At 68.2% G+C, this 55,952-nt stretch carries 52 protein-coding genes and 2 tRNA genes (2 of these 54 cut by a window edge); 33 read left to right on the top strand and 21 right to left on the bottom strand.

Going from position 1 to position 55,952, the window contains the following annotated elements:
* Both B5Y19_RS07200 and B5Y19_RS07195 read left to right on the top strand, forming a co-directional pair.
* On the top strand, positions 1-422 hold the 3' end of the coding sequence (locus B5Y19_RS07200; protein ID WP_079591285.1) for a peptide ABC transporter substrate-binding protein. 1,366 nt of this gene lie to the left of the window's left edge; only the last 422 of its 1,788 coding nucleotides appear in the window; its start codon lies off the left edge, out of view; its stop codon occupies positions 420-422.
* A gap of 218 nt (positions 423-640) precedes the next feature.
* Complete coding sequence (locus B5Y19_RS07195) at positions 641-1,681, top strand: zinc-dependent alcohol dehydrogenase family protein (protein ID WP_055726861.1); 1,041 nt, start codon at positions 641-643, stop codon at positions 1,679-1,681.
* Positions 1,682-1,866: 185 nt separating this feature from the next.
* Here the strand turns inward: B5Y19_RS07195 and B5Y19_RS07190 are convergent, their stop codons facing one another.
* The 3 genes from B5Y19_RS07190 to uvrA all read right to left on the bottom strand — a co-directional run bounded on the left by B5Y19_RS07190 (position 1,867) and on the right by uvrA (position 7,627).
* Positions 1,867-2,193: a hypothetical protein gene (locus tag B5Y19_RS07190; RefSeq protein WP_055726862.1), complete on the bottom strand. Its 327-nt coding sequence runs from the start codon at positions 2,191-2,193 to the stop codon at positions 1,867-1,869.
* A gap of 655 nt (positions 2,194-2,848) precedes the next feature.
* A complete protein-coding gene (gene aspT / locus B5Y19_RS07185; RefSeq protein WP_079591284.1) occupies positions 2,849-4,516 on the bottom strand; it encodes an aspartate-alanine antiporter in 1,668 nt (555 codons plus the stop codon).
* A gap of 126 nt (positions 4,517-4,642) precedes the next feature.
* Positions 4,643-7,627, bottom strand: a complete 2,985-nt coding sequence (gene uvrA, locus B5Y19_RS07180; RefSeq protein ID WP_055726864.1) for an excinuclease ABC subunit UvrA — start codon at positions 7,625-7,627, stop codon at positions 4,643-4,645.
* 444 nt (positions 7,628-8,071) lie between these two features.
* Here uvrA and B5Y19_RS07175 point away from each other — a divergent pair, with 444 nt between their 5' ends.
* Complete coding sequence (locus B5Y19_RS07175; protein WP_079591283.1) at positions 8,072-8,740, top strand: GntR family transcriptional regulator; 669 nt, start codon at positions 8,072-8,074, stop codon at positions 8,738-8,740.
* A 193-nt stretch (positions 8,741-8,933) separates the two neighbouring features.
* On the opposite strand, the gene B5Y19_RS07170 is transcribed toward B5Y19_RS07175, so the two are convergent.
* Positions 8,934-10,133 carry a pyridoxal-phosphate-dependent aminotransferase family protein gene (locus tag B5Y19_RS07170; protein ID WP_079591282.1) on the bottom strand — a complete coding sequence of 400 codons (1,200 nt, stop codon included), beginning with the start codon at positions 10,131-10,133 and terminating at the stop codon, positions 8,934-8,936.
* Positions 10,134-10,279: 146 nt separating this feature from the next.
* Between B5Y19_RS07170 and B5Y19_RS07165 the strand changes: the two genes are divergently transcribed.
* The 10 genes from B5Y19_RS07165 to ssb all read left to right on the top strand — a co-directional run bounded on the left by B5Y19_RS07165 (position 10,280) and on the right by ssb (position 21,416).
* Positions 10,280-11,005, top strand: coding sequence for a GntR family transcriptional regulator (locus tag B5Y19_RS07165; protein ID WP_079591281.1), 726 nt, complete (start codon positions 10,280-10,282; stop codon positions 11,003-11,005).
* 167 nt (positions 11,006-11,172) lie between these two features.
* Positions 11,173-12,156 carry a Bug family tripartite tricarboxylate transporter substrate binding protein gene (locus B5Y19_RS07160; protein ID WP_055726867.1) on the top strand — a complete coding sequence of 328 codons (984 nt, stop codon included), beginning with the start codon at positions 11,173-11,175 and terminating at the stop codon, positions 12,154-12,156.
* 180 nt (positions 12,157-12,336) lie between these two features.
* The gene (locus B5Y19_RS07155; RefSeq protein ID WP_055726868.1) at positions 12,337-12,837 is read left to right on the top strand and encodes a tripartite tricarboxylate transporter TctB family protein; all 501 of its coding nucleotides are present in this window, start codon (positions 12,337-12,339) and stop codon (positions 12,835-12,837) included.
* 10 nt (positions 12,838-12,847) lie between these two features.
* A complete protein-coding gene (locus B5Y19_RS07150) occupies positions 12,848-14,371 on the top strand; it encodes a tripartite tricarboxylate transporter permease (RefSeq protein WP_055726869.1) in 1,524 nt (507 codons plus the stop codon).
* A gap of 64 nt (positions 14,372-14,435) precedes the next feature.
* The gene (locus tag B5Y19_RS07145; RefSeq protein WP_055726870.1) at positions 14,436-17,378 is read left to right on the top strand and encodes an FAD-binding and (Fe-S)-binding domain-containing protein; all 2,943 of its coding nucleotides are present in this window, start codon (positions 14,436-14,438) and stop codon (positions 17,376-17,378) included.
* A gap of 172 nt (positions 17,379-17,550) precedes the next feature.
* Entirely contained in the window at positions 17,551-18,090 is a 540-nt protein-coding gene (locus B5Y19_RS07140) for a hypothetical protein (protein WP_139384291.1), read from the top strand.
* A gap of 59 nt (positions 18,091-18,149) precedes the next feature.
* Positions 18,150-18,731, top strand: a complete 582-nt coding sequence (locus B5Y19_RS07135) for a L,D-transpeptidase (protein WP_244555509.1) — start codon at positions 18,150-18,152, stop codon at positions 18,729-18,731.
* A 38-nt stretch (positions 18,732-18,769) separates the two neighbouring features.
* Positions 18,770-19,801 carry an amino acid ABC transporter substrate-binding protein gene (locus tag B5Y19_RS07130; RefSeq protein WP_079591280.1) on the top strand — a complete coding sequence of 344 codons (1,032 nt, stop codon included), beginning with the start codon at positions 18,770-18,772 and terminating at the stop codon, positions 19,799-19,801.
* Between the two features lie 307 nt (positions 19,802-20,108).
* Entirely contained in the window at positions 20,109-20,681 is a 573-nt protein-coding gene (locus B5Y19_RS07125; RefSeq protein WP_055726874.1) for a biotin transporter BioY, read from the top strand.
* A gap of 198 nt (positions 20,682-20,879) precedes the next feature.
* Positions 20,880-21,416 carry a single-stranded DNA-binding protein gene (gene ssb / locus B5Y19_RS07120; RefSeq protein WP_055726875.1) on the top strand — a complete coding sequence of 179 codons (537 nt, stop codon included), beginning with the start codon at positions 20,880-20,882 and terminating at the stop codon, positions 21,414-21,416.
* A gap of 72 nt (positions 21,417-21,488) precedes the next feature.
* Here the strand turns inward: ssb and B5Y19_RS07115 are convergent, their stop codons facing one another.
* Positions 21,489-22,286: a class I SAM-dependent methyltransferase gene (locus B5Y19_RS07115; RefSeq protein WP_079591279.1), complete on the bottom strand. Its 798-nt coding sequence runs from the start codon at positions 22,284-22,286 to the stop codon at positions 21,489-21,491.
* A complete protein-coding gene (locus B5Y19_RS07110; RefSeq protein WP_055727034.1) occupies positions 22,279-22,710 on the bottom strand; it encodes an NUDIX hydrolase in 432 nt (143 codons plus the stop codon). The genes B5Y19_RS07115 and B5Y19_RS07110 overlap by 8 nt, the downstream gene beginning before the upstream one ends.
* 141 nt (positions 22,711-22,851) lie before the next feature.
* Between B5Y19_RS07110 and B5Y19_RS07105 the strand changes: the two genes are divergently transcribed.
* From B5Y19_RS07105 to B5Y19_RS07060, 10 genes are all read left to right on the top strand, one after another.
* Positions 22,852-23,370 (top strand): free L-methionine (R)-S-oxide reductase MsrC, encoded by a 519-nt coding sequence (locus B5Y19_RS07105; RefSeq protein ID WP_055726877.1) that lies wholly within the window; start codon positions 22,852-22,854, stop codon positions 23,368-23,370.
* 7 nt (positions 23,371-23,377) lie between these two features.
* The gene (locus B5Y19_RS07100; protein ID WP_055726878.1) at positions 23,378-23,728 is read left to right on the top strand and encodes a winged helix-turn-helix domain-containing protein; all 351 of its coding nucleotides are present in this window, start codon (positions 23,378-23,380) and stop codon (positions 23,726-23,728) included.
* 354 nt (positions 23,729-24,082) lie between these two features.
* Positions 24,083-25,135 carry a tonB-system energizer ExbB gene (gene exbB, locus B5Y19_RS07095; protein ID WP_079591324.1) on the top strand — a complete coding sequence of 351 codons (1,053 nt, stop codon included), beginning with the start codon at positions 24,083-24,085 and terminating at the stop codon, positions 25,133-25,135.
* Between the two features lie 4 nt (positions 25,136-25,139).
* Entirely contained in the window at positions 25,140-25,589 is a 450-nt protein-coding gene (gene exbD, locus B5Y19_RS07090) for a TonB system transport protein ExbD (protein ID WP_055726879.1), read from the top strand.
* A complete protein-coding gene (locus B5Y19_RS07085) occupies positions 25,586-26,449 on the top strand; it encodes an energy transducer TonB family protein (RefSeq protein ID WP_055726880.1) in 864 nt (287 codons plus the stop codon). Before exbD ends, B5Y19_RS07085 begins: the two co-directional genes overlap by 4 nt.
* Before the next feature lie 70 nt (positions 26,450-26,519).
* Positions 26,520-26,762, top strand: coding sequence for a hypothetical protein (locus B5Y19_RS07080; RefSeq protein WP_055726881.1), 243 nt, complete (start codon positions 26,520-26,522; stop codon positions 26,760-26,762).
* A gap of 381 nt (positions 26,763-27,143) precedes the next feature.
* Entirely contained in the window at positions 27,144-28,349 is a 1,206-nt protein-coding gene (locus tag B5Y19_RS07075; protein WP_055726882.1) for an ABC transporter substrate-binding protein, read from the top strand.
* 304 nt (positions 28,350-28,653) lie between these two features.
* Positions 28,654-30,522: an ABC transporter permease gene (locus tag B5Y19_RS07070; protein ID WP_055726883.1), complete on the top strand. Its 1,869-nt coding sequence runs from the start codon at positions 28,654-28,656 to the stop codon at positions 30,520-30,522.
* Positions 30,519-31,292, top strand: coding sequence for an ABC transporter ATP-binding protein (locus B5Y19_RS07065; RefSeq protein WP_055726884.1), 774 nt, complete (start codon positions 30,519-30,521; stop codon positions 31,290-31,292). Before B5Y19_RS07070 ends, B5Y19_RS07065 begins: the two co-directional genes overlap by 4 nt.
* The gene (locus tag B5Y19_RS07060) at positions 31,292-32,002 is read left to right on the top strand and encodes an ABC transporter ATP-binding protein (protein ID WP_055726885.1); all 711 of its coding nucleotides are present in this window, start codon (positions 31,292-31,294) and stop codon (positions 32,000-32,002) included. The genes B5Y19_RS07065 and B5Y19_RS07060 overlap by 1 nt, the downstream gene beginning before the upstream one ends.
* On the opposite strand, the gene B5Y19_RS07055 is transcribed toward B5Y19_RS07060, so the two are convergent.
* The 7 genes from B5Y19_RS07055 to modA form a co-directional block, all read right to left on the bottom strand.
* Positions 31,959-32,516, bottom strand: coding sequence for a MarR family winged helix-turn-helix transcriptional regulator (locus B5Y19_RS07055; RefSeq protein WP_079591277.1), 558 nt, complete (start codon positions 32,514-32,516; stop codon positions 31,959-31,961). The genes B5Y19_RS07060 and B5Y19_RS07055 overlap by 44 nt on opposite strands.
* A 210-nt stretch (positions 32,517-32,726) precedes the next feature.
* Positions 32,727-34,145, bottom strand: coding sequence for a M20 family metallopeptidase (locus B5Y19_RS07050; protein WP_055726886.1), 1,419 nt, complete (start codon positions 34,143-34,145; stop codon positions 32,727-32,729).
* Between the two features lie 165 nt (positions 34,146-34,310).
* Positions 34,311-34,721 carry a Cu(I)-responsive transcriptional regulator gene (gene cueR, locus B5Y19_RS07045; RefSeq protein WP_055726887.1) on the bottom strand — a complete coding sequence of 137 codons (411 nt, stop codon included), beginning with the start codon at positions 34,719-34,721 and terminating at the stop codon, positions 34,311-34,313.
* Between the two features lies 1 nt (position 34,722).
* Positions 34,723-37,236, bottom strand: a complete 2,514-nt coding sequence (locus B5Y19_RS07040; RefSeq protein ID WP_079591323.1) for a heavy metal translocating P-type ATPase — start codon at positions 37,234-37,236, stop codon at positions 34,723-34,725.
* 305 nt (positions 37,237-37,541) lie between these two features.
* Positions 37,542-38,636, bottom strand: coding sequence for a molybdenum ABC transporter ATP-binding protein (gene modC, locus B5Y19_RS07035; RefSeq protein WP_055726888.1), 1,095 nt, complete (start codon positions 38,634-38,636; stop codon positions 37,542-37,544).
* A complete protein-coding gene (modB, locus tag B5Y19_RS07030; RefSeq protein ID WP_055726889.1) occupies positions 38,633-39,337 on the bottom strand; it encodes a molybdate ABC transporter permease subunit in 705 nt (234 codons plus the stop codon). Before modB ends, modC begins: the two co-directional genes overlap by 4 nt.
* Positions 39,338-39,347: 10 nt before the next feature.
* Complete coding sequence (gene modA, locus B5Y19_RS07025) at positions 39,348-40,151, bottom strand: molybdate ABC transporter substrate-binding protein (protein WP_055726890.1); 804 nt, start codon at positions 40,149-40,151, stop codon at positions 39,348-39,350.
* A gap of 118 nt (positions 40,152-40,269) precedes the next feature.
* Here modA and B5Y19_RS07020 point away from each other — a divergent pair, with 118 nt between their 5' ends.
* Positions 40,270-40,476 (top strand): TOBE domain-containing protein, encoded by a 207-nt coding sequence (locus B5Y19_RS07020; RefSeq protein WP_055726891.1) that lies wholly within the window; start codon positions 40,270-40,272, stop codon positions 40,474-40,476.
* Positions 40,477-40,641: 165 nt separating this feature from the next.
* Positions 40,642-41,133, top strand: a complete 492-nt coding sequence (gene tsaA, locus B5Y19_RS07015; RefSeq protein ID WP_055726892.1) for a tRNA (N6-threonylcarbamoyladenosine(37)-N6)-methyltransferase TrmO — start codon at positions 40,642-40,644, stop codon at positions 41,131-41,133.
* A 211-nt stretch (positions 41,134-41,344) separates the two neighbouring features.
* Here the strand turns inward: tsaA and B5Y19_RS07010 are convergent, their stop codons facing one another.
* The 3 genes from B5Y19_RS07010 to B5Y19_RS07000 form a co-directional block, all read right to left on the bottom strand.
* Positions 41,345-41,866 carry a cupin domain-containing protein gene (locus B5Y19_RS07010; protein ID WP_055726893.1) on the bottom strand — a complete coding sequence of 174 codons (522 nt, stop codon included), beginning with the start codon at positions 41,864-41,866 and terminating at the stop codon, positions 41,345-41,347.
* Positions 41,867-42,024: 158 nt separating this feature from the next.
* A complete protein-coding gene (gene sseA, locus B5Y19_RS07005) occupies positions 42,025-42,879 on the bottom strand; it encodes a 3-mercaptopyruvate sulfurtransferase (protein WP_055726894.1) in 855 nt (284 codons plus the stop codon).
* Positions 42,880-42,920: 41 nt separating this feature from the next.
* The gene (locus B5Y19_RS07000) at positions 42,921-43,637 is read right to left on the bottom strand and encodes an alanyl-tRNA editing protein (RefSeq protein WP_055727038.1); all 717 of its coding nucleotides are present in this window, start codon (positions 43,635-43,637) and stop codon (positions 42,921-42,923) included.
* A gap of 170 nt (positions 43,638-43,807) precedes the next feature.
* On the opposite strand from B5Y19_RS07000, the gene B5Y19_RS06995 reads away from it, so the two are divergent.
* Positions 43,808-44,590, top strand: coding sequence for an SDR family NAD(P)-dependent oxidoreductase (locus B5Y19_RS06995; protein ID WP_055726895.1), 783 nt, complete (start codon positions 43,808-43,810; stop codon positions 44,588-44,590).
* 5 nt (positions 44,591-44,595) lie between these two features.
* Here the strand turns inward: B5Y19_RS06995 and B5Y19_RS06990 are convergent, their stop codons facing one another.
* The 3 genes from B5Y19_RS06990 to B5Y19_RS06980 all read right to left on the bottom strand — a co-directional run bounded on the left by B5Y19_RS06990 (position 44,596) and on the right by B5Y19_RS06980 (position 47,347).
* The gene (locus B5Y19_RS06990) at positions 44,596-46,050 is read right to left on the bottom strand and encodes a cryptochrome/photolyase family protein (RefSeq protein WP_342060149.1); all 1,455 of its coding nucleotides are present in this window, start codon (positions 46,048-46,050) and stop codon (positions 44,596-44,598) included.
* 321 nt (positions 46,051-46,371) lie between these two features.
* Positions 46,372-46,965: a GrpB family protein gene (locus B5Y19_RS06985; RefSeq protein WP_197282397.1), complete on the bottom strand. Its 594-nt coding sequence runs from the start codon at positions 46,963-46,965 to the stop codon at positions 46,372-46,374.
* A gap of 308 nt (positions 46,966-47,273) precedes the next feature.
* Positions 47,274-47,347, bottom strand: a tRNA-Cys gene (locus B5Y19_RS06980).
* A 170-nt stretch (positions 47,348-47,517) separates the two neighbouring features.
* Here B5Y19_RS06980 and B5Y19_RS06975 point away from each other — a divergent pair.
* The 4 genes from B5Y19_RS06975 (at position 47,518) to B5Y19_RS06960 (ending at position 50,812) form a co-directional block, all read left to right on the top strand.
* A tRNA-Asn gene (locus B5Y19_RS06975) sits at positions 47,518-47,592 on the top strand.
* Between the two features lie 229 nt (positions 47,593-47,821).
* On the top strand, positions 47,822-48,463 hold the full coding sequence (locus B5Y19_RS06970; RefSeq protein WP_055726898.1) for a protein-L-isoaspartate O-methyltransferase family protein: 642 nt from the start codon (positions 47,822-47,824) through the stop codon (positions 48,461-48,463).
* Positions 48,464-48,709: 246 nt separating this feature from the next.
* A complete protein-coding gene (locus B5Y19_RS06965) occupies positions 48,710-50,038 on the top strand; it encodes a TolC family outer membrane protein (RefSeq protein WP_244555508.1) in 1,329 nt (442 codons plus the stop codon).
* Between the two features lie 186 nt (positions 50,039-50,224).
* Positions 50,225-50,812 carry a PopZ family protein gene (locus B5Y19_RS06960; protein ID WP_079591322.1) on the top strand — a complete coding sequence of 196 codons (588 nt, stop codon included), beginning with the start codon at positions 50,225-50,227 and terminating at the stop codon, positions 50,810-50,812.
* A gap of 16 nt (positions 50,813-50,828) precedes the next feature.
* Here B5Y19_RS06960 and B5Y19_RS06955 read toward each other — a convergent pair whose 3' ends face one another.
* Positions 50,829-51,077, bottom strand: a complete 249-nt coding sequence (locus tag B5Y19_RS06955; protein ID WP_055726900.1) for a hypothetical protein — start codon at positions 51,075-51,077, stop codon at positions 50,829-50,831.
* Between the two features lie 46 nt (positions 51,078-51,123).
* Positions 51,124-51,609, bottom strand: a complete 486-nt coding sequence (locus B5Y19_RS06950; protein ID WP_055726901.1) for a pyridoxamine 5'-phosphate oxidase family protein — start codon at positions 51,607-51,609, stop codon at positions 51,124-51,126.
* Between the two features lie 238 nt (positions 51,610-51,847).
* Here B5Y19_RS06950 and dps point away from each other — a divergent pair, with 238 nt between their 5' ends.
* The 3 genes from dps to B5Y19_RS06935 form a co-directional block, all read left to right on the top strand.
* The gene (gene dps, locus B5Y19_RS06945) at positions 51,848-52,363 is read left to right on the top strand and encodes a DNA starvation/stationary phase protection protein Dps (RefSeq protein ID WP_055727040.1); all 516 of its coding nucleotides are present in this window, start codon (positions 51,848-51,850) and stop codon (positions 52,361-52,363) included.
* 153 nt (positions 52,364-52,516) lie between these two features.
* A complete protein-coding gene (locus B5Y19_RS06940; RefSeq protein WP_055726902.1) occupies positions 52,517-55,336 on the top strand; it encodes a valine--tRNA ligase in 2,820 nt (939 codons plus the stop codon).
* Positions 55,337-55,723: 387 nt separating this feature from the next.
* Positions 55,724-55,952: the 5' portion of a YqaA family protein gene (locus B5Y19_RS06935; protein ID WP_055726903.1), read on the top strand. Its footprint extends 353 nt past the window's final position; 229 of the gene's 582 nt are visible here — the first part of the coding sequence; it begins with the start codon at positions 55,724-55,726; its stop codon lies beyond the right edge, outside the window.

Raw genomic sequence — 55,952 nt, 5'->3', positions numbered from 1 at the left:
TCAAGTCGGTCACCGCCTCGGTGTTCTTCTCGTCGGACGTCGCCAACCCCGACACCTACACCAAGCTGTATGTCGACATGGAGATGTACACGACGACGCAGCCGCAGCCTGATCCGGAGCGTTTCCTCAACCAGTTCGTCTCCTGGGAGATCGCCAACAAGGAGAACAAGTGGCTGGGCCGCAACGTCTCGCGCTACTCCGATCCGGCTGCCGACGAGGCCTACAAGGCCGCCCAGAAGGAGCTCGACCCGGCCAAGCGCGCGGAGCTGCTGATCAAGGTCAACGAGATCTTCTGCGAGGCCAACGTCATCCTCCCCGTGCTGTCGCGCACCAAGGTGATCGCCGCGGCGAACAGCCTGCAGCTCGACCACAGCGGCTGGGACGTCGACAGCTGGAACATCGGCGCCTGGTATCGCACCTGATCCGGCGGCCGCCCTTCGCGGGGCGGCCTCCCGCCGCGGGCTGACCGCGGCGGGCGATGCAACGGACGAGGCCCGGCGGATTCGCTCCGCCGGGCTTTTCTTTTCCCTCCCGATCTCCCGTCCGAGCCGCCCCCATGCCGGCCGCGGCCGCGCGTCGCGATTGACGTTTCCGCCGGCCCTGGCCCATGACACGGGCGTCGAACAAGGAGCCCCGGCCCATGAAAGCCGTCGTCTACGAAGCCTTCGGGCAGGCCCCCGAGCTGCGCATCCTGCCGGACCCGGTGCCGGAGCCGCACAGCGTCGTCATCAAGGTCGAGGCGACGGGGCTCTGCCGCAGCGACTGGCATGGCTGGGTCGGCCACGATCCCGATATCCGCCTGCCGCATGTGCCGGGCCATGAGCTCGCCGGCGTCATCGCCGCGGTCGGCCGCAGCGTCGTGCGCTTCCGCGAGGGCGACCGCGTCACCGTGCCCTTCGTCTCGGGCTGCGGCGCCTGCCCGCAATGCCATTCCGGCAACCAGCAGGTCTGCGACGACCAGTTCCAGCCCGGCTTCACCCATTGGGGCTCCTTCGCCGAATACGTCCGCATCGACCGGGCCGATTTCAACCTCGTGCGCCTGCCGGAGGAGATCGACTTCGCCACGGCCGCCAGCCTCGGCTGCCGCTTCGTGACCTCGTTCCGCGCCGTGGTCGACCAGGGCAAGGTCTCGGCCGGGCAATGGGTCGCCGTGCATGGCTGCGGCGGCATCGGCCTCTCCGCGATCATGATCGCCAATGCGCTCGGCGCGCAGGTCGTCGCCGTCGACATCTCCGACGACAAATTGCGCCTCGCCCGCGAGGTCGGCGCCGCCGTGACGATCAACGCCAGGACCCAGCCCAATGTCGTCGCCGCCGTGCGCGACGCGACCGGTGGCGGTGCCCATGTCTCGCTCGATGCGCTCGGCTCTCCCCAGACCTGCTTCAACTCGGTGGCGAACCTGCGCAAGCGCGGCAAGCATATCCAGGTCGGGCTCCTGCTGGCGGAGCAGGCGGCGCCGCCGATCCCGATGGCGCAGGTCATCGCCCATGAGCTCGAAATCCTCGGCAGCCACGGCATGCAGGCGCATCGCTATGGCGCGATGCTCGACATGATCAGCGCCGGCAAGCTCACCCCGCAGCAGCTCGTCGGCCGCCGCATCGACCTCGCTGAAGCGATTCCCGCCCTGATGGCGATGGACCGCTTCGAGGGCACCGGCGTCACGATCATCGACCGGTTCTGAGAGGCGAGGGGCGGGCACGGAATCCCCGCCGGAACCTCCCCCGTCATGGTCGCCCTTGTGGCGACCATCCCCGTCTTTGCGGGGAAGGCTGGGCGAGCGCTGCGTCGCAAGCCGTGCTCGCCATCAGCGCCGCAAGACGTGGATGCTCGGGACAAGCCCGAGCATGACGGGGAGCCGCGGGCCCCTTATTCCCCGAACCGCGCAATCTCCTCCGCGACGCGCACCTGCGCCCGCTCGAACGCCTCGTCGGCGTCGAGGCCGTTGCGGCGGTTCTCCAGCGCATAGCGGAACAGCCGGCGCTCATGGTCCGGCACCGCCTGCATGAAGGCGACGAGGCAGGCCCCGTCGCTGCGCCGGCAGCTCCGCGCCCGGACGCAGGCCTTGTCCTCGCAGCCGCGCCAGACGCCGAAAATGTCGCCGATGCGCTGCATCAGCATCGGCCGCACCTTCTGGCAGCTTTCGAAATCGGTGATCGGCGGCAGATCGGCGAAGAAGTTCTGGCGTTTCGGCATGGCGGGGCTCCGGTCGGGTGAGGCACGCAGGATCATCCGCCCGCGCTGGCGCGCGGCGGGGTCGCAAGGGTGGCTGGACAGGGCTGGCGGAGCGCCGCGAGGCGCGAGGAAAATCCGCAACCGTTGAGCCAGGCTGCGGCGCGGCGGGGTTGAGCCACCCGTCGCACGCCCCGTGGCGCTCCGCCTCCGGCGATTTTTGGCTCCGGGCCGCGCTTATTCGGGAAGGCGGCGGCCGCTCATGCTGTCCTGCGGCCTCAACGCCCCGACGGGTGCGCCACACCGCGGTGTCGGGCATGCCCGCTTCCGCCATCCCGTCCAGCGAGCTCCTCGCACAGGGACCGTAGTGTCCCCAGGGCGGTGCCCCGAAGCCTCCCGGGAGCGGGGCGTAACCCCCGCCCGCAGGCGCCGACCCTCACCCAACCTCCAGCATACCTCCGGACGGCCGCCCCGTTCGGGTGATGGGCGAGGGCAGGATAGGGCAGGTGAGGAGGGGCGGGGATAAGGTGCCGAAGATATCCCCGCCGTCAGGGTCGCCCTTGTGGCGACCATCCACGTCTTCGCGCGGCAGTGACCTTGAGGAAGTGCACGGAGTGGCTCTTTGCCGTACTGACGATGTTCTCAGGCGTGCCCTGCGCTACCACCGCGCGGAAGCCTTCTAGCCGATGAGCCCGACCATGCCGACGACGAGGGGGCCCATCAGCGGCAGCAGCACATTCGAGATCGCATAGGTGACGGTGTAGCCGATGACCGGCGTGGAATTGCCCGCGAGCGAGACGAGCGCGCTGATCGCCGGCGTGCTGCAATGCTGGCCCGCGATGGCGCCGAGCAGGATCGGCGCCTCGATCTTGAGCAGGTAGCGGCCGATATAGAGCGAGGCGAGGGCGGGCAGGGCCGAGACCAGGATCGACAGGACCGGCAGGATGAGCCCGTACTGCTTGAGCAGGGTGAAGGCCTCCGGCCCGACCGAGAGCCCGACCGCGGCGATGAAGGTCGCCAGCCCGAAATCCTTCATGAAGCCCGCCGCCGCGGGCGGGATGGCGCCCTGCGCCGGCCGGTGCATGTGCAGCCAGCCGAAGCACAGGCCGGAGACCAGGGCGCCGCCGCCGGTGCCCAGCGTCAGGTTGAGCGCCCCGATCTGCAGGCTGAGCTCGCCGAGCAGGAGGCCGACGACGATGCCGAGCCCGAGCATGACGAAATCCGTCGCCGCGCTCGCCGGCAGCAGATGGCCGAGCTCCGGCGCGGCACGGAGGATCGCATCCTCCGAACCGTAGAGGGTCAGGATGTCGCCCTGCTCGAGCACCGAGCCGGGCAGGGCCGGGATGTTCTGGCCGAGCCGGCGTATGCGCGAGATGAAGACGCCGCGCCGCTGCTCCGCGCTGGCGAGCCGGCGCAGATCCCGGATCCGGCGCCCGCTGACCTCGCGCCGCACGAGCACGACCTCGCGCTCGACCAGCGGGACATTGTCCCCGGCCGGCATCGGCACCTCCGTGCCGAGGCGCTCGCTGACGGCGATGACGGAGCGGCGCCGGCCGAGCACCAGCACGATGTCGTCCGGCTCCAGCAAGGTCTCGGCCGTGGCCTTGGTGAAACCGCCGCCGCGCCCGACCTGATCGATGGTCACGACGCCGTTGACGCTGTTCTCGAAGGCGCCGACGGTGCTGCCGGCGATCGGCCCGGCGCGGAAGCTGCGCGAGACGATCTCGGGCACGCCGTTCTCCTTGCCGGCCTCGTCCTCGGCGCCGAGATCGCGCGCCAGCGCCGCCGAGGCCTCGCGGATATCGACCCCGAGCAGCAGCGGCCCGATCTGCGTGACGGTGACGACGATGGCGACGAGGCCGAACAGATAGGTGACGCTGTAGGCGGTGGCCATGTTGCCTTGAAGCCGCTCGATCTCGCCGGCAGGCAGAGCAAGGCGCGCGATCGCTTCGGACGCCGTGCCGAGTACGGCTGATTCCGTCGCCGAGCCGGCGAACAACCCCGAGGCCGTGCCGTAGTCGAGCCGGAACAGCGCGACGGCTGCTGCCAGCAACAGCAGCACGGTGACGACCTCGACGAAGGAGAGGATGCCGTAGCGCCAGCCGCCGCGGATGTTGTTGAAGAATTGCGGGCCGGCGGTGAAGCCGAGCGCGAAGATGAAGAGCGCGAAGGCGACGTTCTTCAGGTCCGGGCTGATCTTCACGCCGAGCTGTCCGATCGCCAGCGCGACGAACAACGTGCCGCAGACACCGCCGACCTGGATGGAGCCGATGCGGATCTTGCCGATCAGATAGCCGAGGGCCAGGGAAATGAAGAGCGCGACTACCGGTTGTTCAACGAATGACACGATGAAACCCAGCCTTGGAGCAATCCGCGACCAAGACTATCGATCGCGCTTCCAAGGCGCGCAAGGCCCCATCAAGGCCTCCCCCTCAGGCGCGCCGCGCAGCCCGCGATTGCAGCCGGCCGGCTGCTACTCCGCCGCCTGCCTGACCACCTTGCCCTTCTTGATCGGCCGCCGGTCCAGCACCTCCTTGAGGAAGCGCGCGGTGTGGCCCTTGCCGATGCGGACGATGTCCTCCGGCGTGCCCTGCGCCACCACGGTGCCGCCGCCGTCGCCGCCCTCGGGGCCCATGTCGATCACCCAGTCGGCGGTCTTCACCACCTCGAGATTGTGCTCGATCACCACCACCGAATTGCCCTGGTCGACCAGCTCGTGCAGCACCTCCATGAGCTTGGCGACATCATGGAAATGCAGGCCGGTGGTCGGCTCGTCGAGGATGTAGAGCGTGCGGCCGGTGGCGCGCTTCGACAGTTCCTTGGAGAGCTTGACGCGCTGCGCCTCGCCGCCCGAGAGCGTCGTCGCCTGCTGGCCGACCTTGACATAGTCGAGGCCGACGCGCGCCAGCGTCACCATCTTCTCGCGGATCGAGGGCACGGCCTTGAACAGGTCCTTCGCCTCCTCGACCGACATGTCGAGCACGTCGGCGATCGATTTCTCGCGGTACTTCACCTCCAGCGTCTCGCGGTCGTAGCGCTTGCCCTTGCAGACGTCGCAGGTGACGTAGACGTCGGGCAGGAAGTGCATCTCGATCTTGATGACGCCGTCGCCCTGGCAGGCCTCGCAGCGGCCACCTTTCACGTTGAAGCTAAACCTGCCTGCTTGGTAGCCGCGCGCCTTCGCCTCCGGCAAGCCGGCAAACCATTCGCGGATCGGCGTGAAGGCGCCGGTATAGGTCGCCGGATTCGAGCGCGGCGTGCGGCCGATCGGCGACTGGTCGATGTCGATGACCTTGTCGAGATGCTCCATGCCCTCGATGCGGTCATGCGGGGCCGGGTGCTCGATCGAGCCGTTCAGCTTGCGCGCCACCGCCTTGTAGAGCGTGTCGATCACCAGCGTCGACTTGCCGCCGCCGGAGACGCCGGTGATGCAGGTGAACATGCCGAGCGGGATCTCGACGTCGACGTTCTTGAGATTGTTGCCGCGCGCGCCGACGATCTTGAGGCAGCGGCCCTTGGTGGCCTTGCGGCGCTTCTCCGGCACCGGCACCGACATCTCGCCGGTGAGGTATTTGCCGGTGAGCGAATTGGGATCGTCGAGGATGTCCTGCGGCGTGCCTTTGGCGACGATCTCGCCGCCATGGATGCCGGCGCCGGGGCCGACATCGACGACATAGTCCGCAGTCAGGATCGCGTCCTCGTCATGCTCGACCACGATCACGGTGTTGCCGAGATCCCTTAGCCGGCGCAATGTGCCGAGCAGGCGCTCGTTGTCGCGCTGATGCAGGCCGATCGAGGGCTCGTCCAGCACATAGAGTACGCCGGTCAGGCCCGAGCCGATCTGTGACGCGAGCCGGATGCGCTGGCTCTCGCCGCCCGAGAGCGTGCCGGAGGCGCGGGCGAGCGTCAGATATTCCAGCCCGACATCGAGCAGGAAGGTCAGCCGGTCGCGGATCTCCTTGAGGATGCGCGGGGCGATCTCGTTCTGCTTCTTCGAGAGGCGGGCGGGCAGGGCGGTGACCCATTCCAACGCGTCCTTCACCGAGAGCTTCGAGATCTCGCCGATATGGCGCATGTCGATCTTCACCGCCAGCGCCTCGGGCTTCAGGCGATAGCCGTTGCAGGCGGCGCAGGGCGTCTCGGACATGAAGCGGCCGATCTCCTCGCGCGCCCAGTCCGACTCGGTCTCCTTCCAGCGCCGCTCCATATTGGTGATGACGCCCTCGAAGGGCTTCTTCACCTCGTAGGACCGCAGCCCGTCATTATAGGCCATGCGCACGGGTTCGGTGCCGGTGCCGAACAGGATCGCCTTCTGCGCGCTCTCCGGCAGCTCCGACCAGGGCTTCGTCATCGAGAAGCCGAAATGCCTGGCGAGCGCTTCCAGCGTCTGGCCGTAATAGGGCGAGGTCGACTTGGCCCAGGGCGCGATCGCGCCCTTCTTCAGCGTCAGCGAATGATCCGGCACGATCATGTCCGGGTCGATCCGCATCTCGTGGCCGAGGCCGTCGCAGACCGGGCAGGCGCCGAAGGGGTTGTTGAACGAGAACAGCCGCGGCTCGATCTCGGGGATGGTGAAGCCGGAGACCGGGCAGGCGAACTTGGACGAGAAGGTGACGCGCTTCGCTTCGCCGTTCTCCTGCTTCTCATCGGCATATTCGAAGACCGCGATGCCGTCGGTCAGCTCCAGCGCCTGCTCCAGCGAATCCGCCAGCCGCGCGCCGAGATCGGGCCGGATCACGATGCGGTCCACGACCACGTCGATGTCGTGCTTGAACTTCTTGTCGAGCGGCGGCGCGTCCGGGATCTCGTAGAACTCGCCATTGACCTTGACGCGCTGGAAGCCGCGCTTCAGCCACTCCGCCATCTCCTTGCGGAACTCGCCCTTGCGGCCGCGCACCACCGGCGCCAGCAGATAGCCGCGCGTCTTCTCCGGCAGCTCGACCAGCCGGTCGACCATCTGCTGCACCGTCTGGCTCTCGATCGGCAAGCCGGTCGCGGGCGAATAGGGAATGCCGGCGCGCGCCCACAACAGGCGCATATAGTCGTGGATCTCGGTGACGGTGCCGACGGTCGAGCGCGGGTTCTTCGAGGTCGTCTTCTGCTCGATCGAGATCGCCGGCGAGAGCCCGTCGATCTGGTCGACATCGGGCTTCTGCATCATCTCGAGGAACTGGCGGGCATAGGCCGAAAGGCTCTCGACATAGCGGCGCTGCCCCTCGGCATAGATCGTGTCGAAGGCGAGCGAGGACTTGCCCGAGCCGGAAAGGCCGGTGAAGACCACGAGCTTGTCGCGCGGAATCGCGAGGTCGATGTTCTTGAGGTTGTGCTCGCGCGCGCCGCGCACGGTGATGGCGCGGCTGTTCGGATCGGCCGCGCGGTTGCGGTCGAACATGTCTTCCAGCGCAGCAGCTTGCTGGGCAGCCGTTTGGGCGGCGGCGATATCGGTCTTGCGGGCCATCGGGGCGTCCGTTGCGATGAAGCGCTAGAGATAGGGCAAAAGCCGGGCCTTTCCAGCCTCGCGGCGATCTGCCCGGCATGAATAGCACGCAGCCGCGCCGACTGCTGCCGTCGTCCTGACAGAAAACGTCAGCATCGGCGAGGGCTCGGTTGGTTTTGACATACGGGGACGAAGTAACTGGAATCACCGTCATTCCGGGCAGGCCGCAGTCCTGAGCCCGGAACCCATGAACACGACATTGCTCCAGCCGTCATGCTCGCCCTTGTGGCGAGCATCCACGTCTTGAACACCCCCATTGCACGAAGGAAGACGTGGATGGTCGGGACAGGCCCGACCATGACGGAGCGTCGTGGTCATGGGTTCCGGGCTCTTCGCCGGCGCGAAGCCCAGGAACGCCGGCCGATCGCAATCGACACCGGCATTCGGCCGAATTATCTATAAATCATGACGAAGCCTGCCGAAGACACCATCGCCGTCCGCATCGCCAAGGCCCTGGCCGAGCGGATCATTTCGGGCGCGATCGAGCCCGGAGCGCGGCTACGGCAGGACCATGTCGCGAAGGAATTCGCGACCAGCCATGTCCCGGTGCGCGAGGCCTTCCGCCGGCTGGAGGCGCAGGGGCTGGCGGTGAGCGAGCCGCGCCGCGGCGTGCGCGTCGCCTCCTTCGACCTCGCCGAGGTGAAGGAGGTCGCACTGATGCGGGCGGCGCTGGAGAGCCTCGCCCTGCGCCATGCCGCGCCGCATCTGACGCCGGCCATTCTCGACAGGGCGGAGGAGGCCTGCCGCGCCTGCGACGCCGCCACCGATGTCCGCGCCTGGGAGGAGGCGAACCGGCGCTTTCACCGCATCCTGGTCGCGCCCTGCGGGATGAAGCGGCTGCTCGCGGCGATCGACGATCTGCACGCCGCCAGCGCCCGCTTCCTGTTCTCGGCCTGGCGGTCGGAATGGGAGGCCCGCACCGACCAGGACCATCGCGCCATCCTGACGGCGTTGCGCCAGGGCGATGTCGGCACGGCGGTCGCGACCCTCGAGCGCCATGCCCAGTGGATCGGCGAGCGGCCGGTCCAGACCCGCTCCGGCGCCCTGCGCGGCGCCTTCTCGATCGAGGGCTGAGGCCGCTCGCGGTCTCAGCCCGTTTTGGAAACTCCAGCCCTCATCCTGAGGCGCCATTCCGTTGGGAGTGGCGTCTCGAAGGATGGACCAGATGCCTCCGGAGTCTCCTGAAACATCCTTCGGGACGCGCCTTGCGGCGCTCCTCAGGGTGAGGGCTCAGGCGCGTTTCCAAGAGAGGCCTTCGCCGCCCGGCTCAGGCCACCGCGGCCTTGCGGGTGTTGCTCTCCTCCTGGCCTTCGAGCACGGCCATCGCCGCCTGGACGCCGCCGCTGCGATGCGGCACGCCGGCCGCCGCCAGCCCCATCTCGACGCCGGAGAGCGCCCCGATCAGGGTCAGGTCGTTGCATTCCCCGAGATGGCCGATGCGGAAGACCTTGCCGGCCACCTTGCCGAGGCCGGAGCCGAGCGAGATGTTGAAGCGCTCCAGCGCGACCTTGCGGTACTGGTCGGCGTCATGGCTCGGCGGCATCATCACCGTGGTCAGCACCGGCGAGTATTCCGCCGGGTTCTCGCAGAGGATCTCCAGCCCCCAGGCGCGCACCGCGGCCCGTGTCGCCGCCGCCAGGCGCTGGTGGCGAGCGAAGACGTTCTCCAGCCCTTCCTCATGCAGCATCCGGATCGCTTCGCGCAGCCCGTAGAGCAGGTTCGTCGCCGGGGTGTAGGGGAAGAAGCCGTTGGCGTTGATCTTCACCATCTCCTGCCAGTCCCAGTAGGAGCGGGGCATGGAATTGGCCTTGGCCGCGGCGAGCGCCTTCTCGGAGATCGCGTTGAAGCTGAGCCCCGGCGGCAGCATCAGGCCCTTCTGCGAGCCCGAGACGGTGACGTCGACCCGCCATTCGTCGTGGCGGTAGTCGACCGAGGCGAGCGAGGAGATCGTGTCGACCATGAACAGGGCAGGGTGCCCGGTGCGGTCGATCGCCTGGCGGATCTCGGCGATGCGGCTGGTCGAGCCGGTCGAGGTCTCGTTTTGGACGACCATGACGGCCTTGATCCGATGCGCGCGGTCCTCGGCGAGGCGCGCCTCGATCTGGGCTGGATCGGCGCCGCGGCGCCAGTCTCCGGGAATGAAGTCGACCTCGATGCCGAAGCGTGCCGCGATCTGCCGCCAGAGCGTGGCGAAATGGCCGGTCTCGGCCATCAGCACCGTGTCGCCGGGCGAGAGCGTGTTGACGATGGCGGCTTCCCAGGCGCCCGTCCCGGAGGAGGGGTAGATCACCACGGGCTGCGTCGTGCCGAACACCGTCTTGATGCCGTCGAGCACGTCCCGGCCGAGGCGCCCGAACTCCGCGCTGCGGTGGTCGATGACCGGCATGTCCATGGCGCGCAGGATGCGATCGGGCACCGGGCTCGGCCCGGGAATCTGCAGGAAATGACGGCCCTGTTGCGATGCCATGATGAATTCTCCCTGGGCGCGGTTTTCGGTTCGCGCCTGTCTTGGGTGAGATTTTGCATTCATTTTTTGCTTTGGCAATATCGTTTCGGATGCAATAATCCGTAGAACGTCTCGACAGCGGGATGGGCGTCGATTAGCAGGGCGTCATGACCGAGATCCTTTCGGATACGCATGAGAGCGAGGAGCGGCCGCTGCGCCGCCCGGAAGCTCCCGCCTCGACCACGCTTCATGGCGAACTGGTCGCGGCGCTGCGCGACTACATCGTCGAAGGCAGCCTGGCCGACGGCGCGCGCGTTCCCGAGCGCCTGCTCTGCGAGCGTTTCGGCATCTCGCGCACGCCCTTGCGCGAGGCCTTGAAGGTGCTGGCCGCGGAAGGGCTGATCGAGCTGCTGCCCAATCGCGGCGCGCGCGTGCGCGTCTTCAGCGCCGAGGATCTGCACGAGCTCTTCGACGTGATGGGCGGGCTCGAGGCTCTCGCCGGCCGGCTCGCCTGCGAGCGCATCGGCGATGCCGAGGTGGCGGAGATCGAGCGCGTCCACCACGAAATGTACCGCCATTACCTGCGGCGCGATCTCCATGGCTACTTCCAGTGCAACCAGGAGATTCACGGCATGATCGTCGCGGCCGCCGGCAATGCGACGCTCCGCGCGACCTATGACAGCCTCGCCGGCCGGATCCGGCGCGTGCGCTATGCCGCCAATCTCGACAAGCAGCGCGATCGCTGGGGCGAGGCGATGCGCGAGCATGAGGCGATTCTCGATGCCCTGCGCCGCCGCGCCGGCAGCGAGCTCAGCGACGTGCTGTTCCAGCACCTGCGCAACAAGCGCAAGGCGGCCTTGCGCCAGGCCGAGCCGGCCGAAATTCCCGAATAGGACAGGGGCGGCGGGCACGCCCGGCCGATCTTTCGCGGTGTCGGGCTCCGCGATCGCAGCATCATGTTTCAAAATGCATGCATTCATTTTTCGGATTGAATGCAAAATTTTTTGGTTCTAGGCTTCCCGAACGGCGCCGTCAGAGCGCGATCAGGGAGGTGTGGAAGATGAAGCAGCATTGGCTAGCCGCCTGCGCGGCGCTTGCAGCCGGCGTTTCGCCGGCGGCGGCCTGGGAGCCGACCAAGGCGATCGAGATCGTGGTGCCCTTCTCGGCGGGCGGCGCCTCCGACCAGATGGCGCGGACGATGCAGGGCATCATCCAGAAGCACAATCTCGCCTCCCAGCCGATCATCGTCGTCAACAAGCCGGCCGCCGGCGGCGCCGAGGGCATGCTCGACATCCAGAAATCGGCCGGCGACCCGCACAAGCTGATCACCACCTCGAGCGGCATCTTCATGACGCCGATGGCGACCAAGCTGCCGCTGAACTGGAAGGACTACACGCCCGTCGCGATGATGGCGCAGGATTCCTTCGTGCTCTGGGTCAACGCCAAGGCGCCCTACAAGAACGCCGGCGACCTGATGGCCAAGGCCAAGACCTCGACGCCGCCGATGAAGGTTGGCGGCACCTCCTCCAAGCGCGAGGACAACCTCATCGTCTTCGCGATGGAGAAGGCCGGCGGCGTCAAATTCTCCTACATCCCGCATACCAGCGGCGGCCAGGCCTCGACCCAGCTCGCCGGCGAGCATGTCGAGGCGACCACCAACAACCCGGCCGAGGACGTGGCCAACTGGCGCGGCGGCGCGACGCGGCCGCTCTGCGTCTTCTCCGAGAAGCAGATGACCTACAAGGAGCCGGTCGCGGACGGGAAGTCCTGGGCCGACATTCCGACCTGCCAGTCGCAGGGCCTCGACGTCACCTACCAGATGCTGCGCGGCATGTTCATGCCGGGCAAGGTCACCAAGGAACAGCAGGCCTATTACGTCGGCCTGTTCAAGAAGGTCTCCGAGGCGCCGGAGTGGAAGGACTACCTCGCCCGCAGCGCCCTCGTCGCCGACTATCGCGACGGCGATGCCTTCGTCGCCTTCCTCAAGGCCGATGAGGAAAAGCACGCCAAGCTGATGAGCGAAGCCGGCTTCATGGCGAAGTGAGCGTGCGTCTTCGCCGCCTTCGATCCCGGGCGTCCCGGGCGGAGCGAGGCGAAGACCCGGGTTCCATGCCGGAACGCTCCGGGCATGGAGCCCGGACCGGCGCCGCAGAGCCTGCCCTTGGGCCGACCGAAGGCCGGACCCGAGGGCGGCCTGTCCGGGATGACGTGAAGGAGACGGATCGTGTCGAGCCCAGATGAAGCTGAAGCTCCGGAACCCGGCATCGCGCGCCGGCCGGTCGAGGTCGCCACGGCGGCCATCCTGATCGGGCTCGCAGGGCTCGTGCTCTGGGATTCCTACGGCCGCGGCGCCGGATGGGACGGCGGCCCGCAGAACGGCTTCTTCCCCGCCCGCGTCGGCTGGCTCTTCCTCGCCGCCGCTCTGTTCATCCTCTTCCAGTCCTTCCGGTCCGAGAACCAGGTCTTCGTCACCTGGCGCCAGCTGGCGCAGGTGGTGCGAGTCCTGGGGCCGCTCGTGCTGTTCGTGGCGCTGATCGCCCCGCTCGGCCTCTATGTCGCCGCGGCGATCTTCATCGTTGTCTTCATGGGCGTGATCGCGACCGCGCGCTGGTGGAGCATCCTGCTCACCGCCGTGCTGGTGCCGCTCGCCTGTTTCTGGATCTTCGAGCTGCAGTTCCGCGTGCCCCTGCCGAAGGGCCCGCTGGAAGCCGCGCTCGGCTATTGAGGCCCGGCCGATGGACGACCTTTCCTCCCTGTTCACCGGCTTCCAGATCGCGCTGTCCTGGCACAATGTCGGCTTCATGGCGATCGGCGTGGTGCTCGGCATCATCGTCGGCGTGCTGCCCGGGCTCGGCGGGCCGAACGGCGTCGCGATCCTGCTGCCGCTGACCTTCGGCATGGACCCGACCTCGGCGATCATCCTGCTGTCCTCGATCTACTGGGGCGCTCTGTTCGGCGGCGCGATCACCTCGATCCTGTTCAACATCCCCGGCGAGGCCTGGTCGGTCGCGACCACCTTCGACGGCTATCCGATGGCGGTGCAGGGCAAGGCCGCGGAGGCGCTCACGGCCGCCTTCACCGCTTCCTTCATCGGCGCGCTCTCCGGCGTCGTCCTGATCACCTTCGTGGCGCCGCTCGTCGCCTCCTTCGCCCTGCGCTTCGGCCCGGCCGAGTTCTTCGCCGTCTTCCTGCTGACCTTCTGTTCCTTCATCGGCATGGGGCGGGACAACCGGGCCAAGATCCTGGCCTCGCTCTGCCTCGGCTTCCTGCTCGCGGCGGTGGGCCTCGATTCAATCTCCGGCGACCTGCGCATGACCTTCGGCTCGACCGAGCTGATGCGCGGCTTCGACTTCCTGATCGTGGTCATCGGCCTGTTCGGCGTCAGCGAGATCCTGCTCACCGTCGAGGAGGGGCTGGTCTTCAAGGGCAAGCAGGCGAAGATCGACCTCAAGGTCGTGCTGCGGACCTGGGCCGGGCTGCCGCGCTATTGGGCGACGCTGGTGCGTTCCTCGATCGTCGGCATGTGGATGGGCGTGACGCCTGGCGGCGCCATCGCCGCCTCCTTCATGGGCTACGGCCTCGCCAAGCGCTTCTCGAAACATGGCAAGAATTTCGGCAAGGGCGAGATCGAGGGCGTGCTCGCCCCCGAGACCGCGGCCCATGCGGCCGGCACCAGTGCGCTGCTGCCGATGCTGGCGCTCGGCATTCCCGGCTCCGCCACCGCCGCCGTGCTGCTCGGCGGCCTGCTGGTCTGGGGCCTCCAGCCGGGCCCGATGCTCTTCGTCGAGCAGAAGGATTTCGTCTGGGGCCTGATCGCCTCGATGTATCTCGGCAATATCGCCGGGCTGATCATCGTGCTGGCGACGGTGCCGCTCTTCGCCGCGATCATGCGGATCCCGTTCTCCTTCGTCGCCCCGGTCATCCTGATCGTCTGCGCCATCGGCGCCTATACGATCTCGAACTCGATCTTCGACATCTGGCTGATGCTGGTCTTCGGCGTCGTCGGCTATGTCTTCAAGAAGCTCGACTATCCGCTGGCGCCGCTCGTGCTGGCGCTGGTGCTCGGCGACCGGGCGGAGGATGCCTTCCGGCAGGCGCTGATCGGCTCCGGCGGCGCGCTCGACGTCTTCTGGGCCAACGGGCTGGTGACGACGCTCGTCCTGCTCTCCATGATGCTGCTGTTCTGGGGACCGGTCGGCGACCTGATCGCGGCGCTGAACCGGCGCGGCCGGGCCGAGAAGCCGGCGGCGGCGGAGTGATCCGGATGGCGGCCGCGGAACGGCGCGGGACGACCGTGCGCCGGTGGGGTGGAACCACGAGATTATGAATCAGACTGTGCTCGCCGAGACGTCCGCCAGATCCCCTGCCAGGTCCCATGCCCGCAATCTCGGCTTCGAGCGCCGCCTGGCGCAGGCGCTGGAAGGGGAGGTGTGCTTCGACGCCTTCACCCGCGGGCGCTACGCCACCGATGCCTCGATCTACCAGATCATGCCGCAGGGCGTGGCCTTCCCGAAGACCGAGGCCGACATCGCGGCGGCGCTCGGCGTCGCTGCCGAGCATGGCGTGCCGGTGATCGCGCGCGGCGGCGGCACCTCGCAGAACGGCCAGCCGATCGGCGATGCGCTGATTCTGGACATGAGCCGGCACTTCAACGCCGTCCGGAACTACGACCCGGCCTCGCGGACGATCTCGGTCGCGCCCGGAATCGTGCTGGAGCAGCTCAACAACCTCGTGCGGAAGGACGGGCTGTTCTTCCCGGTCGAGCCCTCGACGGCGAGCCGCTGCACCATCGGCGGCATGGCCGGCAACAACTCCTCCGGCGCGCGCTCGCTGCGCTATGGCAAGATGGTCGACAATGTGCTCGCCCTGCGCGCCCAGTTCCATGATGGCGAAGCCTTCGCGCTGGGCGAGGGCGCCCTTGGCGGCAACGCCTCGCCGCGCATCCGCGAGCTGATGGCGCGGCTGGTCGCGCTCGCCGACGGCCGGCGCGACGAGATCGAGCGCATCTTCCCGAAGGTGCAGCGCCGGGTCGGGGGCTACAATCTCGACGAGCTGTTGCCTGCGAATCCCAACCTTTCCCATCTGCTCGTCGGCTCCGAGGGCACGCTCGCCATCACCACCGAGGCGACGCTGAAGCTCTCGCCCCTGCCGGCGCATCGCGTCATGGGCGTCTGCCATTTTCCGAGCTTCCGGGCGGCGATGGAGACGACGCGGCACATCGTGGCGCTCGGCCCCGTCGCGGTCGAGCTCGTCGACAACAACGTGCTCGTTCTCGGCGCCGACATCCCGCTCTTCGTGCGCACGCTCTCCGACATCACCCGCGGCCAGCCCAACTGCCTGCTGCTGGTCGAGTTCGCCGGCGACGACCTCGACGCGCTGAAGCGCGATCTCAGGCGCCTCGACCAGTGCATGGCCGATCTCGGCTTTCCCGATGCGGTGGTCGAGGTCGTCGAGCCCGCCCGGCAGAAGCCGGTCTGGGAGGTGCGCGAGGCCTGCCTCAACATCATGATGTCGATGAAGGGCGACGGGAAACCGGTCTCCTTCATCGAGGACTGCGCCGTCCCGCTCGATCGCCTCGCCGACTACACCGATGCGGTGACCGAGCTGTTCGCCCGGCACGGCACGCGCGGCACCTGGTATGCCCATGCCTCGGTCGGCTGCCTGCATGTGCGCCCGATCCTGAACATGAAGGACGCGGCCGGCGTCGCCGCGATGCGCGACATCGCCGAGGCGGCCTGCGATCTGGTGCGCCGTTTCGAGGGCTCCTATTCCGGCGAGCATGGCGACGGCATCTCGCGCTCGGAATTCGTCGAGCCGATGTTCGGGGCGTCGCTGACCCGCGCCTTCGAGGCGGTGAAGGACGGGTTCGATCCGGAGAACCGCCTCAACCCCGGCAAGATCGTGCGGCCGCTGCGGATGGACGACCGCTCGCTGATGCGCTTCCCGCCCGGCTATGCCACGCCGATCCCGGCTGCGCCGGCGCTGGACTGGTCGGAATGGGGCGGCTTCGGCGGCGCCGTCGAGATGTGCAACAACAACGGCACCTGTCGGAAGCTGGCGGGCGGCACGATGTGCCCGTCCTGGCGCGTGACGCGGGACGAGGAGCATCTGACGCGCGGACGGGCCAATAGCCTGCGCCTCGCCATCTCCGGCCAGCTCGGTCCCGATGCCTTCACCTCGCCGGAGATGAAGGAGACGCTCGATCTCTGCGTCTCCTGCAAGGGCTGCAAGCGCGACTGCCCGACCGGCGTCGACATGGCCCGGATGAAGGTCGAGTTCCTGCATCACTACCATGCGAAGCACGGCCTGCCGCTGAAGGAGCGGCTGATCGCCTTCCTGCCGCGCTACGCGCCGATCGCCGCGAAGCTCGCGCCGCTGATGAATCTGCGCGATCGCGTGCCGTTGCTGGCGCGGCTTTCGGAGCGCTGGCTCGGCTTCAGCGCGCGGCGCTCGCTGCCGGTCTGGCGCAGGCCCTGGCGGCAGGCGGGCAATGCGGCGACGCCGGCCGATGTGAAGGGCGACGGCCGTGACATCGTGCTCTTCGGCGACACCTTCAACCGCTATTTCGAGCGCGAGAACCTGGAGGCGGCCGAGCGTGTCCTCGCCGCCGGCGGCTACCGCATCCACAAGGTCGGGGCCCGGGACGGCGACCGGCCGCTCTGCTGCGGCCGGACCTTCCTGTCGGCCGGGCTGGTCGACGAGGCCCGCGCCGAGGCGCGGCGCACGCTGGAGGCGCTCTCGCCCTTCGTCGCGCGGGGCGCGCGGATCGTCGGCCTGGAGCCCTCCTGCCTGCTGACCTTCCGCGACGAGTTCGGCGCGCTGCTGCCCAAGGCAGAGACCGAGCCGGCGGCCAAGGCCGCCTTCCTGCTCGAAGAGCTGCTCGCGGCCGATCTCGCGGCCGGCACGACCAGCCTGCCGCTGAAGGACCAGGCCGGGCGCGTCGCCCATCTGCACGGCCATTGCCATCAGAAGGCTTTCGCGGCGATGGGGGCGGTCGAAACCGTGCTGCGGGCCGTGCCGGGGCTCGATGTCCGGCCGATCGAATCGAGCTGCTGCGGCATGTCGGGCGCCTTCGGCTACGGGGCGGCGACCATCGACGTGTCGCTGGCGATGGCGGAGCTTTCCCTGCTGCCCGCGGTGCGCAAGGCGGGGGCGGAGGATCTCGTCGTCGCCGACGGCACGAGCTGCCGGCATCAGATTCGCGATGGCGCAGAGCGCGAGGCGCTGCATGTCGCCCGCGTGCTCGAGCTTGCGCTCGAGCGCTAGCGCCGGCGCGGGCGGCGAAACCGTTCCTGACTCGAAGATGGGAGGCGGGCATGCGACTTCCCCGTTTCCTTTCGGGGAGAAATGAATCTTAATGGCGAAGCGGCGGTCGCTGAACGGCAACATGCATGCCGGTGGCCGGATCACTTCTTGCGATGAGGGAGCAGGGGGCATCATGGATTTTCCACCAAGCGGAAGCAGCGACGACAGTTTCGGTCGGGCGCGAGGGGGCGCCCATGGCGTGGTTTCGTCCTGGGCGAAATTCGCAGCCATCCCGGTGCTGGCGGGCCTGCTCCTGGCGGGCTGCGCCTCCGACAGCGCGCAGGAGGCACGGCCGTCGACCGTTGCGATCACCGCGCCCAGCAATGTCAGCCTCGATATGGTCGTCGGCCGCTGGGGCGTCGCTTCCTTCCACAACGACAAGGACCGCAAGCGGACCGAGGCCGAGGCCCGGTCGCAATGCAAGCAGCCCTATGTCGTGGCGAAGGGGCCGAGCGACGGCGTCATGATGCATGTCGCGGATGATCCCAAGCTCTACGAGCTGCGCCTCAAGGCGGGGCCGGGCAACAAGGCCTATCTCGGCTTCGAGGCGCCGGCCGGCGACCCGCAGGATCGCGAGATCATCTCGGCGACCAAGTCGATGCTGGTGATGCGCTTCGTCGATCCGGATGCTCACCGCCGCTATGGCACCTTCATCTTCGTCCGCTGCGGCTGATCGGGAGTAATCGGATGCGTCGAGACTGCGTTTGGGGTCCGCTGGCTGTGGCGGGTGCGATGGTGTTGGCGGCCTGGGGTTCCCCGGCCGCGGCGCAGCCGCGCCCGCCTGCCGCGATGCAGGAGACGATGGATATCGGTGACGAGCCGGGCCGCGTCTCGACCGAGGAGGTCAGCATCACCGACGGGCCCTATGCCCGCCAGATGGTGCTGTTCCGCTCCAACGAGGCCCCCGGCACGGTGGTGATCCATTCGGGCGAGCGCTTCCTCTACGTGGTCCAGGGCAATGGCCGGGCGCTGCGCTACGGCATCGGCGTCGGCCGCGAGGGCTTCACCTGGTCCGGCCAGGTCCAGGTCAGCCGCAAGGCCGAGTGGCCGGATTGGCGCCCGCCGCCGGAGATGCTGCAGCGCCAGCCCTATCTGCCGCGCTTCATGGCCGGCGGCCCCGGCAACCCGATGGGCGCGCGCGCCCTCTATCTCGGCTCGACCGTGTTCCGCATCCACGGCACCAACCAGCCGGAGACGATCGGCCAGGCCATCTCCTCGGGCTGTTTCCGCCTCGCCAATGGCGACATCGTCGATCTTTTTGACCGCGTCCCCGTCGGGACCAAGGTGATCATCCGCCACAAGGCCACGCTGTGACGTGCCGCGCTGACGCGCTTCGAAAGGAACAGAGAGCCATGTCGAAGACCCGACGGATTCGCGCCCAGGGCCTCGGCCTCGGCGTCATCGCTGCCCTGGCCGTGGCGACGCCGGCCGCTGCCGGAACCCTCGATTCGGTGAAGCAGCGCGGCACGCTGCAATGTGGCGTCAGCGAGGGCGTGTCCGGCTTTTCGGAGAAGGACGCCGACGGCAAGTGGAGCGGCTTCGATGTCGATTTCTGCCGTGCCGTCGCGGCCGCCGTCCTCGGCGACGCGACCAAGGTCGCCTTCACGCCGCTCTCGGCCGGCGAGCGCTTCGACGCGCTGAAGAGCGGCAAGGTCGACCTGCTCGCGCGCAACTCGACCTGGACGCTGGGGCGCGAGGCGGAGCTCGGCCTCGCCTTCGCCGGCATCAGCTATCACGACGGCCAGGGTTTCCTGGCCAAGCGCTCGCTCGGCGTCGACGGGGCGCTGTCGCTGGACAAGGCGAAGATCTGCGTCGAGGCCGGCACGACGACGCAGCTCAACCTCGCCGACTTCTTCAAGGCCAATTCGATGACCTATGAGGAGAAGGCCTTTCCGGGTGCTGCCGAAGCGCTCGCCGCCTTCCAGTCCGGGCAGTGCGACGTGCTGACCCGCGACCAGTCCGCTCTGCACGGCGAGAAGCAGAAGCTCGCCAAGCCGGCCGAGGCCGTGGTCCTGCCCGACGTGATCTCGAAGGAGCCGCTGGGGCCGGTCGTGCGCAGCGACGACTTTCCCTGGTTCACCGTGGTGAAATGGGTCAATTTCGCGCTGATCAATGCCGAGGAGCTCGGCATCGCCGTCGCCGATGTCGACCAGGCGATGAAGTCGCAGAAGCCCGAGGTCCGGCGCTTCACCGGCGCGGAGGGCGGTTTCGGCAAGGCGCTCGGCCTCTCCGACGACTGGGCGATCCGCGCCGTCAAGGCGACCGGCAACTATGCCGAGATCTATGAGCGCAACCTCGGCGCACAGGCCAAGCTCGGCATCCCGCGCGGCCTCAACCAGCTCTGGAACATGGGCGGCGTGCTCTACGCCCCGCCGCTGCGCTGATACCGGCTGCCGCCGGCGGTCCATGGATCAAGCCGGCCGCAGCGCCGCTCTGAAACGCGCATGATGAAGACCGACGGCCCGCCGAAGCGCGGGCCGTTGGCGTCTGCGCGTCCCGGCTTTGGCGCTTTCCCAATGACGCGCGCCCAGTCCCGGCGGTGCGGGCACGGGTGCGAAGCCGTCTCGGGGCGAAGCCGGCGGGAACCCGACCATCGCTCTCGCCCCGTCTCTTGCCATCGCTCTCGCGCTTGGTTACGGCTGCGTTGTAGATCGAATGATCTAATTATAGATAATTCTCTCAGGAGGTATCATGAGCGACCTTGCCCTCGATCGCGTCTTCAGCCCGCTGCGCCCCCAGGGCCGTTCGCTGGCCTGGCAGGCCGCGGCTGTGGTCATCGGCAGCCTGCTGCTGGCGCTGTCTTCCCAGATCAAGGTGCCGATGCTGCCCGTGCCGATGACGATGCAGACCTTCGCGGTCACGCTCGTCGGCGCGCTCTATGGCTGGCGCCTCGGTGCCGCCACCGTGGTCGCCTGGCTGCTGCAGGGCGCCATCGGGCTGCCGGTCTTCGCCGGCGCCGTCGGTGGGGCCGCCTATTTCGCCGGCCCGACCGGCGGCTATCTGCTCGTCTTCCCGCTGGCCGCGGCGCTGACCGGCTGGCTCGCCGAGCGCGGCTGGAACGGCAGCCGTCCGGGGCTCGCCCTGGTTGCGATGCTCGCCGGCAACGCCCTGTGCCTGCTGGGCGGGGCGGCCTGGCTTTCGGTGCTGATCGGCCTGCCCAAGGCCGTCGCGGTCGGCGTCACGCCGTTCCTGCTCGGCGCGGCGCTGAAATCGGCCCTGGCGGCTGCGACGCTGCGGGCTTTCGCCCGGAACGGCCGCGGCTGACGGCGCCCGCGCGACGCGGCTCCGCTTCGGCGGGGCCGCTCACGCGCCCGCGACGATCCGACGATATCCGGGGAAAAGTCGGCTCGAGCGACTTGAACAAAAAGAGAACATCGTTGATAATGCGATGATCCGCCGATAGGGTTCGGCTCCGGTCGCTCGGCCGGGTTTTGTATTAGTGCGCAGGAAGTGGAGCCTGTCATGGCTGGCAGCGTCAACAAGGTCATCCTGGTCGGCAATCTCGGGCGCGATCCCGAGGTGCGTCGCCTGGGCAGCGGTGAGCCCGTCGTCAATCTGCGCATCGCGACCTCGGAAACCTGGCGTGACAAGCAGTCCGGCGAGCGCAAGGAGCGCACCGAGTGGCACTCGGTCGTGATCTTCAACGAGAATCTCGCGAAGGTCGCCGAGCAGTATCTGAGGAAGGGCTCGAAGGTTTACATCGAGGGCCAGCTCCAGACCCGCAAATGGCAGGATCAGTCCGGCGTCGAGAAATATACGACCGAGATCGTCCTGCAGCGTTTCCGCGGCGAGCTCACCATCCTCGACAGCCGCCAGGGCGGCTCCGACGAATATGGCGAGGGCGGCGGCGGCTCGATGGAGGACCGCTCGGGCGGCTCCTTCGGGCGCTCCAGCGCGATGGGCGGGGGCGGCGGATCACGCCAGCCTGCCATGTCCTCGGGCGGCGGGGGCGGTGGCCGCTCCTCCTCGAGCCATCTCGACGACGACATCCCGTTCTAGGCCCGCGGCTTCGGGCCGGCGCGGAAGGACAAGAGAGAGGGCCGGTTCGGCAAGAACCGGCCCTCTTGCCGTTCAGGGCCGGGCGACGAGGAGGCTCAGCGATCCCGCATAATGCGGCTGGCGGCGCAGCGCCCCGTGGCGGGCATCCCAGTCGCCGGATTCGAGATCGCGCCGCAGCCTGTCGAGCGAAGCCGCGTTCTCGTCCTCGCCGACGAAGCTCCAGGCCGAGCAGGCTGCGCGCGCGCCCGCGTCGAGCAGGCATTCCGGCCGCCCATAATAGGCTTCGTTGAAGCCGTCCCGGCAGGCGAGGGGGATCGGCACGGCCTTGATCTCGACCGAGCCGCCGAGCTCCGCGCCGAGATGCGCCAGCGAAGGGTAGCGCCGCGCCTCGGTCGCCAGCACCTCCGGCGCATAGTCGTTGAGCCAGAAGTCCTGCACCAGCTGCGGATCGCAGGACAGGATCACGACCGGCCCGCGCGTCACCCGCCGCATTTCGCGGAGACCGGCCTCGAGGTCGCGCCACTGATGCACGGTGAAGGTCGCCATGCCGGCGTCGAAGGAGCGATCGGCGAAGGGCAGGGCCTCCGCCGTCGCGTCGATCGCGGCGGAGAGCTCGGCCGGGCGCTGCCCGCGCATCGAGGCCGAGGGCTCGACCGCCGTGACGGCGCGGCCGCGCGGTTCGTAGGAGCCCGCGCCGGCGCCGACATTGAGGATGCTGCCGGCGGGACCGAGCGCGGCCTCGATCAGCGCGGCGATGGCCGGCTCCGGCTGCCGGTAGGCGGCATAGCCCTGGCCGATCCGGCCGTAATCGGCGTCGCCGGCGCTGCCATCGGCGCGGCGGCCGGTCACGGCTGGTCCTGTCTCAGTCATCCTGCACGATCTCCGCGGCTTCGCGCCGCCAGAGCGGCATGACATGGTCCCGTGTCAGCGGGGCGACGGGCACGGGCGCATCGCGGCCCGGCTCGAGCCAGTGCAACTCGGCGATCTCGGCGGCGGGCTCTGGTTCCGTCGCGATGGCGAGCAGGAAGACATCGGCCTCGACGATGAAACCGGGCTCGTTGGCGGCGGGCGCGGCGAAGCGGCCGCGATAGCGCAGCGCCTCGGGGCTCGCGAAGAGGTTGAGCTCCTCCCGCAGCTCGCGCAGCAGCGCCTCGGCCGGCTCTTCGCCGGCTTCGATCTTGCCGCCCGGCTGCATGAAGGCGAGCGTCCCGCGCTTCCTCACCAGCAGCATGCGCTTGCGCGTATCGGTCAGCAGCGCGGTGGCGATGCGGATCCGACCGGAACCCTCGATCAAGGCCGATTCCCTGTCCTGATGCGTCGGCACGAGTTTGCACGGGCGGTCCCGCTCCGGAAGGGGGCGCGATGGCGCGGCCGGCCCGATGGTGCTAGGAGACGGGCGGTTCATCGATCGAGACTATGGGCGAGGCGCGGGATCATGTTCGAGGCGCGCGGCATCGACAGCAGCGACAAGGCCGAGTTCTACCGGCAGCTCGCGGAGCAGCTTGCGGCTTTGCTCGCCGGTGAGAGCGACCCCGTCGCCAATGCGGCCAACACCTCGGCCCTGCTGTTCCAGATGATGCCCGATCTGAACTGGGCGGGCTTCTACATGATGCGCGGCGGCGAGCTGGTGCTGGGCCCGTTCCAGGGCAAGCCGGCCTGCGTCCGCATCCCGGTCGGCAAAGGCGTCTGCGGCACGGCCGTGGCGCGCGGCGCCTCGGTCCTGGTCGAGGACGTCCATGCCTTTCCCGGCCATATCGCCTGCGATTCCGCCTCCCGCTCCGAGCTGGTGGTGCCGTTGATCGGGCGCCGCGGCGCGATCGGGGTGATCGACCTCGACAGCCCCTCGCCAGCGCGCTTCGACGCGGCCGACCAGGCCGGCATCGAGCGGATTGCGGCGATCTATCTGGCAGCCTGTGGCGAGACGGCCGACGCCGGGCTGGCCGCCGCCTCCTGAGGGCGCCATGCCCTCGCTCAGCCTGCGCATCCAGCTCGACCCGGAAGGGCGAATCGGCCCCGGCAAGATCGCGCTGCTCGAGCACATCGCCGAGCTCGGCTCGATCTCGGCTGCCGGGCGGGCGATGCAGATGTCCTATCGTCGCGCCTGGGATCTGGTCGAGGAGCTGAACACGCTGTTCGGCAAGCCGGTGGTCGAGCGCCAGATCGGCGGGCGCAATGGCGGCGGCGCGACGCTCTCGCCGCTCGGCCGCGCGCTCATCACCCGCTTCAGGGCGGTGGAACAGGCGGCAGGCGCCGCCGCCGCCGAGCACCTGGCCGCCCTCCAGGCCGAGATCGAGCGCAGCCCGGAACCCTGAGCTGACGGCCCCTCGGGCGGCATTGCGTCTTCCGAATGGCGGCTATGAAGATCGCTCGCCGGTGCCGGCGGAGCCGGGCTCGCACGCGTCGGATCGGCTCCGGCAGGACGCGGACGGCAGGCCGGTTTGCCTTGACATGCCCCCTCGATTCGCACAGGCGTATCGCACGTGCAGCGCCATCGCTGCAGGTCTTTTTTGTAATGATTACAATGAGAAAGCGACCGAGGTCGGAAACGCCCGCATGGCTGCGTGCGGTGGAGGGGCAACCTCCGGCGAGAGCGGCATCTGGACGAAGCCCGGGCCGGAAACGGCCGGGGCGACATGCCTCGAGCGAAGACTGGATTGATGATGATGATGCGAGCGTTTCGTCTGGTTCTGGCCGCGGCCGCCGTCTCGGCTCTGTTCGCCTCTGGCGCCCGGGCGCAGGGCGAGCCCTCCCAGCCGCAGGGCCAGTCGGCGCCGTCGCAGGTGCAGCAGGCTCCGCAGGTCACGCAACCGCCTGCGGCCGAGCCCCGGCCAATCCCGGCTCTGCAGGCGACCCCGACCAATCCCTTGCCATCGGCCCTTCCGCAGCTCGGCATCAATCCGCCGAGCAGCGCGCATCCGCCGCTGACTGCCGAGCAGCCCCCGGCTGCACCTGCCCCTGTCCCCGCAGCCGCCACGGCCGTGCTGCCGCACGACCTGTCGCCCTGGGGCATGTTCATGGCGGCGGACATCGTGGTGAAGGCCGTGATGCTCGGGCTCGCCTTCGCCTCGCTCGTCACCTGGACGATCTGGCTCGCCAAGGCGATGGAACTGGCTGCGGCCAAGGCTGGCGCGACGCGGGCGCTGCGCCGCATCGAAGCTTCCGACAGCCTGTCCGAGGCGGCCGGCTCCGCGGCGAAGAAGGGCAAGCTGCGCGGCGCCGTCGGCGATCTGCTCTCGGCCGCCCTGACGGAGACGCGGCGCTCGGCCGATCTCGGCGAGGACGGCATCAAGGAGCGTGTCGCCATCGCCCTGTCGCGGATCGAGGCGCGCGCCGGGCGTGCCATGGCGCGCGGCACCGGCCTGCTCGCCACCATCGGCTCGACCGCCCCCTTCGTCGGCCTGTTCGGCACGGTCTGGGGCATCATGAATTCCTTCATCGGCATCAGCCAGGCCAAGACGACCAATCTCGCCGTCGTCGCGCCCGGCATCGCCGAGGCCCTGCTGGCGACGGCGATCGGCCTCGTCGCGGCGATCCCCGCCGTCATCATCTACAACGTCTTCTCCCGCTCGATCGCGGGCTATCGCGCCCTGCTTTCGGATGCGTCCGGCGAGATCCTGCGGCATCTGTCGCGCGATCTGGAGCGGCGCCACCGCGCTGCCGCGCCGGCATCGCGCGCGCCGGCTCCCGCCGCCGCCGTCTCGCTCGTGCCGGCGGAGTGAGATCATGGCCGTTTCGCTCAAGGAACCGCAGGACGGCGATCTCGGCGAGGTCAGCGAGATCAACGTCACGCCGTTCATCGACGTCATCCTCGTCCTGCTGATCATCTTCATGGTGGCGGCGCCGCTCTCGACCGTCGATGTCGCCGTCGACCTGCCGGTCTCGAACGCGCAGCCGCAGCCGCGCCCCGACACCCCGGTCTTCCTGACCGTGAAGGGCGATCTCTCGCTCGCGCTCGGCAACGACGCCGTGCCGCGCGAGGCGCTGCAGGCCACTCTCGACCAGCGCACGAACCGCGACCGCGAGCAGCGCGTCTTCCTGCGCGCCGACGGCACCGTGGCCTATCGCGAGTTGATGGAAGTGATGAACCTGCTGCGCGATGCCGGCTATCTCAAGATCGCACTGGTCGGCCTCGAGGATACCGGGCAGGGCGCTGCCGCAGGGCCGAAGCCATGAGCGCGGAACGCTCCTCGCTGTCCCGCTTCGCGCCGGCGACGCTGCGCTGGAGCCTGGCCGCGCTCGTCGTCGCCAGCGCCCATGGCACGGCTGGCTGGGTGATCGCCAACTGGCAGCGTGCCGAAGCGGCGATGGGCGCGCCTCCAGCCGCCGTGATGATCGAGCTCGCGCCGCTCGCGGTCGCGCCGGAAGCCCCGCAGCAGGACGTCGCACCCGGACCGGAGATGGTCGAGGCGCAGCCCGAGCCGGAACCTCCGCTGCCCGAGCCGGTCGAGCCGCCGAAGGACGTCGAGCCGCCGCCGGAGCCCGAGCCCGTGGCGGTGCCCGAGCCGGAGATCAAGATCCCGGAGCTGCCGCCTCTGCCGGATGCCGCCGCCGTGCTGACGCCGCCGCCGAAGGAGGCGCCCAAGCCGCCGCCGCCCGAGGTCAAGCCCAGGCCGAAGCCGAAACCGCGCATCGTCGAGCGCAAGAAGCCGGTCAGGCCCGACAAGCCCAAGGCCGAGCAGACGACGGCGCCGGTCGCGCAGGCGCAGACGGCTGCGCGCGCGGCCGCCCCGGCCGCCGGGGCCTCCGCGGCTTCGCCAGCCGCCAATGCCAGCTGGCGCGGCTCGCTGATCGCGCATCTCAACCGCTTCAAGCGCTTCCCGAACGGCGCCAGCCCCGGTACCGTCCAGGTGGCGTTCAGCATCGATCGCGGCGGCCGGGTGCTGTCGGCGCGCCTGGTCCGCGGCTCGGGCGATTCGGCGCTGGACGAGGAGGCGGTGGCGATGATCCGCCGTGCGAGCCCGGTGCCGGCGCCGCCGGACGGGCTCGGCGGCGGCTCGATCGCGCTGGCGGTGCCGATCCGGTTCTCGCGCTGATGCGGGACCGGAACGGCCAGGGCGCGAAAGCGTAGACAGGTTCGGGCCTGCGGCGAGAGGAGAAGCGCCAATGCACATCGGAAAGCTCGCTGCCGGAGCGCTTCTGGCCCTCGCCTGCAGCGGCTGCGTGACCGACGCCGAGCTGCGCGCTGCCGACGAGGCACGCTGCCGCTCCTTCGGCTTCCGGACATCGAGCGAAGGTTTTGCGAACTGCCTGCTGCAGCTCGACCTCAATCGTGCCGCGGATCGGCGCGCGCGCTTCGACCGCTTCGATGCGCCGCCGGGGTGGTATTACGGCCGCGGCTGGTGGTGAGCGCTTGGGCCTCCCGAAAAGAAAAAAGGGCCACGCCGGAAAGCGCAGCCCAAGTCTAGGGAGGAAACGCCCAAGGAGGGCGACGCAGCATCGCTGCTGCGGTGCACCCTAGATAGGTGCGCCGCTGCGATCCCGCAAGAGAAAAAGGGCAGCACGGCTGACTTATTTTTGAGCGCCGAATTCCCCTTTTGAATCATGGGGAAGCAGGCCGAACGCCGCCGGCCGATCAGCGTTCGGTGCAATTCGCATCTGCGAGAGCCGGATTGACAAGCCGCCGAAGCTGGCCATTCATATGCATGCATATGAATTCCGCCTCCGCCGAGATCGGCGGGGGCTGTGTCGGCGTGATTGCCGCCGAAGCGAGGCGAAGGACTTGACCCGATGAAGATCGATCGTCGCAGTTTCGTCGCGGGCACGCTTGCCCTCGGCGTTCCCCAGCTGGTGCGCGCCCAGGGCGCGGGGCCGATCCGCATCGGCGAGATCAACTCCTATACCGCCCAGCCGGCCTTCCTGAAACCCTATCGGCAGGCCTGGGAGCTGGCGCAGGAGCAGATCAACGCGGCCGGCGGCGTGCTCGGCCGCAAGCTGGAGACGGTCTTCCGCGACGATGCCGGCAAGCCCGAGGACGCGGTGCGCCACGCCGCCGACCTTGCGACTGCCGAGAAGGTCGACATCATCGCCGGCGGCTTCCTCTCCAATGTCGGCTTGGCGCTCGCCGATTACGCCAATCAGAACAAGCGGCTCTATGTCGCCTCCGAACCCCTGGCCGACGCGCTCGTCTGGGCCAAGGGCAATCGCTACACCTTCCGCCTGCGGCCCTCGACCTACATGCAGGCGGCGATGCTGGTCGAGGAAGCCGCGAAGCTCCCGGCCAAGAAATGGGCGATCGTCGCGCCGAACTACGAATACGGCCAGTCGGCGGTGAAATGGTTCAAGGAACTGCTGCTGAAGGCGCGTCCTGACGTGACCTTCGTCGCCGAGCAGTTCCCGGCGCTCGGCCGCATCGATGCCGGCGCCACCGTCCAGGCGCTGGAGGCGGCCAAGCCCGAGGCGATCTTCAACGTCACCTTCGCGGTCGACCTCGCCAATTTCGTCCGCGCCGGCAACACGCGCGGGCTGTTCGAGGGCCGCCAGGTCGTCTCGATGCTGACCGGCGAGCCGGAATATCTCGACACGCTCGGCGCCGAGACCCCGGAAGGCTGGATCATCACCGGCTATCCCCATCCCGACCTGCAGACGCCGGAGCACGTCAAGTTCCGCGATGCCTACAAGGCGAAGTACAACGACTATCCGCGGCTGGGCTCGGTCGTCGGCTACGAGACGGTGCAGGCCATCGCCGCCGCGCTGGCCAAGGCCGGCTCCACCGACAACGAGAAGCTGGTCGATGCCTTCGAGGGGCTGAAATTCGTCTCGGCCTTCGGCCCGATCGAATTCCGCAAGATCGACCACCAGTCGACGCTCGGCGCCTATGTCGGCAAGAGCGCTCTGAAGAACGGCAAGGGCGTGATGGTCGACTGGAGCTATCGCGACGGCGCCAAGTACCTGCCGAGCGACGACGAGGTCCGCAAGCTGCGCCCGGCCGTCTGAGGCCCAACGGAACAACGTCGTCATTCCGGGGCAGGCCGCAGGCCTGAGCCCGGAACGCATGAACACGGCGTCTGCCGTCATGGTCGGGCTTGTCCCGACCATCCACGTCTTCCTTCGTTCAAGACGTGGATGCTCGCCACAAGGGCGAGCATGACGCTCTGGAGCAATGTCGTGTCCATGGGTTCCGGGCTCGTCGCTGCGCGAAGACCCGGAATGACGGCGTGGTTCCGTGAGACTCCGCGTGACGCCGAATCTCGATATCCTCTGACCGCCCGCGACGCTCATCGCACTTGCCCGAGACGACATGCTTGATCTCGTCCTTACCCAGACCCTGAACGGCCTGGCCTCGGCATCGTCGCTATTCCTGGTGGCATGCGGGCTGTCGATCATCTTCGGCGTCACCCGCATCGTGAACTTCGCCCATGGCTCGCTCTACATGCTGGGCGGCTATCTGGCCTTCACGCTGGTGAGCTGGTTCGGCCCGGCCAATGCCTTCGGCTTCTGGGGCGGCGTGATGCTCGCCGTCCTGCTTACCGGTCTTGTCGGCGCGCTGATCGAGATCGCGATCCTGCGCCGGATCTATCAGGCGCCGGAGCTGTTCCAGCTGCTCGCGACCTTCGGCGTCGTGCTGATGCTGCAGGACATCGCGCTCGCGACCTGGGGGCCGGAGGACAAGCTCGGCCCGCGCGCGCCCGGATTCCGCAGCTTCGTCATCCTGTTCGACAGCCGCTTCCCGAGCTACGAGCTCTTCCTGATCGCGGTCGGGCCGGTCGTGCTCGGCCTGATCTGGCTGCTCTTCCACCGGACGCGCTGGGGCGTGCTGATCCGGGCGGCGACGCAAGACCGCGAGATGGTCAGCGCGCTCGGCGTCAACCAGCGCCTGCTCTTCACCTCGGTCTTCGCCTTCGGCGCCGCACTGGCGGGCCTTGGCGGCGCGCTCCAGCTCCCGCGCGAGGCGATCAACCTGCATATGGACCTGTCGATGATCGCCGAGGCCTTCGTCGTGGTCGTGGTCGGTGGGCTCGGCAGCGTCACGGGGGCCTACCTCGCCGCCGTGCTGATCGGCGTGCTCCACGCCTTCGGCATCCTGATCCTGCCCAAGATCACGCTGGTCCTCGTCTTCCTGGTGATGGCGGCGGTGCTGATCGCCCGGCCGCATGGCCTGCTCGGCAAGGCCGGCGTCGAGCCGCGCGGCCATGCCGGCCAGCTTTTCCTGCTGAGTCCGGCCGACAAGGCGGCCAAGGCGTTCGGCGCGGTGATGCTCGCGCTGCTGATCCTGGCGCCGCTGGTCGTGCCGGACCACCTCATTCTGACGCTGACCGACCTCGTCATCTTCGCGGTCTTCGCCGCCTCGCTGCATCTGCTGATGGGGCCGGGCGGCATCACCTCCTTTGGCCATGCCGCCTATTTCGGCCTGGGCGCCTATGGCGCGGCGCTGGCGGTGAAATGGCTGGGCGCCTCGATGGAGCCGGCGCTGGTGGCGGCGCCGCTCTTGGCGGGCGTGGCGGGGGCGATCTTCGGCTGGTTCTGCGTGCGTCTCTCGGGCGTCTATCTCGCGATGCTGACGCTCGCCTTCGCCCAGATCGCCTGGGCCACGGCCTTCCAATGGGTCGACCTCACCGGCGGCGACAACGGCATCCTCGGCGTCTGGCCCTCGGCCTGGGCGGTTTCCAAGACCGTCTTCTACTATCTCGCGCTCGCCATCGCCGTGCTGGTCGTCGTGGCGCTGCGCGTCATCATCTTCGCGCCCTTCGGCTACGCCTTGCGTGCCGGCCGCGACAGCCCCTTGCGGGCTGAAGCCGTCGGGCTCGATGTCGGGCGGCTGCAATGGGCCGCCTTCGTCATCGCAGCGGTCGCGGCCGGCATTGCCGGCGGACTCTTCGCTTTCTCGAAAGGCTCGGTCTTCCCGACCTATATGGCGATCCCGCGCTCGGTCGATGCGCTGCTGATGGTGCTGCTCGGCGGCGTGCAGACGGTCGCCGGACCGGTCGTCGGCGCCTTCGCCTATATGGGGCTCAACGAGCAGCTGATGAAGCTGACGGCTTATTGGCGCTTCGGGCTCGGCCTCTCGATCGTGCTGCTGGTCGTGCTGTTTCCGCGCGGCCTCGTCGGTACCTGGCTGTACTGGCGTGCCCGACGCGAGAGCGCCGCGCAGGCGGCGGCCGCGGCATGAGTGCGCCCATGATCCCCGTGCTGGAAGCCCGCGGCCTCGCCCGATCTTTCGGCGGCGTGAAGGCGGTCGACGGCGTCTCCTTCTCGGTCGAGGCCGGCCGGCTGGTCGCGCTGATCGGCCCGAACGGCGCCGGCAAGACCACCTGCTTCAACATGCTGAACGGGCAGCTCAAGCCCGATCGCGGCGAGGTGCTGCTCGCGGGCAAGCCGATCACAGGGCTCGAACCGCGCAAAATCTGGCGCCTCGGTGTCGGCCGCACCTTTCAGATCACCGCGACCTTCGCCTCGATGACCGTGCGCGAGAATGTCCAGATGGCGCTGATCTCGCATGAAGGCGAGAGCTGGCGCCTGTTCGGCCGTGCCGACGGGCGCCATCGCGAGGTGGCGGATGCGTTGCTCGCTCAGGTCGGCATGGGGGGGCAGGCCGAGCGCGCCTGCGGCGTGCTCGCCTATGGCGATCTGAAGCGCGTCGAGCTCGCCGTCGCGCTCGCCAACGCGCCGAAACTCCTGCTGATGGACGAACCCACCGCCGGCATGGCGCCGCAGGAGCGCATCGCGTTGATGGCGCTGACCGCCCGCATCGCCAAGGAGCGCGGCATCGCCGTGCTGTTCACCGAGCACGACATGGATGTCGTCTTCGCCCATGCCGACAGCGTGCTGGTGCTCGACCGTGGCCGGCTGATCGCGGCCGGCACCAGCGCCGAGGTGCGGCAGGATCCGCAGGTGCGGGCGGTCTATCTCGGCTCCGGCGCGACCTCGGGAGGGCATTGATGGCGGCGCTTCTCGAACTCTCCGGCGTCGAGGCCTGGTATGGCCGCGCCCATATCCTGCATGGCGTCGGCTTTGCGGTGGGGCAGGGCGAAGTCGTAGCTCTGATGGGCCGCAACGGCGCCGGCAAGTCGACGACGATGAAAACGGTGATGGGGCTGGTGCCTGAGCCGCAGGGCTCGATCCGCTTCGAGGGCGAGGAGATAGCCGGCCGCGAGCCCTTCGTGATCGCGCGGCTCGGCGTCGGTTATGTGCCGGAGGATCGCCGCGTCTTCTCGGAGCTGACGGTGATGGAGAATCTCGAGGTCGGCCGCCAGCCGCTGCGGACAGGCGCACCGCACTGGACGCCGGAGCGCCTGTTCGACCTCTTCCCCAATCTCGGCCGCATGCGCGACCGGCCCGGCGCTTCCATGTCCGGCGGCGAGCAGCAGATGTTGACCATCGCCCGCACGCTGATGGGCAATCCGCGCCTGCTGCTGCTCGACGAGCCTTCGGAAGGGCTGGCGCCGGTCATCGTCGAGGCGATGGCGCAGACGATCCGCGTGCTGAAGGGCGAGGGGCTGTCCGTGCTGCTTTCGGAACAGAACCTGCATTTCGCCGGCAGCATCGCCGACCGCGCCGTCATCATCGAGAAGGGGCTGATCCGCTTCGACGATACGATGGCGGCACTCAAGGCCGACGAGGCGGCGCGGAGCCAGTATCTGGCGGTTTGAAGCCGGCGAGCAGGCGCCGCATCACATCGAGCAGCGGCGCGACCTCCGCCTCCGCCATCGGATCGAGCGCGGCGATGGTGATCGCCTTGGCGCGCACGACATAGTCGGGCAGCTGCTCGCGCCCGCGTTGGCTCAGCTGCACCAGCACGCGCCGCTTGTCGTCGGGGTCGTGCAGCCGCTCGACCAGCCCGCGCTCCTCCAGGCGCGTCACCACGCCCCGGATGGTCGCCGGGTCCATCGCCGTCATGCGGCCGAGCTGGTTCTGGGAGATCCGCCCGTCGGCGGCGAGGCGGCACAGGGCGGCGAATTGCGGCGGCGTCGGCCCGTCCTCGCCCATCATCTGCAGGAACATCGCGACATAGCGCTGCTGCATCTGCCGCAGCAGGAAGCCGAACTGCTCGTCCAGCACATAGCCGGCGAGGTCGACAGGCTCGGGAACCGCGGAATCGGCCTGACCGCTGGCCGAGCGGTGATGCCGGCCAAGTCCGTCTTCCGATTCCTCTGCGCGGTTCATGGCTGCTCCGGGTGGGCGATTCTGCTGCGTATGGCAGCGGCCCATTCTCCCGGATCATATGTGTTCGTTCAATCGGGCAGGCCAGCGCAGCCACAGCCGTCATGCTCGGGCTTGACCCAAGCATCTCATGAAGGAAGAGCGCCTCTATCGTCACGAGATTCTCGGGTCACCGCTGCGCGGCGCCCGAGAATGACGGCAAGTGAAACGCGATCAGCCCAGCGACATCGTCAGCGGCGGCTTCACTTCGGGCGGCAGCGGCGAGGTGTAGCCTTCCTTGCCGAGACGGGCCTTGTGGTCGGCCTTGGCGGCGGCCATCAGGGCCGGATCGCTCAGCACGGCGGCGCCGGTCGCGGCCATCGCCTTGGCGACATGGACCATCGCCTTGTGCGCGGCCGGGGACTTGCCCTGCGCCACCACCTGCCAAGTATGGAACGGCGTGCCCATCGCCACCGTCGGGGCATGGGCCTGCACGGTCGGCACCGCCCAGCTCACGTCGCCGATATCGGTCGAGCCGATCGCCGGGTTGCGCTTGGCGTCGCGCGGAACGAGGAAGTCGGCGAGCGGCGCGCCTGTGTCGGGCATGCCGATCGTGCGCCAGATCGAGGCGATTTCCTGCGGCGAGAGCGTGCCGCGGATCTTCTCCGCATAGGCCTTGTCGGCATCGTCGAAATGCGGCGGGCCGAGATCGTCCATCACCTTGTGCATGGCTTCTTCGAGCGGCGTGTTGGCGAGGAGGTCGGAAACGGCGCTGACGATGCGCATTTCCATCTTGGTTTCCGTCATCAGCGCAGCGCCTTCGGCGATCTTCTTCACACGCTGGACGAGCTCCAGCATGCCGCGCAGGTCACGGGCGCGGATCGAGTAGCGAACGCGCGCATGGGCCTGGACGACGTTGGGCGCGATGCCGCCGGTGTCGAGCAGCGCGTAGTGGACGCGGGCGTCGGAGGGCATGTGCTCGCGCATGTAGTTGACGCCGACATTCATCAGCTCGACGGCATCGAGCGCCGAACGGCCGAGATGCGGCGCCGCGGCGGCATGCGAGGCGCGGCCGGTGAAGACGAAGTCGGCGCGGGTATTCGCCAGCGCCAGCGCCGGAGCGACCTCCCAGAAGCTCGACGGGTGCCAGCTGATCGCGACGTCGGCGTCGTCGAAGGCGCCGGCGCGGACCATGAAGGCCTTGGCCGCGCCGCCTTCCTCGGCCGGGCAGCCGTAATAGCGCACGCGGCCGGGGATCTTGTTTTCGGCAAGCCAGTCCTTCATCGCCACCGCGGCGAGCATGGCGGCGGAGCCCAGCAGGTTATGGCCGCAGCCATGGCCATGGCCGCCGGCCTCGATCTCCTTGTGCTCGGAGGCGCCGGCTTCCTGCGACAGGCCGGGCAGGGCGTCGTACTCGCCGAGGAAGGCGATGACCGGGCCGCCTTCGCCGGCCTCGCCAATCACGGCGGTGGGGATGTCGGCGACGTTCTCGGTGATCCTGAAGCCCTGATGCTTCAGCTCGGCGATGTGCTCGGCGACCGAGCGCTTCTCGGTGTAGCACACCTCCGGCATGCCCCAGACCCGGTCGGAGAGCGCGATCAGGCGCTCCTTGTTCGCATCGACATGCCGCCAGAGATCGTTTCGATTGTCCATTGTCGTTCCGCCTGGGGAACGCGCGGGCGCTCCCCGTCCTTGTTGAGAGGCGGATTCCCCGACGGGGCCGATGCGGCCGGGCCGGACCCGCCTCTGGTGGGCAGCGGCATATGAGCAATCTCAGCCGGTGCCGTCCAGACATTCAGCGCATGGCGGAACAGCGTCTCAGGCTTTGGCCTGCGCCGGGGAGGTGGCGGCGAAATCGGCGAGGATCGGACAGTCCGGCCGGTGGTCGCCATGGCAATGCGTCGCCAGGTGCCGCAGCGTGTCGGCCATCGCCTTGAGCTCGGCCGCCTTTTCCTCGAGCTCGCGGACATGGGCCATCGCGAGGCTCTTCACATCGGCGCTGGCCCGGCTCTTGTCGCGCCAGAGCGCGAGCAGTTCGCGGGTCTCCTCCAGCGAGAAGCCGAGGTCGCGGGAGCGCCGGACGAAGCGCAGCGTGTGCACGTCCTCATCGGCATAGACCCGGTACTGCGCGGCGGTGCGGGCGGGCGGGGTGATCAGGCCGATGCTCTCGTAGTAGCGGATCATCTTGGCGCTGACGCCGGAGCGGGTCGCCGCTTGACCGATGTTCATCTCAGACCTCCTGTCCGGCCGCGCCATGCGAGGCCGGGATGCGGAAACGCTTCAGCCGCAGGGCATTGGTGACGACGCTGACGCTCGACAGCGCCATCGCGAGCCCGGCGAAGACCGGCGAGAGCAGAATGCCGAAGGCCGGATAGAGCACCCCGGCCGCGACCGGGATCAGCAGCGCATTGTAGCCGAAGGCCCAGGCCAGATTCTGGCGGATATTGGCGATCACCGCCTGCGACAGGGCGATCGCGCGGGGCACGCCCATGACGTCGCCGGACATCAGCACGACATCGGCGCTCTCGATGGCGATGTCGGTGCCGGTGCCGATGGCGATGCCGACATCCGCCTGGGCGAGCGCCGGCGCGTCGTTGATGCCGTCGCCGACGAAGGCGACCTTGGCGCCGCGGCTCTGCAGGCGCTTCACCACCTCGGCCTTGTCGGTCGGCAGAACCTCGGCCCAGACCTCGTCGATGCCGAGGCCGCGCGCCACAGCCTGCGCCGTGCGATGGTCGTCGCCGGTCACCATCGCGACCTTGAGGCCGAGCCTGTGCAGCGCGGCGATGGCCGCGGGCGTGGTTTCCTTCACCGCGTCGGCGACGGCGATGACGGCAGCGATCTTGCCGTCGATCGCGGCATAGAGCGGGGTCTTGCCGGCTTCCGCCAGCGCCCGGGCGCGGGAGGCGAAGGGGGCGATGTCGAGCTTGGCCTCCTCCATCAGCCGGTGGCCGCCGATCGCGACCTTGCGGCCCTCGACCGTCGCGGTGACGCCGCGGCCGGGGTCGCTGGCGAAATCGGCCGGCTCGGCGAGCGCGAGCCCACGGGCCTTGGCGGCGGCGACCAGCGCCTGCGCCAGCGGATGCTCCGAGCGGTTCTCGGCCGAGCCGACGAGACGCAGCACGTCGTCGGCGCTGAAGCCGGCAGCCGGCTCGATATCGGTGAGCTCCGGCTTGCCCTTGGTCAGCGTGCCCGTCTTGTCGAGCGCGACGATCTCGACGTCCTTCAGCGCCTGCAGGGCGTCGCCCTGACGGAACAGGATGCCAAGCTCGGCGCCGCGGCCGGTGCCGACCATGATCGAGGTCGGGGTCGCCAGGCCCATGGCGCAGGGGCAGGCGATGATCAGCAGCGCGACGGCGTTGACCAGCGCATGCGACAGGGCCGGGCTCGGGCCGAATGTCAGCCAGACGGCGAAGGTCACGAGGGCCAGCGCGATCACCACCGGCACGAACCAGAGGGTGACGCGGTCGACCAGCGCCTGGATCGGCAGCTTGGCGCCCTGCGCCGCCTGCACGGTGCGCACGATCTGCGCGAGCAACGTATCCGAGCCGACCTTCTGCGCGGTGATGCGCAGCGCGCCCGAGCCGTTGACGGTGCCGCCGGTGACGGTGCTGCCGGCTTCCTTGCGCACCGGCGCGGGCTCGCCGGTGATCATCGATTCATCGACGAAGGAGGTGCCGTCGGTGACCTCGCCATCGACCGGGACGCGCTCGCCCGGTCGCAGGATGACGACATCGCCGGGGCGGACGCTCTCGACCGGCACGTCGCTCTCGGCGCCGTCGCGCAGCACGCGGGCGGTCTTGGGCTGGAGCGCGATCAGGCTGCGGATGGCGGCGCCGGTGCGGCCCTTGGCGCGGGCCTCGAACCAGCGGCCGAGCAGGATCAGCGTCACGATCACGGCGCCCGATTCGAAATAGGTACCCTCCGTGCCCGCGGGCAGCAGGTCCGGCAGGAAGGTCGCGACGGACGAATAGAGATAGGCCGCGCCGGTGCCGAGCATGACGAGCGAATTCATGTCGGGGGCGCCGCGCAGCAGCGCCGGGAAGCCCTTGCGCAGGAAGACGAGGCCCGGGCCGAACTGCACGATGGTCGCCAGAACGAAGGAGAAGACGCGGATATTCCATTCGCCGAAGCTGCCGGCGAGCCAGTGATGCAGGGCAGGGACCATATGGCTGCCCATCTCGACGACGAGCAGCGGCAGCGTCAGCAGGCCGGCGATGATGACCGAGCGCAGCAGCTTGCCCTGCTCCTCGTCCTTGGCTGCCTGCTGGCGCGAGGCGGCATCGCCATCGGCCGCTGCGACCGGGCTCGCCTCGTAGCCGGCGCCGGCGACGGCCTTCACCAGCGCAGGGGTGATGTCGCTGGCGGCGAGCGTCTTCACGCTGGCGCGCTCGGTCGCGAGGTTGACGGTGGCGTCGACGACGCCGGGCACGGCGCGCAGCGCCTTCTCGACATGGCCGACGCAGGAGGCGCAGGTCATGCCGGAGACCGAGAGCTCGATTGCCGTCTCGACCGGCGCATAGCCGGACTGGCGCACCGCCGCCTCGATCTGCCTGAGATCGGTTCCAGCCTTGGCAAAGGTGATATGGGCGCGCTCGGTCGCGAGGTTGACCGCGACCGCATCGACACCCGGAACGGCCGCGATAGCGCGCTCGACGCGCCCGACGCAGCTCGCGCAGGTCATGCCCTCGACGCCCAGATCGAGCGTTTCGAAGTCGTTCCTGCTCCTGTCGATGACCGTCATCGCCGTCTCCTTCATGGTGATGACGAGCGATATAAGGTTTCCCATGATGGGAAGGTCAAGGGGTGGTTCGACATTCCATGAAACCACGCATCGTTCTGAGACATTGCGCAGCAATGAGCCAGAATCCATGGTCGCGACGCTTGCCGTCATGGTCGGGCTTGTCCCGACCATCCACGTCTTCGTTGGTCGAAGGGCGTGTGCAAGACGTGGATGCTCGCCACAAGGGCGAGCATGACGAACCGGAGCGGCATCGCGTTCTGACTTCCGGGCTCTTCGCTTCGCGCGGTCCGGAATGACGGCCCGACTCAAGGCATCTCGACCGAGACGCTCTTGATCACCGCATGGACCGGCTTTCCCGGTTGAAGCCCGAGCAAGGCGACGGATTTCGCCGTCAGACGGGCTGCCAGCTTCGCCTCGCCGCAAGCGACGCGCAGATGCACGGTGCTGCCGCCCAGGCCGCTGCGCTCGCCGATCTCGGCGACGCTGCCGGAAAGCACGTTGAGCGCGCTGATCTCCGATAGCCGGTCGAGGCTGAGCATGACGTCGCTCGCCAGGATGCGGATCTTGATCCGCTGGCCCTGCAGCAGGGTACCGCGTGCGATCGTCAGCGGCCCGGCCGGCGTCGTCAGCCGTGCCAGCCCGAAGGCCTCGTCGAAGCCGGCGACCTCGGCCGTGAGCAGGGAGCTCGCCTCCGGCGCGCCCGGCCGTGCCGCCAGATCGGGGCGGGACAGGATGTCGGCCGTGGGCCCGCAGGCGGCGACGCGTCCGTTCTCGATCACGGCGACGGTGGTGGCGAGGCGCGCGACCTCCGCCAGCGCATGCGAGACATAGACGATCGGGATGCCGACCTCGTCGCGCAGCCGTTCGATATGCGGCAGGATCTCGGCCTTGCGCGCCTCGTCGAGCGCCGCCAGCGGCTCGTCCATCAGCAACAGGCGCGGCTGCGCCAGCAGTGCCCGGCCGATGGCGACACGCTGCTTCTCGCCGCCGGAAAGCGCGCCGGGCCGCCGATGCAGCAGATGGCCGATGCCGAGCAGTTCCAGCACCTTGTCGAGTTCGGCCGGCCTGCGCTGCGGGCGCGGCACGAACCAGTGCCCGAACAGCAGGTTCTGCCGCACGGTGAGATGGGGAAAGAGGCGCGCCTCCTGAAAGACATAGCCGATGCGGCGGCGGTGCTTCGGCAGGAAGATGCCGCGCTCGGTATCGACCAATGTCTCGCCATCGACGCGGACATGGCCGGAATCGGGGCGGATCAGCCCGCCGATGACGTTGACCAGCGAGGTCTTGCCCGAGCCCGAGCTGCCGAACAGCGCGGTCAGGCGCCCATCGGAGGTGAAGCTCGAAACGAGCGTGAAGTCGCCGAGCCGATGGCGGACGGCGATGTCGAGGACATCGGTCATTCGACGGCGATCCGGCGGCCGACGATGCGTGCCATCAGCTCGGAGAGGAAGAGCGCCGCGACCGAGATCGCGATCGAGATCAGGGTGAGCCGCATCGCGCCGGCATCACCGCCGGGCACTTGCGTAAAGGTGTAGATCGCGGTGGGCAGCGTCTGCGTCTCGCCGGGGATGTTGGAGACGAAGGTGATCGTCGCGCCGAATTCGCCCATCGCCTTGGCGAAGCACAGGATCATGCCGGCGATGATGCCGGGCAGGCACAGCGGCAGGGTGACGACGAGGAAGACCCAGATCGGGCTCGCGCCGAGCGTTCCTGCCGCGGATTCGAGCTTGCGGTCGACGGCTTCGATCGAGAGCCGGATCGCCCGCACCATCAGCGGAAAGCCCATCACCGCGCAGGCCAGGGCCGCGCCGGTCCAGCGGAAGGAGAGCACGATCCCGAACCAGTCATAGAGGAATTCCCCGATCGGCCCGCGCCGGCCGAAGCCGATCAGCAGCAGATAGCCCGTCACCACCGGCGGCAGGATCAGCGGCATATGGATGACGGCGTCGAGCAGCGACTTGCCCCAGAAGCGCCCGCGCGCCAGCAGCAACCCGAGAGCGAGCCCCAGCGGGAGGCTCGCGAGCATGGCAGTCGTTGCAACGATGAGGCTGAGCCTCACCGCCGTCCATTCTTCCGGGGAGAGCGTAAGCCAGTCGGTCACGAAGCGGCGATCACGATGAGCTGGCGGCCTTGTTGAGCACCGTGAAGCCCTGCTTCTCGAAGACGGGCCTGGCGGCGGGGCTGCGCAGATAGGTCAGGAAGGCCTGGGCGTCGGGATTGGCTGAATCCTTGGTCACGGCGACCGGATAGACGATCGGCGGATGCGAATCCTCGGGGAAGGTCGCGACGACCTTGACTTGGCTGTCGGCGGCGGCGTCGGTGGCATAGACGATGCCGAGCGGCGCCTCGCCGCGCGAGACCAGCAGCAGCGCGGCACGGACATTGTCGGCCTGCGCGATCTTGTCCCTCACCTTGTCCCAGGCGCCGAGCTTCTCCAGTGCCGCCTTGCCGTATTTGCCGGCCGGGACGGAATCGACATTGCCCATGGCGAGGCGCCCAGTGCCGAGCGCGCCCGCGACATCGGCGCCGGGCTTGAGCTCGAGCTTGGCGGTCGAATCCTTGCCTCCGGCCAGCACGATTCGGTTGCCCAGCAGGCTGACGCGGGTGTCGGGCCTGATCAGTTTCTTTTCGGCCGCATAGTCCATCCAGGCGAGATCGGCGGAGACGAAGATGTCGGCCGGGGCGCCGCTTTCGATCTGCTTGGCCAGTGTGTTGCTCGCGGCGTAGGAGATCTTCGGGGCGGGCTTGCCGCTCTCCTTCACCCAGTTGGCGGCGGCCTCGTCCAGCGCGTTCTTCATGCTGGCGGCGGCGAAGATGACGAGCTCCTTCGTCTGCGCCTGTGCGGCGTCGAAGGCCGGAGCCACGCTCACGGCAAGGGCCAGGCCCATTCCCAGCAGGGTGCGGCGCTTCAACATGCTGTTCCTCGCTATGTCCTTCGTTGTATATCGGTGAATATAACGCGATGGTTGCCGCGCGGCCGAAGCCAAGTCAAGGAGCCGCGGCGAGCGGCCTGCCGCAAGGAGAGGGGAAGCCATGAAGATCAGCGCGCGCAACCAGCTCAAGGGCAGGATCGTCGAGATCACCAAAGGTGCGACGACGGCCCATGTCCGCATCGATATCGGCGGCGCGATCGTCACCTCCTCGATCACCAATGCGGCGGTGGATGACCTCAAGCTCGCCGTCGGCAAGGAAGCCTATGCCGTGGTGAAGGCGTCCGACGTGATGATCGCGATCGACTGAATTCTTGGGGGCGTATCAGGCCGGGAGAGCGGTCATCGCGAGGAGCGCAGCGACGAAGCAATCCAGGGGCCGCAGGGCTGATCGCTTCAGCTCATTCCCCCTGGATTGCTTCGCTTCGCTCGCGATGACGGGGAGGCTGGTCGGTTTCAGGGGAGGCTTTCAGCCATGGTCCGCGAAAACGAGATCCGCGAGAAGGAGGTGGCCGTCGCGCCGCCGCAGGCGACCGATGCAGGCCTCGTCTTCATCGGCACCATCCGCACGCCCTGGACCTCGCGGTTGACCTGTCCGCGCCAGGGCAGGGCGGATGGGCCGGTCTGCCGCATCGAACTGTTTCCGCCCTGGGACGAGGCGCTGGAGGGCATCGAGCGCTTCGAGCGGCTGGAGGTGCTCTATTGGCTGCACCAGTCGCGCCGCGATCTCGTCCGCCAGAGCCCCGCCAATAACGGCGAGACCCACGGGACGTTCGCCCTGCGCACACCGGTCCGGCCCAATCCGATCGGCACCTCGATCGCGACGCTGGTCGCGCGGGAAGGGCGGGTGCTGCTGGTGCGCGGGCTCGACTGCCTGGACGAGACGCCGCTCCTCGACATCAAGCCGGACCGCACGCTCTTTACGCCGATCGCGCCGCCGCAGCCGGGCGATTTCGAGACGGGGTGAAGGCGGAAGTCTCGCGCGGGTCGTCTCCGTCATGGTCGGGCTTGTCCCGACCATCCACGTCTTCCTCGGCAGGCGCGGTGCTCAAGACGTGGATGCTCGCCACAAGGGTGAGCATGACGCTCTTGATCTATGCCCGTGTTCTTCTTGGGTTCCGGCTCAAGCGCTGCGCTTGCCCCGGAACGACGGAGCGCTTCCGTTCCGACCCGATGATCTATCCCTGCGGGTGCTTGTGGATCGGGTCGACCCAGTAGACCTCTTCCGGCTTCTCGACCGGGTCGACATCGGTGATGTTGACGACAACCGCCTCGTTGTCCGAGCGCACCAGCACGCATTGCAACGGGTTGTCGGGATCGGCGTTGATCTCCTGGTGCGGCACGAAGGGCGGCACATAGATGAAGTCGCCCGGCCCCGCCTCCGCGACGAATTCCAGCCGCTCGCCCCAGCGCATCCGCGCCTTGCCGCTCACCACATAGATCACGCTTTCGAGCTCGCCATGGTGGTGCACGCCGGTCTTGGCGTTGGGCTCGATCGCGACCGTGCCGGCCCAGATCTTCTGGGCGCCGACACGGGCATGGTTGATCGCCGCCTGCCGGAACATGCCGGGCGTCTGCGCCGTGTTGGCGTCGAGCTTGTCGCCGGAGATGACGCGCACGCCGTCATGCTTCCAGCGGGGCTCGTGGTCATGAGAATGATCATGGGAATGGTCATGATCATCGGAATGGTCGTGGCTCATGGCAGTCTCCTGCTCGAAATCCCGCAGTCCTCATCCCGAGGAGCGCTCGAAGAGCGCGTCTCGAAGGATGTTCCAGATGGTTCCGGAGCCTGCTGAAGCATCCTTCGAGACGCCGCTTCGCGGCTCCTCAGGATGAGGGCTCCGGATGATCGGCGCAATCAGCCCTGTTTCGCCGGTCCCGTCGCGATCGGCCGGTCGCTCGCGCCCCATTCGGCCCAGGAGCCGTCATAGAGCGCGCGAGCCGGCTTGCCGATGGTTTCCAGAGCGGTCGTGAGGATCGCGGCGGTGACGCCCGAGCCGCAGCTCGTGATCAGCGGCTTGTCGAGCTCGGCGCCGGCTGCGGCGAAGGCGGCGGCGATCGCGGCGGAATCCTTCAGGGTGCCATCGGCGATCAGCGCCGTCGCCGGCACGTTGAGCGCGCCCGGCATATGGCCGGAGCGGACGCCGGGGCGCGGCTCGGGCGCCTCGCCGCGGAAGCGGTCGGCCGGGCGGGCATCGACGACCTGCGTACCGTTGGCAAGCGCCTTGGCGACGTCATCGGCGCTGGCGACGGCGGAATGGTCGAGCCGGGCGGTGAAGCTGCGCGCGGCGCGGGCGCGCGGCGGGCCGTGCTCGATCGGCCGGCCCTCGCGCTCCCATTTCGGGAAGCCGCCTTCGAGGATGACGACGTCCTTGGCGCCGAAGGTGCGGAAGGTCCAGCGCACGCGCGGTGCCGAGAACAGGCCGAGCCCGTCATAGACGACGATGCGCTTGCCGTCGCCGATGCCCATGGCCCCGACGGCCGCGGCGAAAACCTCCGGCCGCGGCAGCATGTGCGGCAGGTCGGAACCGGCATCCTTCACCGCGTCGATGTCGAAATGCACCGCGCCGGGGATCCGCCGCTCGGCGAACTCGGCATGCGGATCGCGGCCATGCGCCGGCAGGTACCAGGATCCGTCGACCACGATGATGTCGGGAGCGTTGAGCCGCTCGGCGAGCCAGTCGGTCGAAACGAAAACGTCTTCGCGGGCCATGGGCATGTCCTTGAAAATATCCGGGGTCTTGTTCTCGGGGCTCAGGCCAGCGCGATGCGTACGCGCCGGTTCTGTTTGCCCTTCTTCTCGATGTCGGTCACGGCGACGGGGCCGATCTCCGCCGTATTGCGGACATGGGTGCCGCCGCAGGGCTGCAGGTCGATATCGCCGATCGCCACGAGCCGGACGCGGCCGGAGCCGCGTGGCGGCTTCACCGACATCGTCTTGACGAGGCCCGGATTGGCGTCGAGCTCCTCGTCGGTGATCCAGCGTTCGGTGACGTCGGCGTTGCGCCCGACCAGCGCGTTGAGCTTCTCGGCAACCTCCGCCTTGTCGAGCCCGCCTTCGGGAATGTCGAAGTCGAGCCGTCCGTCGCCCTCGCCGATCGAGCCGCCGGTGACCGGGAAGGGCAGCACGACGCTGAGCAGATGCAGCGCAGTATGGATGCGCATGCGCTTGAGGCGACGATCCCAGTCGAGGAGGGCCGTGACGGCCTCGCCTGGCGCCGGCAGGGGCTGGCCCTCGGCGGGCACATGGATGACCCGGCTCCTGTCTTCCGGATCGTAGATCGTGGTGCCGATGGCGATCAGGCTGCCATCGGCCCGGCGCAGATGCCCGAGATCGCCGGGCTGGCCGCCGCCAGTCGCATAGAAGATCGTCCGGTCGAGGATGATGCCGCCGCGCTCGTTGACGGCCTCCACCGTCGCGGGGGTCTCCTTCAGATAGGCATCCTGGCGGAAGAGCAGTTCGGTCGGCATGATCAATCGTCGCTCGTTGGTGACGCCGCGGCGCCTTCGCGCAGCAGACTGCACCGATTGCGCCGCCCATGCCACCTCATCGGCAGGATAGCGGGGATGGCGCGGCCTGCATGGCTTCCGGCGTCATGATTCCATGCCTAGATGGAAGGCCCGATCGGTCCGGAGCTGCCATGGCCTTGCCTCGCATGAAACCGCAGGATGGCGTCGCCTGGGTCACCGGTGCCAGCTCCGGCATCGGCGCGGCGGTCGCGCTCGAGCTGGCGCGGCGCGGCTGGGCGGTCGCGGTGACTGCCCGGCGCAACGAGGCGCTCGAAGCGGTCGCGCGTCGGGCCGAGGGGCTGCCGGGCCGAATCGTCGCCCATCCCGGCGATGTCACCGACGCGTCGAGGATGTGCGGTGTCGTCGACACGATCGAGAGCATCCACGGGCCGATCGCGCTGGCTTTCCTCAACGCCGGGATCGCGTCGGGCCAGGGCCGGCCGATCGATGTCGAGACCGTCGAGAAGGTGGTCGCGGTCAATCTGCTGGGCGTCGCCAAGAGCTTCTTCGCCGTGCAGCCGCGGATGATCGCGCGCGGACACGGGCAGATCGCGGTCAATGCCTCGCTCGTCGGCTATCGCGGGCTGCCCGGCGCGGCCGCCTATGGTGCGGCCAAGGCCGGTGCGATCCATTTCTGCGAATCGATGCGCTTCGACTGCGAGGCGGCCGGCATCCGCCTGCAACTGGTCAATCCCGGTTTCATCGAGACGCCGATGACGGAGGGCCGCCGCTTTCCCATGCCGTTCCTGATGACGGTCGAGGACGGCGCCCGGCGAATCGTCGACGGCTTCGAGCGCGGCGGCTTCGAGATCACCGTGCCGCGCCGCCTCGCCTGGATCCTGAAGGTCGCGCGCCTCTTGCCCTATCCGGTCTATTTCGCGCTGATGTCGCGCTTCGCCGAGCGGGGCGGCTGAAACGGTCAGCCGCTGCGGATCGCGGCGAAGGCCTCGAGCGCGCGCTGCCGCCCGAACGCGAGGTCGACGAGCGGGGCAGGGTAGGTCTCGCCGATTCGCACGCCGGCCTCGCGCCGCGCCTTTTCGGACGCCTTCCACGGCTGGTGGATATCCTGGCCGGAGAGCCCGGCCAGCTCCGGCACCCATTTGCCGACATAGGCGCCATACGGGTCATGGGTTTCGCCCTGTGTCGCCGGGTTGAAGATCCGGAAATAGGGCGAGGCGTCGGCGCCCGACCCGGCCACCCATTGCCAGCTCGCGGCGTTGTTGGCCGGATCGGCATCGACGAGGGTGTCCCAGAACCAGGCTTCGCCGGCGCGCCAGTCCTGCAACAGATGCTTGATCAGGAAGGAGGCGGCCACCATCCGGACGCGGTTGTGCATCCAGCCGGTCGCCCAGAGTTCGCGCATGCCGGCATCGACCAGGGGAATGCCGGTCTCTCCGCGCTGCCAGCGACGCAGCGCGGCCGGATCGGGTTGCCAGGGAAAGCGATCGAAGCGCTCATCGTGGTTGCGCGTCGCCAGCTCGGGATTGTGGAACAGCAGGTGGTAGGAGAATTCGCGCCAGCCGATCTCGGACAGGAATTTCTCCGCATCCTGTGCCGAGCCCGCCGCCTCGCCGGTTGCCCGCGCCTGGTGCAGCGCGTGCCAGATCTGGCGCGGGCCGATCTCGCCGAAGCGCAGATGCGGGGAAAGCCGCGACGTCGATTCTCGGTCCGGCCGGTCGCGGCCATCGGCATAGCCGGCCAGGGCGCCGCCCAGGAAATCGCCGAGCCGCGTCGCGGCGCCTCGTTCTCCCGGCTCCCATTCCGCCCGCATGCCAGCCGTCCAGTCGGGCTTCCGCGGCTGGAGCCCGAGATCCGACAGCGAAACGGCGAGCGCTTCGAGGGAATCGGGCAGGGGAAGCGCCTCGATTCGCGCTGGTGCGGGAATCGGGGCCGCCGGCTCGCCCTTGCGCAGAGCGGCGCGCCAATAGGGCGTGAACACCTTCATCGGCTGCCCGGTCGTCGTGGCGACCTGCCAGGGCTCGTTCAGGAGGTGGCTGTTGAAGCTGCGGACGTCGATTCCGCCCCCGGATAATTCTTCCTTGAGCTTGCGGTCGAGGGCGATCGCCTCGGCCTCGTAGCGCCGATTCCAGGTGACCAGCCCGATTCCCGCCATGCTCGCGATGCGCGGAATCAGCTCGGCCGGGTCGCCTTCCAGCAGCAGGAGGCGACCAGCTTTCTGCGCCAGGGCCTCGCCGAGAGCCCGAAGCGAGCGCGAAAGCCACCAGCGCGACGCGCCGCCGAGCGGGCGGCGGGCGGGATTCGTGTCGAGAATATAGAGGCAAAGGACGGGCCCGGCTTGCGCCGCCGCGCTCAGGGCGGGGTTGTCCGCCAGCCGCAGATCGTTCCTCAACCAGTGCAGGGTGCGTTCGGCCATCATTCCTCATCCGCGCGGCGCGGGGATTGTCGCGGGCCGCGCCGACAGGAACGCGGCACGGAGCGGAACGGTATCAGGAATGGGAAGAATTTTTTGGAGGCCTCGCCCGAGGCCTGTGAATCCAGAAGTCCCAATGACTTAACCGGCACCTTCGTCCCGTCGACGACCATCGCTTTACGGGGTTTCCTGGAGAGATTGTCCCGGAAATTTTTGAAGTCCGCTATCGACCAAGTTCAGACGTTGCGAAACAAGAAAGAGCCCTGCCGGCGAGCCAGCGGGGCCAGTTGCATTCCGAGGTAAGGACAGGGTCGGGTAACGCTCTCAGATCCAACCTCGGCTCTTGAATATCTCCTGATAGATATCGAGCACCACATCCTGCTTGCGTCGATTATAGTCGTGGGCAGTGGTCACTCCATCCTTCGCCAGCATCTTTGCTTCTGCGTAACGCTTCCTGTCCGCTGGCTGTTCGCGTAGCCAGTCACGGAACAGGATATGTCGTGCGTGCTCCGGGCAGGCGGGGCCGAACACATGCAGGTTCACGCGCGGCTCCTCGCGGCGCAACATTCGATGCTGGTACCACGAGCGCTCCCTGATGGTCAGCTCGTAGCCGAGCCCCTGCAAAACCGGGACGTACTCTCCCTCAAGTTCGGGATCCGGAACGATGAGATCGATATCGATGACCGGCTTGGCAGGAAGACCTGGCACTGCCGTGGAGCCAACGTGCTCGATCCCCAGCCTGCCGGGAACGGCTGCGTTGATCTCTGCCTTGCGAATTTCATACTGCTCAGCCCAACGCGGATTATACGTCTCGACCTTGATCTCTTCCTTCTGCGGTTTGCCGTTGATCCAAGGGTTTTCGTCAGGGTTGCCTTCCTCGAACGAGACAATTGAGGCGTCAGTCGGCCAGCGTTCCATGTTCAAATCCATGCCTGAAAAACTACCACCGAATAAGCGCCGAGGCCGGCTTCGGTCGCCGCCATCAACTTATCGAGGTCATCGGCCTGACTGAACGACCGCATCAGAGATTGGGCTTGCGCGGATTGCATAGAGCTTGCCGTGAAGTCCGCTTCCGACCCATTGCGGACCGGGGGGCATGCCGCGTCAACGCGGCGTCAGGGCAGTGGATTCGGCCAGTAGCTTGTCCCGCGGAATAGGGGATGGAGTTCCCGGCAAAACGAGAATGAGTAATTACTGAGCAATATCAGCTATTTATGGGATTTATTTGGAGGCCTCGCCCGGAATCGAACCGGGGTGCAAGGATTTGCAGTCCTCTGCGTAACCACTCCGCCACGAGGCCTTCCGGCGAAAGCGGCGTCGGCCGCTTCAGCGAGAGCGCACTAACCACAAGCCGCACGCCGCCGCAAGCGGGCATCGTGCCGTCCACAGCTGTCGGCTACAAATCTGCTCGACGGGCGAGCAAGGGGGTTGCGCTGCCGGGAACGCCCCGCTATGACGCCGCCACGTTGTTCCCGGATAGCTCAGCGGTAGAGCAATCGACTGTTAATCGATTGGTCGCAGGTTCGAATCCTGCTCCGGGAGCCACGACGCCATCGGCGTTTATGAAGCATCTGCTTTCCCTCCTAAAATTGGCTCTGGTAGCGCGTTCGTAGCAGCCTTCAAGGCAGCCGCCGCAGTTGCACGCCGCTTGCCTTTTGCCGCGGCGTCGAACAGAAAGCTGCCATGAACGGCGCATCGCTGCAGCCGGTCCGGGTGGCTTTGGAGCCGCTCCGGCCTCGGGCTGCGTCGGCGCCGCGGACGGAGAGTTCAGGGTATGGACGATTTCACCTCGCTGCGCCGCAACATGGTCGATTGCCAGTTGCGCACCTATGACGTCACGGACCGCGCCGTGCTGGCGGCCGCGGATTCGGTGCCGCGCGAAGATTTCGTTCCGGCGGACCTCGCCCATCTGGCCTATCTCGACCGGTCGATCGCGCTGCCGGGCACCGGCCGGGCGTTGATGACGCCGATGGTGATCGCGCGCATGATTCAGCTTCTGGATCTGCAGCCCGGGGACGCGGCCCTCGAATATGCCGGCGGCACCGGTTATGGCGCGGCGCTGATGGCTCATATGGGCGCTACGGTCACCCTCTGGGAGCCCGACGAGGCGGCGCGGGCCCTGGCCCAGGCGGCGCTCGCGCGCGCCGGGGTGCAAGGCGTCGCGATCGCCTCGGCGCAACCGGCAGCCGCGTCCTTCGATGCGATTCTCGTCAGCGGTGCCTGCGAGACCACGCCGCAGAATCTTTTTTCTCTCTTGCGCGGCGAGGGGCGCCTGATCGTGGTCGAGGGCGCCGGGCGTTCGGCACGGGTCAAACTTTACCGAAAGTCGGCGGATGCGGTCGCTGGACGGCCGGTTTTCGACGCTGCTGCCCCGATTCTCACGGAGTTCAGCCGTCCGCCGGCATTCGTGTTTTAAGCAGGGAGGTGTCGCATTTTTACGGCAGGTTCGCATGGAAACCGTCCCGGAGGCCGTCAACGCGTTGGCTGGAAGCCCCGGGAAGGGTATGAGATTAGAACTTATGCCGAGGCTGGGGCGATGCCTGGGCGCGACTTCAGTGCGCACATGAGGCGTCCGGTGAAAAGACGATACGATAAGACTTCCGGTTTCGGGCTTTCTGCCATCATCGCTTTCGCTTTGGCAGGCGGCTGGGCCGGGCCGGGCTTGGCCCAGACCATGGATTCGGCGCTGGCGCGCGCCTATTCGGGCAATCCGACACTCAACGCCCAGCGCGCCTTCGTGCGGGCGACCGACGAGAACGTTCCTCAGGCGAAGTCAGGCTACCGGCCGCGGATCACGGCTTCGGCCGACATCGGCGCCAGCATCATCGATTCCGCTGTCCCGGCCGGCGCCTCAAGCTCGCCCTTTCGCAGCACCACGACCAACCGCCTCGCGCCGCGCGGCGCCGGCGTCCAGATCACCCAGAACATTTTCGACTCGGGCAGGACCCGCAATTCGATAAGCCAGTCCGAATCGCAGGTGCTCGGCGCCCGGGCGACGCTGCAGAACACCGAGCAGAACGTCCTGCTCGACGCCGCGACCTCCTACATGAACGTGCTGCGCGACACGGCGATCCTCAACCTCAACCGCAACAACGTCGAGGTTCTGGAGGAGCAGCTGCGCCAGACGCGCGACCGGTTTCAGGTCGGCGAGGTGACGCGCACCGACGTGGCGCAGGCCGAGGCCCGCCTGTCCTCGGCGCGCTCCCAGGCGATCCTGGCCGAATCGAATCTGAAGACCTCGGTGGCGCGCTTCCGGCAGAACATCGGCGTCGAGCCGCGCAAGCTCACGCCCAGCCGTCCGGTGGAGGGCCTGCTGCCGAAGTCGCTGCCGCTCGCGCTCAACCAGGCGCTCGCCAATCATCCGGCGATCATCGCCTCGCTGCATGGCGTCGATGCCGCCGAGCTCCAGGTCAAGGTCACCGAGGCGGACCTGTATCCGACCTTCAGCGTCGCCGGCGTCGTGCAGCAGCGCTACGATTCGACCTTCTCGGGCGATAATCGCCTTTCGGCCAGCATCGTCGGCAGCCTGACCATCCCGATCTATGAAGGCGGGCAGGTCTATTCCCGTACGCGCCAGGCCAAGGAAACCGCCGGGCAGCGCCGCATCGAGGTGGATACGCAGCGCGACACCGTCCGCGCCGCCGTGGTCTCCGCCTGGGGCGGGCTCGAGGCCGCCAAGGCGCAGATCTCCGCCGCCCAGTCGCAGGTCGAAGCCGCTTCCACGGCTCTCGCCGGCGTTCGCGAGGAGGCCAAGGTCGGCCAGCGCACCACCCTCGACGTCCTCAACGCGCAGCAGGAGCTGGTCATCGCCCGCTCGACCCTGGTGACGGCCCAGCGCGACCGCGTCGTCGCCTCCTATGCCGTGCTGTCGGCGGTCGGCAAGCTCTCGTCGCGGACGCTGAAGCTCAAGGCCGAGAACTACGATGCCCGCCAGCACTACGAGCAGGTCAAGGACCTGTGGTGGGGCACGCAGACGCCTGACGGCCGCTGAGCCGCCGGCCGCGCCGGCGCGCATCGACGCGCGCCGGACGCCTGCCCGGCGCAGCCGGGCCACAGCGCCGATTTCTCTTGTGGGATAGCGCCGGCTCGCCTTGTGCCGCTGGAAAGTCATGGAATACTCCGCTGTGCAGCGGCGTTGATTCCGTCGGCGCGCGCGGTATCCAACGGTCAGGCCTTCATGAGCGCGCAAGCCAAGCCCAACGAACCGTCGATGGAGGAGATTCTCGCCTCTATCCGCCGGATCATCTCGGATGACGAGGCGAAGCCGGGCGAAGCTGCGCCTGACGCTCAGGAAGAGGCCGAGCCTGCGCAAGCCGCCGCGCTCGACGACGACGTCCTCGACCTCGGGGCCGAGGCTGCGCTGGTTGCCGCTCCGCCGGCCGCACCTGCTCCCGAGCCCGCCCCCCCGCCGGCCGAGGAACAGGACGATTCCGATGTCGCCTTCCTCGACGAGCCGGAGGTGGCGGCTGCGCCGCCCGAGCCCGTGATGGCCGAACAGCCGGCCGCTGCCGCGGCCCCGCCGCCGCAGATGCCACCGGTCGACATGGCCAGCCTGCTGTCGGACCAGGCCAGCTCCGCCGTGACCAATGCCTTCGGGCAGCTCGCCAGCACCGTGCTCAGCAACAATGCGCGCACGCTCGAGGACCTGGTCAAGGACATGCTCAAGCCGATGCTGAAGACCTGGCTCGACGACAACCTGCCGACCATGGTCGAGCGGCTGGTGCGCGCCGAGATCGAGCGCGTCGCCCGCGGCGGCCGCAGCTAGAACAGTCGATCCGGCCTCACCCTCGCTCCGTCCGGGCGTCCTCGGCCGTCCGGCGCGGCCGCCGGCGGATGCGCGCCGGGCGGGTTTCGAAGGCGCCACCCTCCTGCAGGCGCTTCAGTCCATAGCCCGCCAGCGCGAGGACCGTGGCCGGCGCGCCGAGCCGCGACACCAGCATCGTCAGGCCGACGGCGATCGGCCTCGGGTAGCGGCCGGAAGCGGCCTCGACGGCGAACCAGGCCCCAAGGGCGTGGACGAGGAGTTTCATCTTCGTATCCTGTTCTGTGGCGTGACGGTTTGCGATATCGGCGCCCTCAGAGCGCGACCTTGCGGTTCTCCCCGAGCTTCGGTTTGCTGCCGGTCAGGGCCGCTGCTGCCATCTTGACGCTGGTGACGATCTTGCCCGGGCTGTCCCAGAACTCGGCGGAGCTCGGGCGCACGCGCAGGACGCGGATGTTCGGGTCGTCCTCGCCGTCCCAGAAGGCCTCGTTGCCGACCTCCCAGAGCGCGTGCACGCGATCGCGGTCGTCGAGCACGGTCGCCGTCCCGGTGACCGACAGGTAGCGCTGGCCGCCCGTATCGGCGAAGGCGAGGCAGACATTGTCGTTGATCTGGATCTCGTCGTCCTTGTCGTGGCGGCGATCGGTCAGGAAGTAGATCGCATCCTCCTCCCGCCGGCCATGGGCATGCATCGGCCGCGCCCGCAACTCGTCGCCCTGGCCGTCATGGGTCACGAGCATCGCGAACTTGATCGAATCGATCAGGTCCCAGACGCGCTTCTGGTCGCTGTGATGAGACATGTTTCCCTCTCTTTTGCCGGATGCTCGATCTGTTGATCCAACGGCAGGGAGGGCGGCAGGTTCCTTGTCGTGCCGGTGGCGAGGCACTGCGGCGGAACTCTGCGGCGGCTCGCGCGTATGAAGGTGGCGCGGAGGCCTCCGCGCATCGGCATTGCCATGCCGCTTCGACACTCCTTCTCTCCGGGGATTTGCCATGGCCAGGACCGCCGCCAAGACCGCGCCGCGCAGCGCGCCGAAGATGCCACGCAGCGCGCCCAAGACCTCGACCACCGGGAAAGTCGTGAAATCCAGCCGGATCGATCTGGCCTCGAACACGAAGACCAAGGTGATCGGCCTGCTCAACGAGCGCCTGGCCGACGGCATCGACCTGTCGCTCCTGACCAAGCAGGCGCATTGGAACCTCAAGGGCCCGGGCTTCATCGGCGTCCATCTGATGCTCGACGGCTTCCGCGACGAGCTCGACGTCAATGTCGACACCATGGCGGAACGCATCGCCCAGCTCGGCGGCATCGCGCTCGGCACGACGCAGACCACGGCGCAGAGCACTTCGCTCAAGGCCTATCCGACCGAGATCGTCGCGGTGACGGACCATCTCGAGGCTCTGGTCGAGCGCTATGCCGATGCCGGCAACAAGGTCCGCGAGGCGATCGACGCCTGCGACGAGGCCGGCGATGCCGACACCGCCGACATCCTGACCGCCTATTCGCGGATGCTCGACAAGTCGCTCTGGTTCCTGCAGTCGAACCTCGGCTAGGGCGGCTGTTTCGCGAGCGGCCGGGCGGACGCGTCATCGAAAACGTTGACGTGCGGCCTGCGCATGCGCTCTTAAGACGCCAGAGACCTTTTTCGACCTGTGATCCTCCGGCCGGGGCAGGTTCCCCCGGCCTTTCTGCGTTCGAGCGATGCGATGATGGACAAGACTTTCGAGCCGGCAGCCGTCGAGGCCCGGATCAGCAAGGCCTGGGACGAGGCCGAAGCCTTCAAGGCGGGCAGGGGCGCCGCCCCCGGGGCGGAGCCCTATTGCATCGTGATCCCGCCGCCGAACGTCACCGGTTCGCTGCATATGGGCCACGCGCTCAACAACACGCTGCAGGACGTGCTCTGCCGCTTCGAGCGCATGCGCGGCAAGGACGTGCTCTGGCAGCCCGGCACCGACCATGCCGGCATCGCGACGCAGATGGTGGTCGAGCGCAAGCTCGCTGCCGAGAACCGTACCGACCGGCGTAGCATGGGCCGCGAGGCCTTCCTCGCCGAGGTCTGGAAGTGGAAGGCGGAGTCGGGCGGCACGATCGTCAATCAGCTGCGCCGCCTCGGCGCCTCCTGCGACTGGTCGCGCGAGCGTTTCACCATGGATGAGGGGCTGTCGGCCGCCGTCCTCAAGGTCTTCGTCGGCCTGCACAAGCAGGGGCTGGTCTACCGCGCCAAGCGGCTGGTGAACTGGGATCCGAAATTCCAGACGGCGATCTCCGACATCGAGGTGCTGCAGCTCGAGAAGAACGGCTCGTTCAAATGGCAGCGCGGCGGCGAGGAGGCTTTCGACGCAGCCAAGCTCGACAAGGCGCTGAACCGCGACCCGAACGGCCATCTCTATTATTTCAACTACCCGCTCGAAGGCGTGGCCTACGATGCGGACGACGCTTCGACCTTCATCACGGTCGCGACGACGCGCCCCGAGACGATGCTGGGCGATACCGGCGTCGCGGTTCATCCCGAGAACGAGGCGATCGGTCACCTGATCGGCCGCAACGCCGTGCTGCCGCTGGTCGGCCGCGTCATCCCGATCTTCGGCGACGACTATGCCGATCCCGAGAAGGGCACCGGCGCGGTCAAGATCACGCCGGCGCATGATTTCAACGACTTCGAGGTCGGCAAGCGCCACCAGCTCGACGTCGTCAACATCCTCGATGGCGAGGCGCGTATCCTCCTCGCCGGGAACGAGGAGTTCCTGGCAGGTGCGACGCCCGAGGCCGAGACGATGGCCCTCGACGGTGCCGATCGCTTCGCCGCACGCCGCCGCGTCGTCGAGATGATGGCCGCCCGCGGCCTGCTCGCGAAGGTCGAGCCGCACGCCCACACCGTGCCGCATGGCGACCGTTCCGACGTCGTCATCGAGCCCTGGCTGACCGACCAGTGGTATGTCGACGTCAAACCGCTGGCCGAGCGTTCGATCAAGGCGGTCCGTGACGGCCGCACCAAGATCACGCCGGAGAACTGGACGAAGATCTATTACGACTGGCTGGAGAATATCGAGCCCTGGTGCGTCTCGCGCCAGCTCTGGTGGGGCCACCAGATCCCGGCCTGGTTCGGGCCGGATGGCGAGGTCTTCGTCGCCGAGTCGGAAGCAGAGGCGCAGACGCTGGCGATGGCGCATTACGGCGACACCGTCGCGCTGAAGCGTGACGAGGACGTGCTCGACACCTGGTTCTCTTCGGCGCTCTGGCCGTTTTCGACCCTGGGCTGGCCGGAAGAGACGCCCGAGCTCAAGCGCTACTATCCGACGGCGACGCTGGTCACGGGCTTCGACATCATCTTCTTCTGGGTCGCCCGGATGATGATGATGGGCCTCAACTTCATGGACGAGGTGCCGTTCCGCGACGTCTACCTTCACGCGATGGTTCGCGACGAGAAGGGCGCGAAGATGTCGAAGTCGAAGGGCAACGTCATCGACCCGCTGACGCTCGTCGACACCTATGGAGCGGACGCGCTGCGCTTTACCTTCGCGGCGATGGCGGCGCAGGGCCGCGACATCAAGCTCGCGACCTCGCGCGTCGAGGGCTACCGCAACTTCGCGACCAAGATCTGGAACGCCGCGCGCTTCGCCGAACTCAACGGCTGCGCCCGGGCGGAAGGCTTCGATCCGACCGCGGTCAGGCAGCCGCTCAACCGCTGGATCCTCAGCGAGGCGGCGCAGGCGGCCGAGGAAGTCGCCGCCGGCATCCCGAGCTTCAAGTTCAACGAGGCGGCGGGCGCGGCCTACCGCTTCGTCTGGAACCAGTTCTGCGACTGGTATCTCGAGCTCGCCAAGCCGATGCTGCAGGGCGAGAGCGTCGATGCGGCGGCGAAGGCCGAGACGCAGGCGACGGTCGCCTACGTCATCGACCTGATCTGCCAGCTCCTGCACCCGTTCATGCCGTTCCTGACCGAGGAGCTCTGGGCGCAGAAGGCCGAGGCCGGCGCGCCCCGCAAGCTCGCCGCCGGCGATGCCGCCATGGTCTGCCTCACCCGCTGGCCCGATCTTTCCGCCCTGAAGGACGAGGCGGCCGAGGCCGAGATCGGCTTCGTCGTCGATCTGATCTCGGACATCCGCTCGGTCCGCTCCGAGGTGAACGTTCCTGCCGGCACGCAGGCGCCGCTCGTCCTCGTCAACGCCTCGGCGGCGACCCGGGCGACGATCGAGAGCTGGCGGCCGATGATCGAGCGTCTGGCACGCGTCTCCGACATCGCCTTCGAGGCTGCAGCGCCGGCCCAGTCCGCCCAGATCATCGTGCGCGGCGAGGTCGCGGCGCTGCCGCTCGCCGGCCTGATCGATCTCGACGCCGAGCGCTCGCGCCTGACCAAGGAACTCGCCAAGCTCGACCAGGACATCGTGGTCGTCGAGAAGAAGCTCGGAAACCCCGATTTCATGGCGCGCGCGCCGGAGGAGATCGTCGAGGAGAACCGCGAGCGCAAGGCGGCCGCCGAGGCGCGCAAGCTCAAGATCGCGGAGGCCCTGGCGCGGCTGGCGTGACGTTTCTCGTCATTGCGTGCTCGGGCCGCAAGACCCGAGCCCTGCGAACACGGCACCGCGTCATGGTCGGGCTTGTCCCGACCATTCACGCCTTCGTTGATGCAATGCGGTGTTCAAGACGTGGAAGCTTGCCACGAGGGCAAGCATGACGGAACTGGAACAGCGTCGTGTTTATGGCTTCCGGGCTCTTCGCTGACGCGAAATCCCGGAATGACGCTGTGGTTCCCCGCCGGGCAGGAGCGACGCAATCCGGTCACGCTGTCGTCGTCAAATTGACGTTCATCCAAGAGAGGACTGGCATTCTCTTGCGGACCCCGCTTAGATGCGTTCGACGCAAACCCGCCATGCAGAATGCGTGGCGGCACAAGGACCGGCTGTTCAGAACCCATGCTCAAGCGAGCCTATGACTGGTGCGTTTCGTACGCCTCCCATCCGGCTGCCCCCTGGCTGCTCTTCGCCATCACCTTCGTGGAAAGCTCGGTCAGTCCGCTGCCGCCGATCCCGTTGCTGATTCCGATGTGCATCGCGCGGCCGGATCGCGCCTGGTTCTATGCCGGAATCTGTTCGCTCGGCGCGGTGACGGGCGGCTATCTCGGCTATGCCATCGGCGCGCTGC

Source organism: Allobosea thiooxidans (genome assembly GCF_900168195.1).
Taxonomy (GTDB): Bacteria; Pseudomonadota; Alphaproteobacteria; order Rhizobiales; family Beijerinckiaceae; genus Allobosea; species Allobosea thiooxidans.
Note: the sequence above shows the minus strand (reverse complement) of the source record. Positions and strands in the feature narration are given on the sequence as shown.

Coding starts and splice junctions, on each gene's coding strand:
- B5Y19_RS07195 (WP_055726861.1), top strand. CDS start 641: ATGAAAGCCGTCGTCTACGAAGCCTTCGGGCAGGCCCCCGAGCTGCGC.
- B5Y19_RS07190 (WP_055726862.1), bottom strand. CDS start 2,193: ATGCCGAAACGCCAGAACTTCTTCGCCGATCTGCCGCCGATCACCGAT.
- uvrA (WP_055726864.1), bottom strand. CDS start 7,627: ATGGCCCGCAAGACCGATATCGCCGCCGCCCAAACGGCTGCCCAGCAA.
- B5Y19_RS07175 (WP_079591283.1), top strand. CDS start 8,072: ATGACGAAGCCTGCCGAAGACACCATCGCCGTCCGCATCGCCAAGGCC.
- B5Y19_RS07170 (WP_079591282.1), bottom strand. CDS start 10,133: ATGGCATCGCAACAGGGCCGTCATTTCCTGCAGATTCCCGGGCCGAGC.
- B5Y19_RS07165 (WP_079591281.1), top strand. CDS start 10,280: ATGACCGAGATCCTTTCGGATACGCATGAGAGCGAGGAGCGGCCGCTG.
- B5Y19_RS07160 (WP_055726867.1), top strand. CDS start 11,173: ATGAAGCAGCATTGGCTAGCCGCCTGCGCGGCGCTTGCAGCCGGCGTT.
- B5Y19_RS07150 (WP_055726869.1), top strand. CDS start 12,848: ATGGACGACCTTTCCTCCCTGTTCACCGGCTTCCAGATCGCGCTGTCC.
- B5Y19_RS07145 (WP_055726870.1), top strand. CDS start 14,436: ATGAATCAGACTGTGCTCGCCGAGACGTCCGCCAGATCCCCTGCCAGG.
- B5Y19_RS07140 (WP_139384291.1), top strand. CDS start 17,551: ATGGATTTTCCACCAAGCGGAAGCAGCGACGACAGTTTCGGTCGGGCG.
- B5Y19_RS07135 (WP_244555509.1), top strand. CDS start 18,150: ATGGTGTTGGCGGCCTGGGGTTCCCCGGCCGCGGCGCAGCCGCGCCCG.
- B5Y19_RS07130 (WP_079591280.1), top strand. CDS start 18,770: ATGTCGAAGACCCGACGGATTCGCGCCCAGGGCCTCGGCCTCGGCGTC.
- B5Y19_RS07125 (WP_055726874.1), top strand. CDS start 20,109: ATGAGCGACCTTGCCCTCGATCGCGTCTTCAGCCCGCTGCGCCCCCAG.
- ssb (WP_055726875.1), top strand. CDS start 20,880: ATGGCTGGCAGCGTCAACAAGGTCATCCTGGTCGGCAATCTCGGGCGC.
- B5Y19_RS07115 (WP_079591279.1), bottom strand. CDS start 22,286: ATGACTGAGACAGGACCAGCCGTGACCGGCCGCCGCGCCGATGGCAGC.
- B5Y19_RS07105 (WP_055726877.1), top strand. CDS start 22,852: ATGTTCGAGGCGCGCGGCATCGACAGCAGCGACAAGGCCGAGTTCTAC.
- B5Y19_RS07100 (WP_055726878.1), top strand. CDS start 23,378: ATGCCCTCGCTCAGCCTGCGCATCCAGCTCGACCCGGAAGGGCGAATC.
- exbB (WP_079591324.1), top strand. CDS start 24,083: ATGCGAGCGTTTCGTCTGGTTCTGGCCGCGGCCGCCGTCTCGGCTCTG.
- exbD (WP_055726879.1), top strand. CDS start 25,140: ATGGCCGTTTCGCTCAAGGAACCGCAGGACGGCGATCTCGGCGAGGTC.
- B5Y19_RS07085 (WP_055726880.1), top strand. CDS start 25,586: ATGAGCGCGGAACGCTCCTCGCTGTCCCGCTTCGCGCCGGCGACGCTG.
- B5Y19_RS07080 (WP_055726881.1), top strand. CDS start 26,520: ATGCACATCGGAAAGCTCGCTGCCGGAGCGCTTCTGGCCCTCGCCTGC.
- B5Y19_RS07075 (WP_055726882.1), top strand. CDS start 27,144: ATGAAGATCGATCGTCGCAGTTTCGTCGCGGGCACGCTTGCCCTCGGC.
- B5Y19_RS07070 (WP_055726883.1), top strand. CDS start 28,654: ATGCTTGATCTCGTCCTTACCCAGACCCTGAACGGCCTGGCCTCGGCA.
- B5Y19_RS07065 (WP_055726884.1), top strand. CDS start 30,519: ATGAGTGCGCCCATGATCCCCGTGCTGGAAGCCCGCGGCCTCGCCCGA.
- B5Y19_RS07060 (WP_055726885.1), top strand. CDS start 31,292: ATGGCGGCGCTTCTCGAACTCTCCGGCGTCGAGGCCTGGTATGGCCGC.
- B5Y19_RS07055 (WP_079591277.1), bottom strand. CDS start 32,516: ATGAACCGCGCAGAGGAATCGGAAGACGGACTTGGCCGGCATCACCGC.
- B5Y19_RS07050 (WP_055726886.1), bottom strand. CDS start 34,145: ATGGACAATCGAAACGATCTCTGGCGGCATGTCGATGCGAACAAGGAG.
- cueR (WP_055726887.1), bottom strand. CDS start 34,721: ATGAACATCGGTCAAGCGGCGACCCGCTCCGGCGTCAGCGCCAAGATG.
- B5Y19_RS07040 (WP_079591323.1), bottom strand. CDS start 37,236: ATGACGGTCATCGACAGGAGCAGGAACGACTTCGAAACGCTCGATCTG.
- modC (WP_055726888.1), bottom strand. CDS start 38,636: ATGACCGATGTCCTCGACATCGCCGTCCGCCATCGGCTCGGCGACTTC.
- modA (WP_055726890.1), bottom strand. CDS start 40,151: ATGTTGAAGCGCCGCACCCTGCTGGGAATGGGCCTGGCCCTTGCCGTG.
- B5Y19_RS07020 (WP_055726891.1), top strand. CDS start 40,270: ATGAAGATCAGCGCGCGCAACCAGCTCAAGGGCAGGATCGTCGAGATC.
- tsaA (WP_055726892.1), top strand. CDS start 40,642: ATGGTCCGCGAAAACGAGATCCGCGAGAAGGAGGTGGCCGTCGCGCCG.
- B5Y19_RS07010 (WP_055726893.1), bottom strand. CDS start 41,866: ATGAGCCACGACCATTCCGATGATCATGACCATTCCCATGATCATTCT.
- sseA (WP_055726894.1), bottom strand. CDS start 42,879: ATGGCCCGCGAAGACGTTTTCGTTTCGACCGACTGGCTCGCCGAGCGG.
- B5Y19_RS07000 (WP_055727038.1), bottom strand. CDS start 43,637: ATGCCGACCGAACTGCTCTTCCGCCAGGATGCCTATCTGAAGGAGACC.
- B5Y19_RS06995 (WP_055726895.1), top strand. CDS start 43,808: ATGGCCTTGCCTCGCATGAAACCGCAGGATGGCGTCGCCTGGGTCACC.
- B5Y19_RS06990 (WP_342060149.1), bottom strand. CDS start 46,050: ATGGCCGAACGCACCCTGCACTGGTTGAGGAACGATCTGCGGCTGGCG.
- B5Y19_RS06985 (WP_197282397.1), bottom strand. CDS start 46,965: ATGGAACGCTGGCCGACTGACGCCTCAATTGTCTCGTTCGAGGAAGGC.
- B5Y19_RS06970 (WP_055726898.1), top strand. CDS start 47,822: ATGGACGATTTCACCTCGCTGCGCCGCAACATGGTCGATTGCCAGTTG.
- B5Y19_RS06960 (WP_079591322.1), top strand. CDS start 50,225: ATGAGCGCGCAAGCCAAGCCCAACGAACCGTCGATGGAGGAGATTCTC.
- B5Y19_RS06955 (WP_055726900.1), bottom strand. CDS start 51,077: ATGAAACTCCTCGTCCACGCCCTTGGGGCCTGGTTCGCCGTCGAGGCC.
- B5Y19_RS06950 (WP_055726901.1), bottom strand. CDS start 51,609: ATGTCTCATCACAGCGACCAGAAGCGCGTCTGGGACCTGATCGATTCG.
- dps (WP_055727040.1), top strand. CDS start 51,848: ATGCCACGCAGCGCGCCCAAGACCTCGACCACCGGGAAAGTCGTGAAA.
- B5Y19_RS06940 (WP_055726902.1), top strand. CDS start 52,517: ATGATGGACAAGACTTTCGAGCCGGCAGCCGTCGAGGCCCGGATCAGC.